We start from the raw sequence: 56,924 nt of genomic DNA, 5'->3' as shown, positions 1-56,924 counted from the left end.
AGATCGCAGCCTTCGGCAGCTCCTACACCGCCCCATGTAGGAGCTGCCGAAGGCTGCGATCTTTTGATCTTGCTTGCATAAAAAAAGGCCTCGCATCTGCGAGGCCTTTTATGTGGGCTTCAATCTGTTCAACTTTGTGGCCTCATCCCTTGAGAAAGTCCGAACATGAACAACAACAGATCATGATCAGGTTTGGTCGCCACGGAGGCTTTCGCCACCCGTGGGACTGCGCAGTGGGCGTCGTCTACGGACGCGCCCACCACCTGCATGCGGGGCTGCTCCCAGGCAGCCACCGCCAATGACGCAACTGCCAAGGCTCCAACCAAAAACAAACCTCGTGCAATTTCTAGTTTCATCGCTATAAACCTTTGATAGCGCTGCCAAACGCCGTCTCATAAAAGTAGACGAGTTTTTTCCAGTCCGCGTCGCGGAACGACGAGTGGCGGCGCAATTGCTTCATGTCGTGGGAAGCGGCGCGATAGGCGGTCAGACGCTGGCGGCATTTCTCCAGATCGATCAAGGCGACCTCGACCTTGGCCGACTCGCCTTCGCCCGTCACGCGCACAAACACGTGTTTGATGTAGATGCAGCTGTGCTGCCAACGGCCCTTGTGCATGCGCGCCAGGTTTTCGGCGAGGTCCTTGAGCACACGCTCATACACCACATCGCCGCACTGATCACGACCGCCGGCGGCCGCCAGCCAGTGTTCCAGTTCCTGGAAACCGTCCAGGGACTTGGTGACCAAAAGTGCACGCCACTTGTGTTGCGGATCAGGCTGAGCGCCGCAGAAAACGATCTCCGGCACGCGAACACCGAGCTTGCTCACGCCGGTCAGCGCGTCAAGCTCACGCAAAACGGTAGGACGGCCAAAAGGGTGCAACCAGCTGCGGTAGATATGACCGGTCTGGCGCTTGGCATACAGCAGTTGACCATCGCGCCCCACGACCCTTTGCACGCCACTTTCCCCGCCACGTCGAACATTGGGTTCTTCCACCCACTCGCCGCGCTGGTTCCAGTAAAAGTCAAAGCGATCTTGCGGAGCGACATCCGTTTCTGCTGCAAATTGCACTGCCATCCTGTTACCTCTTGCGTAATACGTAAACCCGCCACATGGCGTAGAGCGGAATAAAGTCCAGTTGTTCCTGAATCCGAAAACCTGCTTCCTCGAACTCCTTTTCCACCGTAGCGGCCGGTAACACAAAGCGATTCTGATACTCGCGTTTGTCACGGTTGCGCTCGGCTCGCTGGCGTTTCCAGGCTTTGAAATTGCCATCAACCCACAACGAAACGATCACACTGTCGCGGGTGACGCGCTCGAATTCGCGCAGAATCGCCCGGCGATGCTCGGCTTCACCGATGTGGTGGAGCAGACGCATGCAGAAAATGCTGTCGACGGCGTTGTCAGGCAAGGCAATGTCGAAGGCAGATGTGTGCAAGGGTTGTACCCGTTTCACCACATCGGCCGGTTGCGACTGCATGGCCGTCTTGATCATCGATTCGGAATTGTCCGCGCCGATAATCACCCGGTTGGCTTTTTCGCCCAACAGGGGCCAGAAGCGCCCGGCACCGCAAGGCAGATCCAGCACCAGCCCCGGATCGCCAACGGACGCCAGCGCCTTGCGGGCCATCTGTTCGTCACGCCAGTGGGAGAGCCGCCGTCCAAGGCTTTCTTTGTGCTTGCGCAGGTATTTTTGCGCGTGTTGATCGTCGTACTTCTCGGAAAAATCGAGTTTGATCGGACCGGCCATCACCTGAACTCCTGAATTGCTGATGTCACCACCTTAAGGAGCGGTGTGTCAGCGTCAGGTCATCCATTTGTGAAAAAAATGTCCGGTAAACAGACAAATTATTACAGCGTTATACAGGATTTAGACAGGAAGGAGGGAGTAGCATCGAGCCACTCCGTGCGTCAGATTTTGCCCAGATCCACCTCGAAGCGGCAGCCATTGGGTTCCATCGTGCTGAGACTGACGGTCCAGCCCTGGTTCTCGCAGATCCGCTGAACCAGCGACAATCCCAGGCCCAGCCCCTCGCCGCGCTTTTCGCTGCCACGCACGAAAGGCTCGAACATGGCTTCACGTTTTTCTTCCGGAATGCCGACACCGGAGTCTTCCACCACAAAGCCGTTGGCCGTGAGTGTCAGGCGAATAAAGCCCTTCTCGGTGTAGTGACAAGCGTTGCGCAACAGGTTGCCCATCACCGCGGTCAACAACGTTGCGTTGTAGCAGGTGTGTGGCGGATTGCCCGGTTCGAACTGCAAGGTCAGCCCTTTGCTTTCGATCGACTCTCGCCACACACACAACAGGCTGTCCGCGACTTGGGCGAGATTCTGTTGCGGTGCCGAACCGGCATCTTCGCGCTGGGAGCGGGCGAGCATAAGGAAGGTCTGCACCAGTTCGCGCATTTCTTCACTGGCCCGGGCAATGCGCTGGACCTGGTTGCGCCCACGCTGATCGATGGCCGGGTTTTCCATCAGCAATTCGCATGAGCTGGCCAAGACCATCAGCGGCGTGCGCAATTCGTGACTGACATCGCTGGTGAACAGTCTTTCACGCGTCAGCGCCTGACGCAGGCGCCCCAGCGTGGCATCGAACGCCACCGCCAGCTCGCCAACTTCGTCAGCCGCGTAATCCGGCGCCAACGGCGGCGCCAGGCCGAGCAACTGATCGCGATGGCGCACCTGCCGGGCCAGGCGCACCACCGGTGCCATCACCTTGCGTGCGAGCACCCACCCGAGGAATACCGCCAGGGCCAGACTGAGCACAAAGCCGACCAGCACCACGGCAAACAGTACGCGCTCGCGCTCTTCGAAATCACTTTGATCCTGCAGCAGCACATAACGTCGACCGTCAACGACCTCGACCATCGCGTGATACGACAGCTGCTCGCGGAACACTTCATGGAAACCGGAATCGAGGTGGCGCAGGTCCTTGGGCAGCTCGAAATCCCCCGGCCCGCCACTGAAATAGAACAACTGGTCGGGTTCCGGGCGATGGCTCCAGTCCGAGACGTTGTCCATCAGCAGAAGCCGTTGCAGATCGCCGCCCAGCCCCGCCGAAATCAACTTCTCTTCCACCAGGTGCACGGTCGCGACGATGCCCATCGCGAAGGCGCCGGCCACAAGTGCGCTCATCAAGGCAAAGGCAATGATGATCCGCTGGGAAAGACTTTGCCTGAACTCCATTACACGTCGGCCAGCCGGTAACCCACCCCGTGCACGGTGTGCAGCAGTGGTTTGGCGAAAGGTTTATCAATGACTTGTCGCAGTTGGTGAACGTGGCTGCGCAGGCTGTCGCTGTCGGGACAATCATCGCCCCACAGCGCTTCTTCGAGAATTTCCCGGCGCAGCACGTGCGGGCTCTTCTGCATCAAAACGGCCAGCAGCTTCAGGCCGACCGGGTTGAGCTTAAGCAATTTGCCCTCACGGGTGACCTCCAGCGTATCGAGGTCGTAGCTCAGATCACCGACCTGCAACGCCCGACGACCGCCACCCTGGGTGCGGCGCATCACCGCTTCGACGCGCGCGGCCAGTTCGGACAAGGCAAAAGGTTTGACCAGGTAATCGTCCGCCCCGGACTTGAAACCCTGCAAACGATCGTCCAGTTGATCGCGAGCGGTGAGCATGATCACCGGTGTGTCCCGACGGGCATCTTCACGCAGGCGTTTGCACAGGGTGTAGCCATCGATGCCCGGCAGCATGATGTCGAGCACGATCAGGTCGTAATGCTCGGTGGCCGCCAGATGCAGGCCCGACAGGCCGTCCTGGGCGCAATCGACGGTATAGCCCTTGAGGCCCAGATAATCGGCCAGATTGGCCAGGATGTCGCGGTTGTCTTCGACCAATAGAATTCGCATGGGCACCTCCTCCGTACGGGGTAACGGCCGTCTTGGCCCGCGCAGCTTACGGCCAAGTGTGGCTCAGGGCTAGGCGTGCGTCGGGTTGTCTGGCAAGAAAAACGCTCATTGCGCCTGCCAACGTTTTTTTCACCTTCGGTTAACAAATCGGCGACGCCAGCGCGCGCAGACTCCGCGCGGTTGCGCTCTTCAGACTCCACTTACGACCAAGGAATTGCCCATGGTGTCGACTTCTGCCCGCCCTGCTTCCAGACCGCTGAACCTGTGGCTGTGCCTGGGAATACCCACCATTGCGGCGATCGTTCTGGTGCTGCTTGAACTGACCGACCTGGATATGGATCTGGCCCGGCTGTTCTATGACCCGGTGGCTGGCGACTTTATTGGCCGCCACAGTTTTTTCCTGGAAGACATCCTGCACGATCGCGCCAAACAAGTGGTGATCGCGTTTTCGGTGTTTGCGGTGCTGGGTTTTCTCGGCTCGTTTTTCATCGCCAGACTGAAGCCCTTCAAACGTGAGCTGGGCTGTCTGGTGCTGTCGCTGGGCCTGGCAACCTCATTCGTCACCCCTGTCAAAGCCGTGACGGCAGTGCAGTGCCCATGGAGCCTGGAGCAATTCGGCGGCCATGAAACCTACAGCAAACTGATGGAACATCGTCCTCAGACCGACAAACCCGGCCGTTGCTGGCCTGGTGGGCATGCGGCGACGGGGTTCACCTTGTTTGCGCTGTTCTTTGTCCTGCGTGATCGCCGTCCGCGTCTGGCCCGTCAGGCGTTTATCTTTGCCTTTGCGCTGGGTTCGGTATTTTCGATCAGCCGGATGATGCAGGGTGCGCACTTCTTCTCGCACAACGTGTGGACAGCGATTTTCTGCTGGCTGATTTGCCTGGGGTCGTATTACTGGGTGCTGTATCGCCCGGCGGTGAAAACCGAGGGTGTCGTCCAGGCACAACCGGTCAGCGTCTGATCTGACGCGATCGCTGGCAAGCCAGCTCCCACAGGATTGGTGTCGAGCACACATTTTGTGAACGCCTGAATCACTGTGGGAGCTGGCTTGCCAGCGATGAACGATTACTCGGTCTTGCGCCAACACTGAATCAAAGGCAATAAAAAACCCCGCTGGCTTGCGCCAGCGGGGTTTTGCGTTACAGGGACAAGGCTGGCTTACATCATGCCGCCCATCCCACCCATGCCGCCCATGTCTGGCATACCGCCGCCAGCAGCGTTGTCTTTCTTCGGCGCGTCAGCAACAGCGGCTTCGGTGGTCAGGATCAGACCGCCGATCGACGATGCCGCTTGCAGAGCGGAACGAGTCACCTTGGTTGGGTCCAGGATGCCCATTTCAATCATGTCGCCGTATTCGCCAGTCGCAGCGTTGTAACCGAAGTTACCCTTGCCGTTCTTGACTTCGTTGACCACAACGCTTGGCTCGTCGCCGCTGTTTGCAGCGATCTGACGCAGCGGAGCTTCAACAGCGCGGCGCAGAACAGCGATACCGACGTCCTGATCAGCGTTGTCGCCTTTCAGGTCAACCAGGGTTTGCAGAGCGCGGATCAGCGCAACGCCACCGCCAGGTACCACGCCTTCTTCAACGGCTGCACGGGTTGCGTGCAGGGCGTCTTCAACGCGGGCTTTCTTCTCTTTCATTTCAACTTCGGAACCAGCGCCAACCTTGATCACTGCAACGCCGCCGGACAGCTTGGCCAGACGCTCTTGCAGTTTTTCACGGTCGTAGTCGGACGAAGTTTCGGCAACCTGAGCACGGATCTGAGTGATGCGCGCCTGGATGTCGGAATCTGCACCGGCACCGTCAACAATGATGGTGTTTTCCTTGGAAATGGTCACACGCTTGGCGCTGCCCAGGTTTTCCAGGGTAGCGGCTTCCAGGCTCAGGCCGATCTCTTCGGAGATAACGGTACCGCCGGTCAGAACAGCGATGTCCTGCAGCATGGCCTTGCGACGGTCGCCGAAGCCTGGCGCCTTGACGGCTGCGACTTTGACGATGCCACGCATGTTGTTCACAACCAGCGTCGCCAGGGCTTCGCCTTCAACGTCTTCGGAAACGATCAGCAGTGGACGGCCGGCTTTGGCAACGGCTTCCAGCACTGGCAGCATTTCACGGATGTTCGAGATCTTTTTGTCGACCAGCAGGATCAGCGGGCTGTCCAACTCGGCAACCATGGTCTCTGGCTTGTTGACGAAGTACGGGGACAGGTAGCCACGGTCGAACTGCATGCCTTCAACAACCGACAGTTCGTTTTCCAGGCCAGTGCCTTCTTCAACGGTGATCACGCCTTCTTTACCGACTTTTTCCATGGCTTCGGCAATGATGTCGCCGATGGAGTTGTCGGAGTTGGCGGAGATGGTGCCTACCTGAGCGATTGCCTTGGTGTCAGCGCATGGCTTGGACAGGTTCTTCAGCTCTTTGACGATAGCGATGGTCGCTTTGTCGATACCGCGCTTCAGGTCCATCGGGTTCATGCCGGCAGCGACGGCTTTCAGGCCTTCGTTGACGATCGACTGAGCCAGAACGGTAGCGGTGGTAGTACCGTCACCCGCGTCATCGTTGGCACGGGAGGCAACGTCTTTGACCAGCTGCGCGCCCATGTTTTCGAAGCGATCTTCGAGTTCGATTTCTTTGGCGACGGAAACGCCGTCCTTGGTGATGGTCGGAGCGCCGAAGCTCTTCTCGATGATCACGTTACGGCCTTTCGGGCCCAGGGTCGCTTTTACTGCGTCAGCCAGGACGTTGACGCCCTTGAGCATTTTTTTACGGGCGGAATCGCCAAACAGAACTTCTTTAGCAGCCATGATCGATATTCCTTAAATACTTTGTAGTAGCGGGAAAATGAACGGGGTTATCAGCCTTCGATAACAGCGAGGATTTCGTTCTCGCTCATTACCAGCAGGTCTTCGCCGTCGACTTTCACTGTGTTGCTGCCGGAGTAAGGACCGAACACAACCTTGTCGCCTTCCTTGACGGACAGTGCGCGCACTTCACCGTTTTCCAGAGCTTTGCCCGGGCCTACAGCGAGAATCACACCGTGGTTGGCTTTTTCAGCAGCCGAACCTGGCAGGACGATACCGCCAGCGGTTTTCTTTTCTTCTTCGCTGCGACGGATAACGACGCGGTCATGCAGAGGACGAAGCTTCATTGTCGATCTCTCCTAATTGTGGTTTTCATCGGCCGGTGTAGTCCCGGCGGGTTTAACAAATCCGGCCTGCGCCGGTTGCGATTCGTCGAGCGAACCGCGGAAGTCTGTCCGGTTCAATACCGGAAACCTTTCGGTGACCGATACATAAGGGCGCATAAGCTTATTACAAGGGCGGGGCGAAAAATTTTTCACTGATGTTCTGCACAAAAGCAGTCCATAAACGAACACGGCACCCGAAGGTGCCGTGTAGAGAGAGGCGTTACTTGCTGTCGCGATGTTCGAACTCGCCTTCGATCACATCACCCTCGCGGCCCAGAGGCTGACGCGGTGCGGGACCGCCACGGGGTTGCAGGTCGTCGGCGAACGCACGCTGGCGCATGGCCTGTTCTTCGGCGCGCTGGCGCATCTTGTTTGCCAGCAACCGGCGGCTGATGGGCAGCAGCATGACCAGACCGACCACATCGCTGATGAAGCCCGGCAGGATCAACAGGCCACCGGCCAATGCCAGCATCAGCCCTTCGAGCATGGTTTGCGCGGGCAATTCGCCGCGGTTCAGGCTTTCACGGGCACGCAGGGCCGTGGCCAGACCGGCGACGCGCAGCACGAACACGCCGAACATCGAGCCGAGAATGATCAGCAGCAGGGCCGGGAAAAACCCGATAGAGCCTGCCACTTTGACGAATACGAACAGCTCCAGCACTGGAAACAGCAGAAAGAGCAACAGAAAAGGGCGCATCAAAGTTTCCTCAACGCAAGAAATGCCTTGCAGTAAGCCTTAGATGACGTCGCCCTTTCGTGAATTCAAGCGTCGGCCACTTCATTTTTTGGCCAGACCTCGGCGTGAGCCAATGAAACCAAGGCTTCACGCACTTGTATCGGCGTATGACAAGGCGCCGGAAACGGCAACCAGTACAGCGCCTGACCGATGCGCAGGTGCATGCCTTCGGTGTCGATCCCGGCCAGTTGCGCCGGCACGCTTTTCGGCAGACCGGCGAGGTCGACGTAGTGCGCGATGGCTTTGGCGTGGTCACTGTTCATGTGCTCGACCATGCTGATTTCAGCCTTGCCGGCGAACGGGTTGGCCAAGGTCAGTTGATCGACCCAGTGAATCGCGCCGAAACCGCCGATGTAGCGGTGACGCACCGGGTTCAGCACCCAGAAGTCGAAATCGTGGGCCTTGTGGTAATTCTGCGAATCCGGGAAATAACGGTAGTAACGCTCGGCGGCGGCTTCGATGGCAGCCGCGTCTTCAAGCTTTTGCGCTTCGGCCAGATAAGTGAGGCGCCCCACCGCTTGTACGTCGTCAGCCTCGCGCTCGCCGACGAGCATCGAGCACTTCGGGTCTTTTTGCAGGTTGTGGGTGTGCTGTGCAATGCGGCTGATCAGGATCAGCGGCCGGCCCTGCTCGTCCAGGCAGTAAGGCACCACGGAGCCAAAGGGAAAACCGGGCATCGATTTCGAGTGCGTCGACAGCACTCCACGGTATTCCTTGAGAAGCAATTCTCGGGCATTCTTGGCCACTTCAACGCTCAATTTATGACTCCTTAAATAGAATCCGTCGAAAAAACGGACAGGCGCCCGGGATCAAGTCCCCGTCACGCCGGCGGGCAATTCTCATGTGCACTCCAGCCACGGCCGGTGCAGATCGGGCGTTGCTGAAAACAAAAACGACTCAGACCAGCTATCGGGGCATGCAAATGCAACTCAACGACAAAGTAATCATTATCACTGGCGGTTGCCAGGGTTTGGGCCGTTCCATGGCCGAGTATTTCGCCGGCAAACGCGCCAGACTCGCGCTGGTCGACCTCAATCAGGAAAAGCTCGACGACGCGGTCGCGGCCTGCAAGGCCAAAGGTATCGAGGCGCGCAGTTACCTGTGCAACGTGGCCAATGAAGAGCAGGTCGAGCACATGGTCGCTCAGGTCGCCGCCGACTTTGGCGCGATCCACGGCCTGATCAACAACGCCGGAATCCTCCGTGATGGCCTGCTGCTCAAGGTCAAGGACGGCGAAATGACCAAGATGAGCCTGGCACAGTGGCAGGCGGTGATCGACGTCAACCTGACCGGCGTGTTCCTCTGCACCCGTGAAGTGGCGGCGAAAATGGTCGAGCTGAAGAATAGCGGCGCGATCATCAATATCTCGTCGATCTCGCGTGCGGGCAACGTTGGCCAGACCAATTACTCGGCGGCCAAGTCTGGTGTGGCAGCAGCCACGGTGACCTGGGCCAAAGAGCTGGCGCGCTATGGCATTCGTGTGGCGGGCATTGCACCGGGCTTCATCGAAACCGAGATGACCCTGGGCATGAAGCCGGAAGCGCTGGAGAAAATGACATCGGGAATCCCGCTCAAGCGCATGGGCAAGCCGGAAGAGATCGCCCATTCGGCGGCGTACATCTTCGAGAACGACTACTACACCGGGCGGATTCTGGAGATGGATGGCGGCTTGCGCATCTAACCCCCCCCCACTACAAAACCAAATGTGGGAGCGAGCCTGCTCGCGAATGCGGTGTGTCATTCAACCCATTGGTTGTCTGACACACCGCATTCGCGAGCAGGCTCGCTCCCACAGTTTTTTTCAGTGTTGCTGAGTCATCAATCGTCGCTGATGGTGATATTCGGCATCGCCGGCGTCGCCGCTTCCTGCAACACGATCCGCGCGCCAACGTGGCGGGCCAGCTCCTGATAGACCATGGCAATCTGGCTGTCCGGCTCGGCGATCACCGTCGGCTTGCCGCCATCGGCCTGCTCGCGGATCAGCATCGACAGCGGCAGCGAGGCCAGCAGCTCAACGCCGTATTGGGTCGCCAGCTTCTCGCCCCCGCCTTCACCGAACAGATGCTCGGCATGCCCGCAATTCGAGCAGATGTGCACGGCCATGTTTTCCACCACGCCCAGCACCGGAATGTTGACCTTGCGGAACATTTCTACGCCTTTGCGCGCGTCGAGCAAAGCCAGATCCTGGGGTGTGGTGACGATCACCGCGCCGGCCACCGGGACTTTCTGCGCGAGCGTCAGCTGGATGTCGCCGGTGCCTGGCGGCATGTCGATGACCAGATAATCCAGATCGCCCCACGCGGTTTGCGTGACCAATTGCAGCAGCGCCCCGGAGACCATCGGCCCGCGCCAGAGCATCGGCGTGTTGTCGTCGGTGAGGAACGCCATCGACATGACCTCCACGCCGTGAGCCTTGAGCGGCACGAACCACTTCTGGTCCTTGACCTCCGGGCGGGTGCGCTCGGGAATGCCGAACATGATGCCCTGGCTCGGGCCGTAGATATCGGCGTCGAGAATACCGACCTTGGCGCCTTCACGGGCCAGAGCCAGGGCGAGGTTGGCGGCGGTGGTCGATTTGCCCACACCGCCCTTGCCGGACGCCACGGCGACCACGTTCTTGACGTTGGCCAGCCCGGGAATCTGCGCCTGGGCCTTGTGCGCGGCGATCACGCTGGTCACTTCGACCTTGGCGATAACCACGCCGTCGAGGTTTTCGATGGCCAGTTGCAGCAGTTGCGCCCAGCCGCTCTTGAACAGACCGGCGGCGTAACCGATTTCCAGCTGCACGTTGACGCGGTCACCGACGATCTCGATGTGCTTCACGCAACCGGCGCTGACCGGGTCCTGGTTCAGGTAAGGGTCGGTGTATTGGCTGAGGACGGCTTCCACCGCTGCGCGAGTGACGGCGCTCATGGGCAACTCCGATAACAAGACTGGGAATAGATGGCGGGTATCGTACCTGAAAAAGATCGCCGTCTTCGGCAGCGCCTACAGGGGATCATGTGCAGGAGCTGCCGAAGGCGGCGATCTTTTGATCTTTGCTGTTGCTCATCCAATGAAACAGGCGCACAGGGTGAAAATTATGCGCCAGCGCTTTATAGTGGCCGACCTCCGTTTCATCAAGTAGCGAAGCCCCACATGTCCGAACCACGCAAGATCCTCGTCACCAGCGCCCTGCCCTACGCCAACGGTTCGATTCACCTTGGCCATATGCTGGAATATATCCAGACCGATATGTGGGTGCGCTTCCAGAAGCATCGCGGCAACCAGTGCATTTATGTCTGCGCCGACGACGCCCACGGTTCGGCGATCATGCTGCGCGCGGAAAAAGAAGGCATCACCCCGGAACAGTTGATCGCCAATGTGCAGGCTGAACACAGCGCCGACTTTGCCGAGTTTCTGGTCGACTTCGACAACTTCCACTCCACTCACGCTGAAGAAAACCGTGAGCTGTCGAGCCAGATCTACCTCAAGCTGCGTGACGCCGGGCACATCGCACAGCGCTCGATCACCCAGTATTTCGACCCGGAAAAGAAAATGTTCCTGGCCGACCGCTTCATCAAGGGCACCTGCCCGAAATGCGGCACTGAAGACCAGTACGGCGACAACTGCGAAAAATGCGGTGCGACCTACGCCCCGACTGACCTGAAGGATCCGAAGTCGGCGATCTCCGGCGCCACCCCGGTGCTCAAGGATTCCCAGCACTTCTTCTTCAAGCTGCCAGACTTCCAGCAAATGCTGCAGACCTGGACCCGCAGCGGCACTCTGCAAGACGCCGTGGCCAACAAGATCGCCGAATGGCTGGACGCCGGCCTGCAGCAGTGGGATATCTCCCGCGATGCGCCGTACTTCGGTTTCGAGATCCCGGGCGAGCCGGGCAAATATTTCTACGTGTGGCTGGATGCGCCGATCGGCTACATGGCCAGCTTCAAGAACCTCTGCGACCGCACGCCGGAGCTGGACTTCGACGCGTTCTGGGGCAAGGACTCCACCGCCGAGCTGTACCACTTCATCGGCAAGGACATCGTTAACTTCCACGCGCTGTTCTGGCCAGCCATGCTCGAAGGCGCGGGCTACCGCAAGCCCACCGGCATCAACGTGCACGGCTACCTGACCGTCAACGGTCAGAAGATGTCCAAGTCGCGCGGCACCTTCATCAAGGCCCGCACGTATCTGGATCACCTGTCGCCGGAATACCTGCGCTACTACTACGCGGCCAAGCTGGGCCGTGGCGTTGATGACCTCGACCTGAATCTCGAAGACTTCGTGCAGAAGGTCAACTCCGACCTGGTCGGCAAAGTGGTCAACATCGCCAGCCGCTGCGCCGGTTTCATTCACAAGGGTAACGCCGGCCTGCTGGTCGACAACAATGCCGCGCCGGAACTGACCGAGGCCTTCCTCGCTGCTGCGCCAGGCATTGCCGATGCCTATGAAGCCCGTGACTTCGCCCGCGCCATGCGTGAAACCATGGCCCTGGCCGACCGCGCCAACGCCTGGATCGCCGACAAGGCGCCATGGTCGTTGAACAAGCAGGAAGGCAAGCAGGATGAAGTCCAGGCGATCTGCGCCACCGGCATCAACCTGTTCCGCCAACTGGTGATTTTCCTCAAACCGGTACTGCCGTTGCTGGCCGCCGATGCCGAGGCGTTCCTCAACGTCGCGCCGCTGACCTGGAACGACCACACCACGCTGCTGGCCAACCACCAGTTGAACGAATTCAAACCGTTGATGACCCGCATCGACCCGGTAAAAGTGCAAGCCATGACCGATGCCTCGAAAGAAGACCTGACCGCCAGCCAGACCGACACCGGTGCAGCCGCCCCGGCGGGCAATGGCGAACTGGCCAAGGATCCGCTGTCGCCGGAAATCGACTTCGACGCCTTTGCGGCGATCGACCTGCGCGTCGCCCTGATCGTCAAGGCTGAACACGTCGAAGGTGCGGACAAGCTGCTGCGCCTGACACTGGACATCGGTGACGAGCAACGCAACGTGTTCTCCGGGATCAAGAGCGCTTACCCGGATCCGTCGAAACTCGACGGGCGCCTGACCATGATGATCGCCAACCTCAAGCCACGGAAAATGAAGTTCGGTATCTCCGAAGGCATGGTGATGGCGGCCGGCCCTGGCGGTGAAGAAATCTACCTGCTGAGCCCGGACAGCGGCGCCAAGCCGGGTCAACGCATCAAGTAAGGCCCTGCAACAAATCGATCCCACCGGCGTGTCCCGCATGCCGGTGGGATTTTTCATATCTGGCCCACCCTTCGCGGGTGCCGGATAATGCCTAACCTTATGACACAGCCGCCCGTTTCCCTGGCAGAACCATGACCGAACTCGTGCTTACGCTGATCAGTACTGCGCTGCTCAACAACTTCGTGTTGCACTGGCCGCTGGGCGTCGATCCGCTGCTGGCGGGCAGTCGTCGTCAGGTGCATGCGTTGGGGTTGGCGACGTTGTGTGTGATGCTGGTCGTCGGTGTAGGCGGTTACGTGATCTGGCATTGGTTGCTGGTGCCGTTTCACCTTGAAGCCCTGCGATTGTTCGTATTTCTGCCGTTGAGCGTTTTGCTGATCGCACCACTGCTGAAACTGTTGGCGCGCGGCTTGCCTAATCTGCCCTTCGAAGGTTTGTGGCCGTTATTGCTCGGTAACGCCGGTGTCCTCGGGCTGACGCTGATCAACGCGCAAAACGACCGAGGTCTGCTGCAGGCGACAGCGCTGAGTCTCGGTGCCGGGCTGGGTTTCTGGCTGGTGCTGAGCCTGTTCAGCGATTTGCGCGAGCGCACCGCCGACAACGATATACCCCTGCCCTTTCGTGGCCTGCCGATTGATCTGATCGGCGCTGGACTGATCGCAGTGATTTTTCTCGGATTCAGTGGATTGATCAAAACATGAGTCTGATTCAACGCATCGATGCCCTCCTGCCGCAGACCCAATGCGGCAAGTGCGGCCATCCCGGATGCAAACCGTACGCGCAAGGCATCGCCGAGGGCGAGCCAATCAACAAGTGCCCGCCGGGTGGTGACGAAACCATCGCCGCGCTGGCCGAGCTGCTGAAAGTGCCGGTGCTGGAGCTGGACATCAGTCGCGGCTCGGCACCGCCGCAAGTGGCATTCATTCGTGAAGCCGAATGCATTGGCTGCACCAAGTGCATTCAGGCCTGCCCGATCGACGCGATTGTCGGCGCGGCGAAACTGATGCACACGGTCATCATCGACGAATGCACCGGATGCGATCTGTGTGTCGCACCGTGTCCGGTGGATTGCATCGAAATGCATCCATTGACGCCGAGTACATTGCCGGTCGTCGGCGGCCTCGCCTTCAGTCTCGACGAACAAAGTGCTCGCGCAGCCAAACGCGATCACGCGCGTCAACGCTTCGAGCGCCGCAACGAGCGCTTGCACCGCGAAGAACAACAGAAACAGGCGGAACGTGAAGCGCGGGCGAAACGGGCAGCGCAGCCTGAAGTGACCGCGACGGATCCAGTGCAGGCAGCATTGGAACGAGTGCGGGCGCAGAAAGCGGCCACCGTCGACGCGGCGCTGAAGAAAGCCAAGATCGATGTAGCGATGAGCCGTGCGCAATTGCACAAATCGTTGAAAGCTTTCGGCCATCCGCCGACCTTCGAGCAGCAGACACAGTTGATGGTGTTGCAGCAGCAGTTCGAAGCGGCCGAGCAGGCCTTGGCGAAACTTGAAAGCAGCGCAGCGCCTGCCCCTGCAGTCACGGCCCCGGCGAAAGACGCCGACTTGAAGCGGGCTAAAATCCAGTTGGCCATGCGCCGCGCTGAACTGAAAAAAGCCCAAACCGCCGAAGCAGCCCCCGAGCAGATCGCCGCGCTGGAACAAGCACTGCACGATGCCGAGCAGACTCTGCACGCCGCCGAAACCACAAGTGATCAGCCATTGCCTGACCTGGTGCGCGTCGAAAAACGCCCGATCGACAGCCAGCTTCGCCAGTTGAAAACCGAATTGGCCTACGCCCGCGCGGACCTCAACAAACTCGAACGGCGTGCCGACACCCCCAACGAAATCCTCGACAAGGCCCGCGCCCGCCTGCAAGACGCCGAGCGCCAGGTGCAAGATCATGTTGCCCCTTGAGGCACCGGACAATCGCCTGCAACAGGCAATGAAGCTGGTGCTGCTGGCCGCTTTGCCGGGGCTGCTCGCACTGTTCTGGCTATACGGTTGGGGCGTGTTGATCAATCTGCTGCTGGCTATCGTTACCGCGCTGATGGTCGAGGCAGCCGTCCTGCGTCTGCGTCGACAGCCCCCGCAGCCAGCGCTGAGCGACGGCAGTGCGCTGGTCAGCGCGACATTGCTGGCTGCCGCCCTGCCACCTTATTGCCCCTGGTGGCTGACGGTAACGGCCATTGCTTCGGGTCTGCTGTTCGGCAAGCACGTGTACGGCGGCGTCGGCAAAAACCCGTTCAATCCGGCCATGCTCGGGTTTGCCTTGGCCATGGTGATGTTCCCGCAACCGATGACTCAATGGCCGGCCCACGGCCTGGATCTGTCAGCAGCGTTTCAACAGGTATTCGGCGCAGGTCAGGCACCGGATGCCTGGGCGCAGGCGACGGTGCTGGATAGCCTGCGCATCAACAAAAGCCTGACCATGGACGAATTGTTCGCGAGCAATCCGGCCTTCGGTCGCTTTGGCGGACACGGTGTGGAATGGGTGAATCTGGCATTCCTCGCCGGCGGAGTGTTTTTGCTGCAGCGCCGGGTCTTCAGCTGGCATGCGCCAGTGGGCATGCTCGCCAGCCTGTTTGTCATCAGCCTGCTGTGCTGGAACGGCTCAGGGTCGGACTCGCATGGGTCACCGCTGTTCCAACTGCTCAGTGGCGCGACGATGCTGGGGGCGTTCTTTATCATCACTGAACCGGTCTCTGGCGCTAAAAGCGCGCTTGCCCGTCTGCTGTTCGGAGTCGGCGTCGGGCTACTGACTTACGTGATTCGAACCTGGGGCGGATACCCGGATGGCGTGGCGTTCGCGGTGCTGCTGACGAATCTTTGCGTGCCGGCGCTGGAGCGATTTGCCGCGGCCCGTCAGTCAGAGGTGAGCGCATGAATCGCACGGCCAGCGCGTTTATTGTGCTGCTGTTGGCGATCATCGGTGTTGCTGCGACCTATGCTGTATACCGCAGTACTGCCGCGCAAATTGCCAACGAGCAGCGCATTATCGAAAGCCGCAAGCTGCTCGACCTGCTCCCGCTCGATGCTTACGACAATCAACCGCTCGAGCAGCCCCTGGCCCTTGCAGAGATGACCTTAGCCCATAGCACCTTGACGAGCGGCTATCGCGCGACCAACCGCGGCCAGACCGTAGCGATCCTGCTGCGCAGTCAGACCCAGGGTTATGCGGGCGCCATCGAACTGTTGATCGCTATTGATGCCAACGGCAAATTGTTGGGGGTCAAAACCCTCAAACAAAGCGAAACACCAGCACTCGGCGGGCATCTGGGGGACTGGCCGAATGCCTGGCTGCAATCGTTTATCGGCACATCGAGCAATGAGCCGACAGATGCCGGTTGGGCGTTGAAAAAGGATCAGGGACAATTCGATCAGATAGCCGGTGCGACCATCACCTCGCGCGCAGCCATCAGCGCGATCCATGATGCCCTGCGCTACTTTGATGAACATCGCGCGGCACTGCTGGGGAGCGGGTCATGAACCGAACGGCAGCCCTCTCGAACACGTTGATGCTGACCCTGCTGCTTGGCACCACTGACTCATTGGCAGGTGCACTGGGGACACTATTGATGTTCGCCACTGTCGTCGGTGTTTATGGTTTGTGCATGTCTGTTTTGCGGCCACGACTCACAGAAAACAGCGTATTGCTCGCCAGCGTGTTGCTCGCTGCGACCTTCAGCGGTTGTGCAGACCTTTTCACGCAACGCTGGTTTCTGTCCTGGCAGCAGACCTTCGGCCTCTATACCACCCTGATCGCCTTGCAATGCGTGATGCTGGAGCACAATGGTTTCTGGCGCCAGTCGCGGGCCGAGCGCTTCAAACGCTGCGGCATGCTCGGCGGACTCATGCTGGGGCTCGCCGGGCTGCGCGAACTCATCGGCCACGGGACTCTCGGCCGGGGACTGTTCGAACACTGGTCAGGTTTTGTTGTATTTAGCGAAGGGCTGCACCTGATCACGTTGATCCCCGGTGCTTTTATTTTGTTGGCGCTGCTGTTGGCGGCGCGTCAGGCGATGATTCGCCCGAACTCGATATCCAAGGAAACGCATCGCCCATGAATGCTGCAAAACGTCTGGAGATTTTCCGCCGCCTGCACGAAGACAACCCGGAGCCGAAGACCGAACTGGCCTACTCCTCGCCGTTTGAATTGTTGATCGCGGTGATTCTTTCGGCGCAGTCGACGGACGTTGGCGTGAACAAGGCCACGGCCAAGCTGTTCCCGGTTGCCAACACGCCAGCGGCGATCCATGCACTGGGTGTCGAAGGTCTATCCGAATACATCAAGACGATCGGCCTCTATAACAGCAAGGCCAAGAACGTCATCGAGACCTGCCGCTTGCTGGTCGAACGCCATGGCAGCGAAGTCCCGCAAACCCGCGAGGAGCTCGAAGCCTTGCCGGGAGTCGGGCGCAAGACCGCCAACGTCGTGCTCAACACGGCTTTTCGCCAACTGACCATGGCCGTCGACACTCATATCTTTCGGGTCAGCAACCGCACCGGCATTGCACCGGGCAAAAATGTGGTCGAAGTGGAAAAGAAGCTGATGAAGTTTGTACCCAAAGAATTCCTGCTCGACTCTCATCACTGGCTGATTCTTCACGGCCGCTACGTGTGTCTGGCCCGCAAGCCACGCTGCGGCAGCTGCCGGATCGAAGACTTGTGCGAGTACAAAGACAAAACATCGGACGATTGACCCGCTATTGGAATAATTGATACGTCGATTGAAAAAATCTTTTTTACCCGCCGCAGGAATGTCGATATAAGGGGCGCCAAAGGCATTCTTAGCCGGGAGTTAGCTGATGAGTAGCGACAAAGAGCCACTGGATGTAGATGACGATATCGCTGCGGAAACTGATGACGCCGAACCTGTGATCGAAGTCGCCAAGACCAATCTCAGCAAGCGCCGTACCATCGATAACCTGCTTGAGGAGCGCCGACTGCAAAAGCAATTGGCCGATTACGATTTTGATGACTGATATCTGAAAGCCTCCCGAAATGGAGGCTTTTCACTTTCTGCGGCTAGCTGAGTTCGACCGGCCCATGACGCTGTCAGCTATCAATATATTCAAACCAGACCATTACGCTGCGCCAACTCGATCAGATCAACCAGAGAGCGTGCATTGAGTTTCAACAAAAGGCGTGTCTTGTAGGTGCTGACGGTTTTGTTGCTCAGAAACATGCCATCGGCGATTTCCTTGTTGGTCTTGCCCCGCGCCAACTGCTGCAACACCATCATTTCCCGACCGGACAGACGATCGACCATGTCGGCTTCACTGGCATTACCCAAACTGGTGCGCACGGTGTGCAACGCCTGATTGGGAAAATAACTGTAGCCGGACAATACCGCTTTGATTGCACTGAGCAGTTCGGTCAGGTCCTGTTGTTTACAGACATAACCCGCCGCCCCCGACTGCATGCAGCGCATTGAAAAATGTCCAGGCGCTTGAGAGGTCAACACCAGCACTTTAATAGGCATGGCCGTTGAAGTCAGGCGCGCAATAACTTCCAACCCATCGAGTTTCGGTATTCCAATATCCAGAATGACAATATCCGGCATTTGTTCGCGCGCAAGTTGTAACGCATCCACACCATTATCAGTTTCTGCGATGACTTCGTAGCCATGACGTTCCATCAGCATACGTACCGCAAGACGAATGACAGGGTGATCATCCACGATCAGCACTTTATTCATGGGCAAGTCCAGTTTCGCTGTTCGAATTTTTAGAACACGCACAATAGCCCAGTCACTTGCTCTATGGCATATCAGGGTTTACACGCACTTGCATCGAGAGACATACCCTACAGTCATTGCGGATTAATCCTACAAAAAGCCTCTACCCGCACTAAACATCCGACGTTACTCCTTCCTCATCTCGCAAAAATATTTCACTTTTAACTTGTTACAGACTACGACTGACGACGCATGAATCGTGACTCGCCCATCAGACGATCCACGCAGAGCGCACCTGACACCTTTGAATCTGCGCCCCGCAGAAGACATTGATTATCGAAATGGAAATACACGGCAACAGCTCACGCACACATCCTATGACACCGAGCAAAATATAAACACTTGAAACAAGATATTTATACCCGACCTAATACTTTTGCTATAAACATAAACAGGCACAACCCAACTACCAAACAACTTAAATCAACATAAACTTATCAACCATGAGAAAGATCAGAAAAAAGAGCACAAACATGCTGAAAATAAAAAACAAAATCACTAACCCGATGACAGTCATTGCCATATTCGCAGCCATCTCGGAAACATCAGCCGCCATTTCCCTGCCTTTCCTCGACAACAAAGACAGAGAGATCTACGTATGGTTTCTAATCAGCTTTCCATTTTACTTGCTGTTTCTCTTCTTTATAACTTTAAACTTTAACTATCGCTCCCTCTACTCACCCTCGGATTTCGGCAAGGACAAAAACTTTCTTAAAGTAATCGACAACAACGATCGCGAAAACAAACGAAATACCCCGTCCCCAGAGCCAGCGACGCAGGGCACATTTGGACTATCAAGTTGTATCGTGCCCAGCGAATCAGGTACTGCCGAATGCAAAGACGCGTGCAAAGTCCACAACGCGCCTGACCCGCCCTCGGCTATCAACTCAAAATCGAACCTGATTATTCAGCACAACATTCAGTTGCCCGCGTGGGTAAGTGACCTGCACCTCATCGACGTTCGGGATGTCGATGCATCGAGAGAGTTAGCCACGATTCTGGAAAACATCCGGAACCTGGATCGGAAAACTCCCCGGGTGGTGGTGTTTCTTTCCAATCATGTATCGGACGTTTTACTGACGCAGCATTCATTGCTGAAGATCAGACACGTCAGGAAAGGCTCAGGCAAAACGCTTTGTATTGTTTATAACCTTTGCGCACAGGCGGTAACGCTGCTGGGACGGGCATGAAAGATGAGTCGTAGCCACAGGTGCCAGGACCAGGCTTCAATCAGACGCAGACAAAGAATCATGCAAAAAGGGCGACCTTGTCTCGATAGACAAGGCCGCCCTTTTCATTACGCGTCAGACAGGGACGCTTAGAACAACTTGCGGCCCTTGTTGGCAGCAATACGCATGCGCAGCGCGTTGAGCTTGATGAAGCCCGCCGCGTCAGCCTGGTTGTAAGCACCGCCGTCTTCTTCGAAGGTCGCGATGTTGGCGTCGAACAGCGAATCGTCGGACTTGCGGCCGGTGACGATCACGTTGCCCTTGTACAGTTTCAGGCGCACAACGCCGTTCACGTTGACCTGCGAAGCGTCGATCATCTGTTGCAGCATCAGACGCTCAGGGCTCCACCAGTAACCGGTGTAGATCAGGCTGGCGTATTTCGGCATCAGCTCGTCTTTGAGGTGAGCGACTTCGCGGTCCAGAGTGATCGATTCGATGGCGCGGTGAGCGCGCAGCATGATGGTGCCGCCCGGGGTTTCGTAGCAGCCACGGGACTTCATGCCGACGTAACGGTTTTCGACGATGTCGAGACGTCCGATACCGTGAGCACCACCGATCTTGTTCAGCGTCGCCAATACGGTGGCCGGGGTCATCTCGACGCCGTCCAGCGCAACGATATCGCCGTTACGGTAGGTCAGTTCCAGGTACTGCGGGGTGTCGGGAGCCTTCTCCGGGGAGACGGTCCAGCGCCACATGTCTTCTTCGTGCTCGGTCCAGGTGTCTTCCAGCACGCCGCCTTCATAGGAGATGTGCAGCAGGTTGGCGTCCATCGAGTACGGGGACTTCTTTTTACCGTGACGCTCGATCGGGATCGCATGCTTCTCGGCGTAGTCCATCAGTTTCTCGCGGGACAGCAGATCCCACTCACGCCAAGGAGCAATCACTTTCACGCCTGGCTTGAGCGCGTAGGCACCCAGTTCGAAACGCACCTGGTCGTTACCCTTACCGGTGGCGCCATGGGAAATGGCGTCAGCGCCGGTTTCGTTGGCGATTTCGATCAGACGTTTGGCGATCAGCGGGCGCGCGATGGAAGTACCCAGCAGGTACTCGCCTTCGTAAACGGTGTTGGCGCGGAACATCGGGAACACGAAATCACGCACGAATTCTTCGCGCAGGTCGTCGATGTAGATTTCTTTGACGCCCATGGCCTGAGCCTTGGCGCGGGCCGGCTCGACCTCTTCGCCTTGACCGAGATCAGCGGTGAAGGTCACCACTTCACAGTTATAAGTATCCTGCAGCCACTTGAGGATCACCGAAGTGTCCAGGCCGCCGGAATACGCCAGAACGACCTTGTTTACGTCCGCCATGCCATCACTCCACGGGGTTCTACGGAAAGCCGAGGAGTCTACCGCTCAAACGCGATAATTTACAGAGGCGCGACAGCTTAAGACGACAAAGCGACAGAATCTGTCGAGAGCGCGACGATGACCCGCGGGTCAGGAAGTCGCCGCGGTGCTGGCTGGCGTGCTCGCTTGTGGTGCCGGAGCCGTGGCTGGCGCCACGCGCGCCAGTTTGACATTGACCCGACGGTTCTTCGCCCGATTGGCCGCATTGGTGTTCGGCACGATCGGATATTGCTCGCCATGGAAACGCACGGTGATCTGCGATTCCTGAATACCGTTGGCCTTGAAGAAATCGACCACCGCCAGCGCCCTGCGGCGCGACAGTTCACGGTTGGTCAGGCGATTGCCGCTGTTGTCGGAATGGCCGTCGAGTTCGATGTGATTGACCGTCGGATCGGCCTTCATGTATTCGAGCATCACTTGCAGCTTGGCCTTGGCAGCGGCGTCCAGGTCAACGCCCTCGCCGGGAAAGCCGATCTGCGACTGCTTGATCTGATCGAAATTCTGCGGCAGCAGTTTCGCCACACACGTCTGGTAATCGTTGAACGCTTTGCTGAACTTGACCGGCAACAGGCGCACTTCCGAGACACGGCCATCGCCAGACGCGCGGCGCACCACCGGGCTGCGACCGTCCAGCAGACCACTGATCAGACCACCGGCCTGAGACTGCGAACTGTTGAACAAGACGTTACCGCTGCCGAGTCTTACAGACCCCAGGTTGATATCACCACGGCCCGGCTGCCAAGGCGCAGCCGCCGCCAGCAACGTCGCTGAACCGCCGCCGAGCATGGCGTTGTAGGCGTTCAGACGGAATATCGCCTGCTCGCCCGCCTTGCGCACGAACTCGCCCGAGCCGAAATCAGTGATCGGCTGGGTCAGACGACATTCGAACTTGTCGCCGGCGACCGTCCACTCAATGTTCTCCAGACGGGTCTGGTACGTGAGCGCCATCGCCGGAAGGCTGGCAAACACACTGAGCAAGGCTAAATAACGCTGGCGCACGGGAGGCTCCATTGGCTTCTGAAACACAAAGACCGATTCACACTATGTTTACGGCATACCTACGGGATATCGGAAGGTTCCCGTAAAACTTGATAGCGAGTGCCTGCAAGAGTCTTTTCCGGTAGCATTCGCCTCAGTTTGACCCGCCTGGAATCCCCTCATGTCCGACCGCCTGACCCTGCTGCGTCCCGACGACTGGCACATTCATCTTCGCGATGGTGCCGTGTTGACCAATACCGTTGCCGATGTAGCGCGCACTTTTGGCCGCGCCATCATCATGCCCAACCTGGTACCGCCGGTGCGCAACGCCGCTGAAGCCGACGGCTATCGCCAGCGGATTCTCGCTGCCCGCCCGGCCGGCAGTCGCTTCGAGCCGCTGATGGTGCTGTACCTCACCGACCGCACCCAGCCCGAAGAAATTCGTGAAGCCAAGGCCAGCGGTTTCGTGCACGCAGCCAAGCTGTACCCGGCCGGCGCGACCACCAACTCCGATTCCGGTGTGACCAGCATCGACAAGATCTTCCCGGCGCTGGAAGCCATGGCCGAAGTCGGCATGCCGCTGCTGATCCACGGTGAAGTCACCCGTGGCGACGTCGATGTGTTCGATCGCGAAAAGATCTTCATCGATGAGCACATGCGCCGTGTGGTCGAGCGTTTCCCGACGCTGAAAGTGGTGTTCGAACACATCACCACCGGCGACGCCGTGCAGTTCGTCAACGAGGCTTCGGCCAACGTTGGTGCAACGATCACCGCGCATCACCTGCTCTACAACCGCAACCACATGCTGGTGGGCGGGATTCGGCCGCACTTCTATTGCCTGCCGATCCTCAAACGCAATACGCACCAGGAAGCCCTGCTCGACGCGGCCACCAGTGGCAGCGCGAAGTTCTTCCTCGGCACCGACTCGGCGCCGCATGCCCAGCACGCCAAGGAAGCCGCTTGCGGCTGTGCCGGCTGCTACACCGCATACGCCGCCATCGAGTTGTATGCCGAAGCCTTCGAACAGCGTAACGCGCTGGACAAACTCGAAGCCTTCGCCAGCCTAAATGGCCCGCGCTTCTACGGCCTGCCGGCGAACACCGATCGCATCACCCTGGTTCGTGAAGAATGGACTGCCCCGACCAGCCTGCCGTTTGGCGAGCTGACCGTTATCCCGCTGCGCGCCGGTGAAAAACTGCGCTGGCGCCTGCTGGAGGAACACGCGTGAGTGAAGACCATTTCGACGACGAACTGGACGGTCAAAGTGGTGGTGGCGGTTCCCGTCACCCGATGGCAGCACGCTTTCGCGGCTACTTGCCGGTTGTCGTTGACGTAGAAACCGGTGGCTTCAACTCGGCCACCGACGCTCTGCTGGAGATTGCCGCGACCACCATCGCCATGGATGAAAAGGGTTTTGTTTACCCGGATCACACCTACTTCTTCCGTGTTGAGCCGTTCGAAGGCGCCAACATCGAGGCGGCGGCGCTGGAGTTCACCGGGATCAAGCTGGACCATCCACTGCGCATGGCCGTCAGCGAAGAAACCGCACTGACCGATATCTTCCGTGGCATACGCAAGGCGCTGAAAGCCAACGGCTGCAAACGCGCGATTCTGGTCGGCCACAACAGCAGCTTCGACCTCGGCTTCCTGAATGCTGCGGTTGCGCGCCTGGACATGAAACGCAACCCGTTCCACCCGTTCTCCAGTTTCGATACCGCGACGCTGGCCGGTTTGGCATACGGTCAAACCGTACTGGCGAAAGCCTGCCAGGCCGCCGACATCGATTTCGACGGCCGTGAGGCGCACTCGGCGCGTTACGACACCGAGAAAACCGCTGAGCTGTTCTGCGGCATCGTCAATCGCTGGAAGCAGATGGGCGGCTGGGAAGACTTCGACGACTGATGGATGGTCGTCGGGTAACTCCCGCGCATGAAAAAACCGGCCACGTGGGCCGGTTTTTTTGTACCTCGACGTTGCGCCTTACAGGGCAGCAGCGTTCTCGGTCAGGTAAGCCGCAACGCCTTCTGGCGAAGCGTTCATGCCTTTGTCGCCTTTTTTCCAGTTGGCAGGGCAGACTTCGCCGTGCTCTTCGTGGAATTGCAGAGCGTCGACCAGACGGATCAGCTCTTCCATGTTACGGCCCAGCGGCAGGTCGTTGATGATCTGCGAACGGACAACGCCTTTGTCGTCGATCAGGAACGCGCCACGGAAAGCCACGCCGCCTTCGGACTCAACGTCGTAAGCCTTGGCGATGTCGTGCTTCATGTCGGCAGCCATGGTGTATTTCACCTGGCCGATGCCGCCATTGTTCACTGGAGTGTTGCGCCAGGCGTTGTGAGTGAAGTGCGAGTCGATCGACACAGCGATCACTTCAACGTTGCGTGCCTTGAAGTCAGCCATACGGTTGTCCAGAGCGATCAGCTCGGACGGGCAGACGAAGGTGAAGTCCAGTGGGTAGAAGAACACCAGGCCGTATTTGCCTTTGATGGCCGAGGACAGGGTGAAGCTGTCAACGATCTCGCCATTGCCGAGTACGGCCGGGACGGTGAAGTCAGGGGCTTGTTTGCCTACGAGTACGCTCATTGATATCTCCTGGTGTAAAAACTTGAAGTTCAGGGTCCGCGCCAGCCTGCCACCCTCAGGCGACAGCCCTGTGACACGAACCCCCTTCGCAAGGGCCGACCATCATACACTGCGAATTTCGCCTGTCCTTAACGGTTTTTCAAAGCAGGCGAAGAACGGCGCTGCATTTACGGGGCCAGGCAAATCGCCAGCAAATACCGTTCGTCAGTCACGGCTGAGAATCAGCAGAAGCCTTCCGAAAGCACTTTGACAATCATTCTCGTTAACATTAAGATCCATCGCAATTGAGTCACAACCAGCGACGGTTCTCACTTATGTATGTTTGTCTCTGCACTGGCGTCACCGACGGACAGATCCGCGATGCGATCTATGAAGGTTGCTGCAGCTATAAAGAAGTCCGCCAGGCCACCGGCGTCGCCAGCCAATGCGGCAAATGTGCGTGCCTTGCCAAGGAAGTCGTTCGCGAAACCCTGACCAAGCTGCAAACCGCTCAGGCTGCGATCCCTTACCCTGTAGAATTTACCGCTGCTTGATTGCCCCCATTTCAAAGAACCGGACTTATGTCCGGTTTTTTTATGCCTTTAAATCAACTGCTTAGCGCTCAGACGCGGAACACAAACATTCTTATTCCGATTAATTTTCATATATTATTCAATAACTTAGGTTTGACACTTATAAGTACGAAGCTCAAACTCCGCCGTATATACAGTTAATACAGGGCAGGACTCCGATCATGAAAGGCGACATTACAGTCATCCAGCATCTCAACAAGATCCTTGCCAATGAGCTGGTCGCGATCAATCAGTACTTCCTGCATGCGCGCATGTACGAAGATTGGGGTCTGAACAAGCTCGGCAAGCACGAGTACAAAGAATCCATCGACGAGATGAAACACGCGGACAAGTTGATCAAGCGCATCCTGTTCCTCGAAGGTCTGCCGAACGTGCAGGACCTGGGCAAGCTGCACATCGGCGAGCACACCAAGGAAATGCTGGAGTGCGACCTGCGTATCGAGAAGACCGGCCACGCTGACCTGAAGACCGCCATCGCCCATTGCGAATCCGTTGGCGACTTTGGCAGCCGTGAATTGCTCGAAGACATCCTTGAGTCCGAAGAAGAACATATCGACTGGCTGGAGACCCAACTGGGCCTGATCGACAAAGTCGGCCTTGAGAACTATCTGCAATCGCAGATGGGCGAAGAGTGATCTGACACTCGCAAGACACTAAAAAGCCCCGCCCTCTTTCGAGGTGCGGGGCTTTTTTACAAAAGCGAATCAGGCTTCGGACTTGTTCGCAGCGGCCGCTTCAACAGCAGCCTTGATGGTGCTTTGCAGCGAACCGTCTGCAGCCATCTCAGTCATGATGTCGCTACCGCCGACCAGTTCACCGCCGACCCACAGTTGCGGGAAAGTCGGCCAGTTGGCGTACTTCGGCAGGTTGGCGCGGATTTCCGGGTTCTGCAGGATGTCCACGTACGCAAACTTTTCGCCACAAGCCATCACAGCCTGCGCAGCTTTCGCAGAGAAGCCACACTGTGGGGCATTCGGCGAGCCTTTCATGTAAAGCAGAATGGTGTTGTTGGCAATCTGCTCTTTAATCGTTTCGATGATATCCATGGAGCACCTCGGCTGAACTTTCCGACTCATGGGTCGGCACGGTGACGCATTGTAACGGAATCCCGAGCGCCATGCTCGGTCTCCCCGACGGTCACGTTCAGGCCGCCGCCACCGTCACCGGCACACCATTAAGAGCGGCGTTACCCGACAGTTCATCAAGCTGACATTCATCGGTCAGATCGTTTGCGCTCGACCCAGGCTGACTACTGGCTATCGCCATTTGCACGCCCGGACGCGCATGCCCCCAACCGTGCGGCAGGCTGACCACACCTTTCATCATGTCCAGACTGCCGATCACCTCGACCTCGATCTGCCCCACCCGCGAACTGACGCGCACCAACTGCCCATCGTTGAGGCCACGACTGGCGAGGTCATCCGGGTGCATCAATAGCTGATGGCGCGGCTTGCCCTTCACCAGACGGTGATAGTTGTGCATCCACGAGTTATTGCTGCGCACATGACGGCGGCCAATCATCAACAGCTCATCGGCGGCCGGCGCCTGCAATGCGGCAAAGCGTGCCAGGTCAGCAAGGATCTCTGGCGGAGCAGCCTGCAGGCGCTGATTCGGCGTTTTCAGGCGCGCAGCCAGGTTCGGCTTCAACGCGCCCAGGTCAATCCCGTGGGGATGATCGAACAACGTCGCCAACGAAAGCTTTTGCTCGGACGCGTCACCGTAGAGGCCCATGCGCAGGCCCATGTCGATCATCTTCGCTGGTGGCATGGTCGGTTTCAGTTCCTTGCCGGTCTTCTCGGCAAAGGCCTTGGCCAGGCCCACGAAGATCTCCCAGTCATGCAAAGCGCCCTCGGGTTTGGCGAGAATCGCGCGGTTGAAGCGGGTGACGTTGCGCACCGCGAACAGGTTGAACGTGGTGTCGTAGTGATCATTTTCCAGCGCCGAGGTCGACGGCAGGATCAGGTCGGCATAGCGTGTGGTTTCGTTGATGTACAGGTCGATGCTGACCATGAACTCCAGGCCATCCAGCGCCTGCTCCAGTTGCCGCCCGTTCGGCGTCGACAACACCGGGTTGCCAGCGACAGTGATCAACGCGCGAATCTGACCCTCGCCTTCGGTAAGCATCTCTTCGGCCAGCGCCGAGACCGGTAGCTCGCCGCCGTACTCGGGACGCCCGGAAACACGACTCTGCCACTTGTTGAAATGCCCGCCCGAGGTCGACGCCACCAGATCCACAGCGGGTTCAGTGCACAGTGCACCGCCGACGCGATCAAGATTACCGGTGACCAGATTGATCAATTGCACCAGCCAGTGGCACAAGGTGCCGAAGGCCTGCGTCGAAACACCCATGCGCCCGTAGCACACGGCACTCGGCGCGGCGGCGAAATCCCGGGCCAGTTGGCGGATCAGCTCGGCAGGAATCGCACACAACGGGCCCATGGCTTCAGCCGTGAAACCAGCGACGGCGGCGCGCACGTCGTCCAGCCCATCAACCGGCAAATGACTTTCGCGGGTCAGGCCTTCGCTAAACAGGGTGTTGAGTACGCCGAACAACAATGCCGCATCGCCACCGGGACGCACGAACAAATGCTGATCAGCCATGGCCGCTGTCTCGCTGCGCCGTGGATCAACCACCACCACTTTGCCGCCGCGCGCCTGAATCGCTTTCAAACGCTTCTCGACATCCGGCACGGTCATGATGCTGCCGTTGGACGCCAGCGGATTACCACCGAGAATCAGCATGAAGTCGGTGTGATCGATATCCGGAATCGGCAACAGCAGGCCATGGCCGTACATCAGGTAACTGCTCAGGTGATGCGGCAACTGATCGACCGAGGTTGCCGAGTAGCGATTGCGCGTCTTGAGCAAACCCAGGAAATAATTGCTATGGGTCATCAGCCCGTAGTTATGCACACTCGGGTTGCCTTGATAAACCGCAACGGCGTTCTGGCCATGACGCTCCTGAATCGCCGCCAGCTTCTCGGCCACCAGCGTAAAGGCCTCGTCCCACTCGATCGGCAGCCATTCACTGCCCACACGGCGCATCGGCTGGCGCAGGCGATCCGGATCGTTCTGGATGTCTTGCAGAGCCACAGCCTTGGGACAGATGTGTCCGCGACTAAACGTGTCGAGCGCATCACCCTTGATTGAAGTGATCGCAACGTTGCCATCGGTTTCGGTGGTTTCGATGGTCAGCCCGCAAATGGCTTCACACAGGTGGCAGGCACGGTGATGGAGAGTCTTGGTCATGGCCAGTCTCTGTCTTGTTCTGGGCAGGCAATCAGGCCCGCGGGAACAAAACTATGGCCCCGGCGTCGATCCTGCGCCAGCGACGTTTGTCTTGTGAATCGACGGTTATCAGGCGAGCCGATAAACCGCCATGATCAGCTCGACGGCAGCTGCGGCGGCGCGGCCAACTGAATTTCCTGGATGGTTTCGATCTGCTCGTGGGCGACATGTACGCCGGTGAGTTCGCCGATCAATCGCCAGTGCTCGTCGAGCCCGGCACTGATCGTCGCCATGCGATCGATCATGTGACGCCCGGCGCTCTTCACCACTTCGTCTTCGCTGCGCAGCAGTTCGAATGACATTGAAGTGACTGAGGCGGTGAGATGGGTCAGTGAGCGAGCCGTGTGGCCCAGCAGTTCCATTAACAGTTTTTCTTTCGATTCCATGCGGAGGCTTCCTGCGTCGCTCGAAACTTATTTATAACCCAGCACTTTGCTTTAGCAAATGTTTCAGCGTGAGCATCCGACCAAGTGATGGCATGGCGCCACGGTCGTAAACCGACCCAAGCGACGCGATCCCCGCCACGTCGCATTGCCAAGCCAGGCGAGGCCAGTGTACAAAGGGGCTCGCTGCTGTCCTGAACCCGGCTTCAAATGCGCAACTGCAACATCCAGTGCGCCCTCCGAAACCCGCAAAAACCGTAGCCTATTGGAAAAACGCGACATTTAGTGTCAATATCGCGCCTTCCCCTATTTCGTCGCCCCGTGCGGCTTACGCCGCAGGTCTCGCCCGTTGTTCCGTTAAACAAGGCTTTGAGCATCTGCGGTCTGTAGCAAAAAGGTAGTCAATGATGAGCGCAAGGCACTTTCTCTCCCTGATGGATTGCACGCCCGAAGAGCTGGTCAGCGTGATCCGTCGAGGCGTTGAGCTCAAGGACCTGCGTAACCGCGGCGTACTGTTCGAGCCTCTGAAAAACCGTGTATTGGGGATGATCTTCGAGAAATCCTCGACCCGCACCCGCATCTCGTTCGAGGCCGGCATGATCCAGCTCGGCGGCCAGGCGATCTTCCTGTCCCCGCGTGACACTCAACTGGGTCGTGGCGAGCCGATCGGCGACTGCGCCATCGTCATGTCGAGCATGCTCGATGCGGTGATGATCCGTACCTTTGCCCACAGCACCCTGACCGAATTCGCCGCCAACTCACGCGTACCGGTGATCAACGGCCTGTCTGATGACCTGCACCCGTGCCAGTTGCTGGCCGACATGCAGACCTTCCTTGAACACCGTGGCTCGATCCAGGGCAAAACCGTGGCCTGGATCGGCGACGGCAACAACATGTGCAACAGCTATATAGAAGCGGCGATCCAGTTCGACTTCAAGTTGCGCATTGCCTGCCCGGAAGGCTACGAGCCGAACCCTGAATTCGTGGCCCGGGCCGGCGATCGCGTGACCATCGTCCGCGACCCGCAAGACGCCGTGCGCGGCGCGCATCTGGTAAGCACCGACGTCTGGACTTCGATGGGTCAGGAAGAGGAAACTGCCAAACGCCTCAAGCTGTTCGCGCCGTTCCAGGTCAATCGCGCCCTGCTCGACCTCGCTGCCGAGGACGTGCTGTTCATGCACTGCCTGCCGGCGCACCGTGGCGAAGAAATCAGCCTCGACCTGCTTGATGACCCGCGCTCCGTCGCCTGGGATCAGGCAGAAAACCGTCTCCACGCACAGAAGGCCCTGCTCGAGTTCCTTGTTGAACCGGCATATCACCACGCATGAGCCATGAATTACTGCTGAACCTGCGCAACCTCGCTTGCGGCTATCAAGATCAACGTGTGGTGCAGAACCTCAATCTGCACCTTAACGCCGGTGACATCGGCTGCCTGCTCGGCTCGTCAGGCTGCGGCAAGACGACTACCCTGCGCGCCATTGCCGGATTTGAGCCGGTGCACGAAGGTGAAATCACTCTCGGTGGCGAAACCATTTCCAGCGCCGGTTTCACCCTCGCCCCGGAAAAACGCCGGATCGGCATGGTGTTTCAGGACTACGCACTGTTCCCGCACTTGAGCGTCGCCGACAACATCGCCTTCGGCATCCGCAAGCATCCGCAGAAGGATCGCGTGACCGAAGAGTTGCTCGAACTGGTCAACCTGAAGAACCTCGGCAAGCGCTTCCCGCACGAGCTGTCCGGCGGCCAGCAACAGCGCGTCGCCCTCGCCCGCGCCTTGGCGCCGGAGCCGCAGTTGCTGCTGCTTGATGAGCCGTTCTCCAACCTCGATGGCGAACTGCGCCGCAAGCTCAGCCATGAAGTGCGCGACATCCTCAAATTCCGTGGCACCAGCGCGATTCTGGTGACCCACGATCAGGAAGAGGCTTTTGCTGTCAGCGATCACGTTGGCGTGTTCAAGGAAGGCCGACTGGAACAATGGGACACGCCGTACAACCTGTATCACGAACCGGCAACGCCGTACGTGGCCAGCTTCATCGGTCAGGGTTACTTCATTCGTGGTCAGCTCGGCAGCCCGGAATCGGTGCAGACCGAACTGGGTGAACTGCGTGGCAATCGAGCCTATACGTGGCCGATTGGCGGCGCGGTGGATGTGTTGCTGCGCCCGGACGACATTGTTTATGCGCCGGACAGTGCGTTGAAAGCACAGATTGTCGGCAAGACGTTCCTTGGCGCTTCGACGCTGTATCGCCTGCAACTGCCGACGGGTGCGCAGCTGGAATCGATTTTCCCGAGCCATGCTGATCACCAAGTGGGGGCGGAGGTGGGGATTCGTGTTGCCGCTGAGCATCTGGTCTTGTTCCAGGCTTCCGGCAGCACCGCCGCACAAATCCCGGCGTTGGAAAACGGTGTTCGCCGCTACAGCGCCGCGCTTTAAAGATCAAAAGATCGCAGCCTTCGGCAGCTCCTACAGGGATCAATGCAGGAGCTGCCGAAGGCTGCGATCTTTTAGCTTTTAACCGAGGATAAGGGTACCGCTGGCAACCAGCGTCGCATTGCCGCCGATCTTCACCCGCTCCCCCTCCAGACGACAGAACAACTCCCCACCTCGCGCCGAACGCTGGCACGCCGTCAGGCTCGACTTGCCCAGACGTTTGGACCAATAGGGAATCAGGCTGCAATGCGTCGAGCCGGTCACCGGATCTTCATTGATGCCGATCGCCGGCGCGAAATACCGCGAGACAAAATCGTGCTGATTGCCGGGCGCGGTGACGATCGCACCCAGCCACGGCAATTTGGCCAGCGCGACCATATCCGGCTTGCAATCGAGTACCGCCTGCTCCGACTCCAATACCACAAACAGTTCTTTGGAGCCGAGCACATCGACCGCTTCAACCCCCAGCGCTCGCTCGACATCCAGTGTCACGCCAATTTCCGAGGGCACGATCGACGGGAAGTCCAGCCACAAACGGCCCTCTTCACGGCTGACACTCAAAGGCCCGGACTGGCTGGTGAAGTCGATACGCTCGGCGCTTTCCTTGTAGATTTCGAACAGCACATAAGCACTGGCCAACGTGGCGTGCCCGCACAACGGCACTTCAGTGGTCGGGGTAAACCAGCGGATATGCCAAGCCTGACCTTCGCGCACCAGAAACGCGGTTTCCGCCAGATTGTGCTCAGCGGCGATCTTCTGCATCAGCTCATCCGCGAGCCATGCCTCCAGCCGATAAACCATCGCCGGATTACCACTGAACGGCCGATCACTGAACGCGTCGACCTGATGAAATTCGAGCTGCATAACTTTCTCCCTGAGTCAGTCGGCAGAGCATGCAGCCACGATATGACCAACGCCAGTGACAGAACCGGTCAATTTTTTACATACAGCAATAACAACTAAGGACGGCCGATGTCGGCAAATTTCGCCTGGGTATGTTCGGCGAGCACCGCGGGCGCCAATTCGACCTCCAGCCCACGCCGACCGGCGCTGACATAAATAGTCGCAAAACCCTGAGCGGAGTTGTCGATGAACGTGCGCAGGCGCTTCTTCTGCCCCAACGGGCTGATGCCGCCCAACAGATAACCGGTGGCGCGCTGGGCGGCTGCCGGGTCAGCCATCTCGGCTTTTTTCACGCCCGCGGCATGGGCCAGACCTTTGAGGTCGAGGCTTCCGACGACCGGCACCACCGCCACCAGCAACTCACCTTTTTCGCTGGCTGCCAGCAGGGTTTTAAACACCTGCGCCGGCTCGAGCGCCAGTTTCTCTGCAGCCTCCAGGCCATAGGACGCGGCCTTCGGGTCATGTTCGTAACTGTGCACGCGATGTTCGGCACGAACTTTTTTCAACAAGTCCAACGCAGGGGTCATGGCAGCTCCAGGCTCGGCAATGGCGAAAATATCCTCCGCCGGATTCTAGGTGATCAGCTCCCAAAAGGCTCTATCCCAAGCCGCGATTCCCGTGGCTTGCAGTCATTCCGCAGACGTCGGCGCGCCTCGACCTCAAAGGATCATTCACCCAGCGAATAGTTTTATTGTGACCGACGGTTCACTTTCGACCTTTGACAGGTTTGTTTCTTGTCTATATTTTTTCGAATCTGAATAATGTAAGAATTGTCGTCACAGCGGCACCGAGCAGTAAACCGGGAACGGAATGGGGATTCCTACTCGGGGAAAATCGCGCCTTGCCCTGTCGGCAAAGCGCCAGACAACAACAAAAAACGAGGTTTTCAATGACAACTGCTTTACAGCAACCAACGCTCTCGAGCCAATGCATGGCCGAGTTTCTGGGTACTGCACTACTGATCTTTTTCGGCACTGGCTGTGTCGCCGCGCTCAAAGTCGCGGGCGCCAGCTTCGGCCTGTGGGAAATCAGCATCATCTGGGGCGTCGGCGTGAGCATGGCGATCTACCTCACGGCCGGGGTTTCCGGCGCGCACCTGAACCCGGCCGTGAGCATCGCGCTGGCGATCTTCGCCGACTTCGAAAAGCGCAAACTGCCGTTCTATATCCTTGCCCAGATCGCCGGCGCGTTCTGCGGCGCGCTGTTGGTTTACACGCTGTACAGCAATCTTTTCTTCGATTACGAACAAACTCACCAAATGGTTCGTGGCTCTACTGCCAGCCTTGAGTTGGCCTCGGTGTTCTCGACCTTCCCGAATCCGGTGCTGTCCACCGCTCAGGCATTCCTGGTCGAGATGATCATCACCGCAATCCTGATGGGCGTGATCATGTCACTGACGGACGACAACAACGGCCTGCCGAAAGGCCCGTTGGCGCCGCTGCTAATCGGTTTGCTGATCGCAGTGATCGGCAGCTCGATGGGGCCGTTGACCGGTTTCGCGATGAACCCGGCGCGTGACTTCGGTCCGAAACTGATGACTTTCTTCGCCGGCTGGGGTGAAATTTCCTTCACTGGCGGCCGCGATATTCCGTATTTCCTGATTCCGATTTTTGCACCGATTGTCGGTGCCTGCCTCGGCGCTGCCGGGTATCGCGGGCTCATCGCCCGTCACCTGACCGGCGCCACACCTGCTACAAAGGATGCAGAACCGGCCATTGACGGCAAACCAAGAACTTCTTGAAACAGTCGGCGCAAGCTCCTGCCCAATAGAGCCTGCGCCCCGGCCCACTCTCCCTTATTTAGTCCAAGGCAATCGACATGACCGACATTCAGAATAAGAACTACATCATTGCCCTCGATCAGGGTACGACCAGCTCCCGCGCGATCATTTTCGACCGTGATGCGAACGTGGTCTGCACCGCGCAGCGCGAATTCGCTCAGCACTACCCGCAAGCCGGCTGGGTCGAACACGACCCGATGGAAATCTTCGCCACCCAGAGCGCGGTGATGGTTGAAGCGCTGGCCCAGGCTGGCCTGCATCACGATCAGGTGGCTGCCATCGGCATCACCAACCAGCGTGAAACCACCGTGGTCTGGGACAAAACCACCGGCCGCCCGGTGTACAACGCCATCGTCTGGCAGTGCCGCCGCAGCACCGAGATCTGCCAGCAGCTCAAGCGCGATGGCCACGAAGACTACATCCGCGACAACACCGGTCTGGTCACCGACCCGTACTTCTCCGGCACGAAACTGAAGTGGATCCTCGACAACGTCGAAGGCAGCCGCGAACGTGCGCGCAACGGCGAACTGCTGTTCGGCACTGTCGATAGCTGGCTGATCTGGAAATTCACCGGCGGCAAGGTGCACGTCACCGACTACACCAACGCCTCGCGCACCATGCTCTTCAACATTCACTCGCTGGAGTGGGATTCGAAGATGCTGGAGATCCTCGACATCCCTCGCGAAATGCTGCCGGAAGTGAAGGCTTCTTCGGAAATCTACGGTCGCACCAAGAGCGGCATCGCCATCGGCGGTATCGCTGGCGACCAGCAAGCGGCGCTGTTCGGGCAGATGTGCGTCGAGCCAGGCCAGGCGAAAAACACCTATGGCACCGGCTGCTTCCTGCTGATGAACACTGGCGACAAAGCGGTGAAGTCTCAGCACGGCATGCTCACCACCATCGCTTGCGGCCCGCGTGGCGAAGTGGCTTACGCACTGGAAGGCGCGGTGTTCAACGGCGGTTCGACCGTACAGTGGCTGCGCGATGAACTGAAGATCATCAACGACGCCCACGACACCGAATACTTTGCCAATAAAGTCAAAGACAGCAACGGCGTGTACCTGGTACCGGCCTTTACCGGTCTGGGCGCTCCGTACTGGGACCCGTATGCCCGTGGCGCGCTGTTCGGCCTGACCCGCGGCGTACGTGTGGATCACATCATCCGCGCCGCGCTGGAATCGATCGCCTACCAGACCCGCGACGTCCTCGACGCCATGCAACAGGACTCCGGCGAACGCCTCAAGGCCCTGCGCGTGGACGGCGGTGCGGTAGCGAACAACTTCCTCATGCAGTTCCAGGCCGACATCCTCGGCACCCAGGTCGAGCGCCCGCAAATGCGCGAAACCACGGCACTCGGCGCGGCGTATCTGGCGGGCCTGGCGTGCGGTTTCTGGGGCAGCCTGGACGAACTGCGCGGCAAAGCGGTGATCGAGCGCGAGTTCGAACCAAGCCTGGACGAAGTCGAGAAAGAGAAGCTGTACAAAGGCTGGAAAAAAGCCGTCAGCCGCACCCGTGACTGGGCGCGTGAAGACGCTGAATAAGCCAACCTTCAGATCCAGATAGGCATCTAACTGGTCGGGAGCGGATTCCTGCGGCATCATGGGCAAATTTTGCACGGCAGCCCAAAGGAAGCCCCATGAATCTGCCTCCCCGTCAGCAGCAAATCCTCGAGCTGGTCCGCGAACGCGGCTATGTGAGCATCGAGGAAATGGCCACGCTGTTCGTTGTTACCCCGCAAACCATCCGCCGCGACATCAATCAGCTCGCGGAAGCCAATCTGTTGCGTCGCTACCATGGCGGCGCTGCCTATGATTCCAGCGTTGAAAACACTGCCTATGCGATGCGCGCCGACCAGATGCGCGATGAAAAACAACGCATCGGTGAAGCCATCGCCGCACAGATTCCCGATCACGCCTCGCTGTTCATCAATATCGGCACCACCACCGAATCGATTGCCCGTGCCCTGCTCAATCACAATCATCTGAAGATCATCACCAACAACCTGCATGTGGCGTCGATGCTCAGTGCCAAGGATGATTTCGATGTGCTGCTGACCGGCGGCAATGTGCGCCGTGACGGCGGCGTAGTCGGTCAGGCGAGCGTCGATTTCATCAATCAGTTCAAGGTCGATTTCGCGCTGGTCGGGATCAGCGGTATTGATGAAGACGGCAGTTTGCTGGATTTTGATTATCAGGAAGTGCGGGTCTCGCAGGCGATCATTGCCAATGCGCGGCAGGTGATTCTGGCGGCGGACTCGAGCAAGTTCGGACGCAATGCAATGATTCGCCTCGGCCCGATCAGCCTGATCGATTGCTTGGTCACCGATCAGCAGCCGGTGCCGGCGCTCGCGCAATTGTTGAGTCAGCACAAGATTCGCCTCGAAGTCGTCTAACTCCCGCAAGATCAAAAGATCGCAGCCTACGGCAGCTCCTACATGAGTTCACTTGACCTGTAGGTGCTGCCGCAGGCTGCGATCTTTTGCTTTTAATGTTCGAAAATTTTCTTTTAATCGCCCTTCGATGAGTTTTTTCAATCGAACGCGACTGGCTGCGCGCGTGTTTATGGGCTACCATTTTCGCAAATGAACATTCATGTTCGATTTCCAATATAGAAAATCAAAAGAACCCGAGGCCAGCCGATGTCCACCTCTACCTTGCGTACGCCCCCTCTCTCCGAGATCTACGACATCGCCGTTATTGGCGGCGGGATCAATGGCGTGGGGATCGCAGCGGATGCCGCCGGTCGCGGGCTTTCGGTGTTCCTTTGCGAAAAAGACGACCTGGCCAGCCACACCTCGTCGGCCAGCAGCAAACTGATCCACGGCGGCCTGCGCTACCTCGAACATTACGAATTCCGTCTGGTACGGGAAGCGCTGGCCGAGCGCGAAGTGCTGCTGGCCAAGGCCCCGCACATCGTCAAACCGATGCGCTTCGTGCTGCCGCACCGTCCGCACCTGCGCCCGGCGTGGATGATCCGTGCCGGCCTGTTCCTTTATGACAACCTCGGCAAGCGGGAAAAACTGCCGGGTTCGAAAAGCCTGAAGTTCGGCGCCGACAGCGCATTGAAGAGCGAAATCAAGAAAGGCTTCGAATACTCCGACTGCTGGGTGGACGACGCCCGCCTGGTTGTACTCAATGCCATGGCCGCCCGCGAAAAAGGCGCCCACGTGCACACCCAGACCCGTTGCGTCAGCGCCCGTCGCACCAAAGGCCTGTGGCACCTGCATCTGGAACGTGCCGACGGCAGCCTGTTTTCGATCACTGCCAAAGCGCTGGTGAACGCCGCCGGCCCATGGGTCGCCAAGTTCATCCGTGACGACCTGAAAATGGAATCGCCGTACGGCATCCGTCTGATTCAGGGCAGCCACATCATCGTGCCGAAGCTGTACGAAGGCGATCACGCGCACATTCTGCAAAACGAAGATCAGCGTATCGTGTTCACCATTCCGTACCTGAACCATTTCACCCTGATCGGCACCACCGACCGTGAGTACACCGGTGATCCGGCGAAAGTGGCAATCACCGACGCCGAAACCGACTACCTGTTGAACGTGGTCAACGCTCACTTCAAGAAGCAGCTCAGCCGTGACGACATCCAGCACAGCTATTCGGGCGTACGCCCACTGTGCAACGATGAGTCCGACAACCCGTCAGCCGTCACCCGCGACTACACCCTGGCGCTGTCCGGCAGTGCAGAAGAAGCACCGTTGCTGTCGGTGTTCGGCGGCAAGCTGACCACCTACCGCAAACTCGCCGAGTCGGCGATGGCCCAGTTGATGCCGTTCTTCACCCAGATGCGCCCGAGCTGGACCGCCACCGCCACGCTGCCCGGCGGTGAAGACATGACCACGCCACAGGCCTTGAGCGCGCTGATTCGCGACAAGTTCGACTTCGTGCCGACCGAGATCGCCCGTCGCTGGTCCACCACTTACGGCAGCCGCACCTGGCGCATGCTCGAAGGCGTGGAAACCCTGGCCGACATGGGCGAACACCTCGGCGGCGGGCTCTACACCCGTGAAGTCGATTACCTGTGCAGCGAAGAGTGGGCGACCACTGCCCACGATATCCTCTGGCGCCGTAGCAAACTCGGTTTGTTCACCACGCCGGCAGAGCAGGAAAAACTCGCTGCTTATTTGGGCAAGGTTGAGCAGAACCGCAAGATCGAAGCGGCCTGATCTGCGGAACGTCGCTTAAACGAAAGCCCCTGAATTGAGAGATTCAGGGGCTTTTTGTTGTGCCAATGAAATCCAGCCCCCTCACCCCAGCCCTCTCCCCCCAAGGGGCGAGGGGGAAAGGGAGCAGATCGGCGGAGATTTCCAATCCTGAGTTCGACTCGATATTTCAGGCCGGCATCACTCGCAAGGACCACGCGATCAGTCCCCTCTTCCTCCGGGCGAGGGGAAAGGGAGCCGATCGGGAGGCTTTTCCAATCCTGAGGTCGACTCGATATTTCAGTTCGGCGTAACTCGCAGGGACAACACGATCAATCCCCTCTCCCTCTGGGAGAGGGCTAGGGTGAGGGGCTTTTGGGCCGGTATCACTGCGCCAGATGCAACAACAGAAAATCAATAAACGCCCGCGACTTGTGCGGCAAGTGAGGGGTGTTGGGAAATACCACATTGATCGACTGCGAAGGCAGCGAATACTCCGGCAGCAAGCGCACCAGACGCCCGGCGGCAATGTCATCTGCCACCACCCAGGCAGGCAGAACCGACACGCCCAGTGAAGACAACGTCATCGAGCGAATCGCCGTCGACGAGTTCGATTCGAAGTGACTGGTGCCGCCGACTTCGACGCCCTGCCCTGGCCCATGGCGCAATGTCCACTGGGTCGGCGCCTGCAAATTGCTGTTGGCGATCCACGGCACGCTGTTCAGGTCCTGCGGTTCCCGCACCGGATGCCGGGCGAGAAATGCCTCGGTGGCCACCAGCACGATTTCATAATCGGCCAACTTGCGACTCTTGAATGCCGAGTCCGCCAAGTTGCCCAGACGGATCACCAGATCAAGCTTTTCCGCAACCAGATCATTCAACGAAGAATTGAAGTTGTAGCACAGGCGAATTTCCGGATAACGCTCGGAAAACAGTGGAATCAACGGCAGGATATACTTTTCACCGTATTCACTGGTTGAACTAATTCGCAACTTTCCAGACACCCGATTATTACCCTTCAGGACATTATCAAACGCATTATCGATGTCAGCGACAATACCTTTGAATTCCTCATAAAACTCCTGACCTATTTCGGTCAGCGATATATTCCGGGTATTGCGGATCAACAGCGTCGCCGACAAAACTTCTTCCAGCGCCTTGACATGCAGGCTGGCCATGGCTTTGCTGATACTCAGATAATTAGCGGCCTTGGTGTAAGAACCAAAATCCACCACCGCAAGAAACGTCTGAACCCGATTAAGATGAGAGTGCATGGCGCTATGGCTCACTGTTAAATCCTGTCAAACATTGTTTTAAGCATAGTCGTATCGACACTTCAAGTCCATCGCCCCTATGCTGCACGGCAAAGGGGATACAACATGAACTATCGCTATAAGATCGCGCTGATCTTTCTGATCGGCTTCTTTATTGACTGTATAAATATATTTATGTCGGCTGTGGCATTGCCCAGTATATCGGCAACTTTACAGGTCAGTACTTCATCCGTGGCGTGGGTCGCCAATGCTTATATTCTTGGCCTGACCCTGATTATTCCGGTCAGCACCTGGCTGGCAGGGCGTTTCGGCAGCCGCGAGATTCTGACCGCTTCGATGCTGGTCTTCACCGGCTCTGTGTGGATGTGCGGCATGGCTGACAGTTTCCACGAACTGGTGATCTGGCGGTTCGTTCAGGGCATCGGTGGTGGCTTGCTGATCCCGGTCGGTCAGGCGCTGACCTTCAACCTGTTTCAGGGCGAGCAGCGGGCGAAAATATCCACACTGGTGATGGCTGTCGCGCTGATTGCCCCGGCCATTTCGCCGACGGTCGGCGGCATCATCGTCGACAGCAGCTCCTGGCGGTGGGTGTTCTACAGCAACATCCCGTTCTCGTTGATCGCCGCCGGGCTGTCGTGGTTCTGGATCAAGGAAAGCAAACCGACCGACCTGCCACGCCCGGACATCAAAGGCCTGCTGCTGGTCAGCGCTGCACTCGCCAGCCTGCTGATGGGCATGTCGCTGTACGGTGGTGACTATCCGGCACTGGCCGCGTTGATCTGCGTCGCGGCAGGCCTGCTGTTCATCGCGCTGTACCTGCGGCACTACCGCCGCTGCAGCAACGCGATCATCGAACTGAGCCTGCTCAAAAGTAAAAAACTCAGCACCTCGATCTTCATCTATTACGCGATTCCCGGCGTGTTCACCGGGGTCAACCTGATGAGCATTTTTTTCCTGCAGAACACCCTGCACTTCAGTGCCCGACTGACCGGGATGTTCATGATCCTCTACGCCATCGGCGCTTTCATTGCGATGACGATTTGTGGCCGGGTCTACAACCGCGTCGGCGCGAAACGCCTGTTCACCCTCGGCATGCTGCTGCACAGCGCCGGCATCGCGACGCTGATGCTGGTCAATGACCCGGCGGACCTGTGGGTGATCGTCATCGCCTACAGCCTGATGGGTATCGGTGGCGGCATCGGCGCCAACACCGCGCAAACCACTTCACTGATGGATTTTGCCGGCGGCGATACACACAAAGCGAGCGTGATCTGGAACATCAATCGGCAGATGTCGTTCAGCCTCGGTGCGGCGTTGTTCCTGATGATCTTCAATGTGCTGCTCAAGCAGTTCGACACCACACAGGCCTACCACGCGACGTTCGCGATTGCCGCGCTGGTCGGGCTGTTCCCGCTGTTTCAGATGAGTCAATTGAACCCTCCAAAGGAATGCCATGAACAACAACCTGGTTGAACGAGCGCAACACAGTATTCACCACGTGCACGAGCTGATTCACCGCGTCTTTACCGACGCCGACGGGGCCGGCGCAGACGCCATCGCGCCGCTGATGGAGGTGTTTGCCGAGCACTTCAGCATGGTCACCACCTCGGCCGCCGTGGTCGGTCGGGCGCAAGTCGAGCAACTGTTCAGCGGCGCCGTCGGTGCCCGCAAAGGTCTGGAGATTCTGATCAGCGACCCGCACACGGTCTGGCACGAAGGTTCGACCGTGGCCCTGCGTTACAAGGAAACCCATCGCCTGAATCAGAGCGAAACCTCGCGTATTTCGCTGGCGATCCTTCGCGTGCAGCACCACGACGTCCAGTGGCTGTACCTGCATGAAACACCGATGAGCCAGGAAAAACCTGCATGAAATACACCGTCACCCACTGCCGAATGCTCTCGGCGTCGATCAAGGAAGTCACCGTCAGCGGTCCGGCCTCCCTGTCGGATATGACCCATGCCGGTGCGCATTTCAAATGGCTGATCCCGGGTCTGGATGACTGTCGTCATTACTCGACGGTGCATGTGAACGCGGTTGAGGATGGACAGTTCACCTTCGCCATCCGCCTCTCGCCGGACTCCGCCAGCAGTCAGTACATCCGTGGGTTGGCTGTAAATGACAGCGTGGAACTGGAAGGCCCGTTGAACACCTTCAACTACCCGCTCAGTGCTGACAGCGGACGTGATATCGCAATTGCCGGCGGCATCGGCATCACGCCGCTGACCGGTATTCTGCGCCACCTGGACGCGTTGAACCGCCCTGCGCACTTGCATTACTTCGCCAGAAGCGCCGACGACGCGGTCTACACACGGCACCTGCAAGAACAACTGCAAGAACGCCTGCAACTGCACCTCTCCGGCAGTTGCCCGGCGATCAGCGAAGTGCTCGCCGATCTGCGCGCCGATGACCGCCTGTATGTCTGCGGCCCGGCAGCGCTGCTCAGTGCAGTGCTCAACCACGCCGAAGTTGTCGGCCTCGCTCGTGAGCAGATCCATCTGGAGGTGTTCAATGTTGCCCGCGATGACGCCGCGCAAGGCTTCGTCATCGAGGCGGTCGACTCCGGCGTCAGCGTCAATGTCGGCCCGCAACAATCGTTGCTCGAAGCGTTGGAAGCAGCCGGACTCGATCCGCTTTACGACTGCCGTCGTGGCGAGTGCGGGGTCTGCGCGCTGGACGTACTGGAAGGCGATGTCGATCACCGCGACTTCATCATGAGCGAACAGGAAGCGGCGTGCAGCGCGCGGATTTATCCCTGCGTCTCCCGCGCCAAAAGCCCGCGCCTGAAACTGGCGATCTGAAAGAGGACACCCCGTTGGACAACTATTTCAATGGCAGGGAAGTGCATAAATCTCTGTTCCTTGATCAGGCGCTTTTCGACCAGGAGCAGCAGCGCGTGTTCGCCGCGAGCTGGTGTTACCTGGGTCACGACAGCCTGATTCCGGAGACCGGCGACTACTTCACCACCACCCTCGCGCAACAGCCGCTGGCGATGGTTCGCCAGAAGAACGGCGCCATCGTCGTGCTGCACAACCGCTGCCCGCACAAAGGCGTGAAAGTGCTGGCCGAAGCACGCGGCAATGTCGGCCGCTTCATGCGTTGCCCGTACCACGCCTGGACATTCAAGACTGACGGCGAACTGCTGAGCATTCCGGTGAAAAAGGAATACGACGACTGCGACCTCAGCAGCTGTTCCGCACATAAAGGCATGCGCCCGGTGAACGCGGTGCACAACTATCGCGGCTTCGTCTTTGTCCGCCTGACGGAAGAAGGCATCGGCTTCGAGGAGTTCTTTGGCGAGTCGCTGTCGACACTCGACAACATGGTCATGCGCTCGCCGCAGGGCCAGTTGAAAGTAATCGGCCAGCCATTGCTGCACCGCCATCGCTGCAACTGGAAAATGGTCGTCGACAACCAGACCGACACCTGTCACCCGATGATCGCCCACGAATCTTCCGCCGGCGAAGCCATACGCCTGTGGCAGGAAACCGGCGATCAGGGCAAGCCACCGATGGCCGTCGAACTGTTCTCGCCGTTCATGGCCTCTTACGACTTTTTCGCCGGCATGGGCATTCGGGTCTGGCCCAACGGCCACGGGCACACCGGGGTCAGCAATTCGATCCACAAGGCCTACACCGACATTCCCGGTTACTGGGACTTGATGGTCGAAAGCTACGGTGAAAAGCAGGCCCGGGCGATCCTCGACGACACGCGTCACAACACCGTGTATTTCCCCAACCTGATGGTCAAGGGCCCGATCCAGACCTTGCGCGTGATCAAACCGGTCAGCGCCCGCGAAACCATCGTCGAATCGTGGATCTTCGAACTGCAGGGCGCTCCCGTGCAGTTGCTGGAAAGAACCGTGCAGTACAACAACCTGATCAACTCGCCGTGCTCGATGGTCGCCCATGACGACGTGGAAATGTACGAACGGGCCATGGAAGGCCTGGGCAGCGACGCCAACGAATGGGTCAACGTCGCCCGCCTGTTCAGCCCGAACGAATCCTATGCGCAGACTCAAGTGGTGTCCGGCACCAGCGAAATGGCCATGCGTAATTTCTATAACAGTTGGCAGCAATTGATGCGGGACGACCATGCAACACGATCAATCTAATCACCACGCCATCGAGCAACTGATCGAGACCGAACTGCACCTGCTCGACCAGCAGGATTTCGACGCCTGGCAACAACTGCTCAGCGATGACTACCACTACTGGATTCCAATGACCCGCGAGCAACGCAGCCCGTTGCACGAATCGTCGCTGGTATATGAAGACCGCTTTCTGACCACGCTGCGGATCAACCGGCTGGCCAACGCGCGCAACTTTTCCCAGCAGCCGAAGAGTCGCAGCCTGCACATCGCCCAGCGCCCGCGCATCACGCTCGACGCAGCCTCGTTCAGCGCCTTCGCCAGTTCCAACATGCTCTATTGCGAAGCCCGCGGCGACAACGAATGGCACTACCCGGTGACCGTCGAACATCAACTGATCAACATCGATGGCACGTGGAAGATTCACGGCAAGAAGATCCTGTTGCTCAACCCCGCACGCGCCCTTGAAAGCCTGCAACTCATTATCTGATCGATCGAGAAGTCTCCCTGTGAACGCTATTCCCCATGATTCCAGCCAGGCGTCCGCGTGCCTGTCATTTCCCTACGTCGATCTGTTGTATGACTACGGCCAGTTCCTGCGCAATGCCGAAGAGGCCATTGGATATCTGCCGGCGGAAACCGCCGAGAAACACATCGGCATCGTCGGCGCCGGCCTCAGCGGGTTAGTGGCCGCCTACGAATTGCTACGCGCCGGTGCACGTCGCGTCACGTTGTTTGAAGCCGAACCTGAGCATGTCGGCGGGCGTCTGCTGACCCAGTGCTTTGACGAAGACCAACCGCAATTCATCGCCGAAATGGGCGCCATGCGCTTTCCGCCGAGTGAGGTCGGGCTGTTTCACTACCTCAATCGCTTCGGCATCCAGACCACCGAAGCGTTTCCCGACCCCGGCATCGTCGACACCGAAATCCACTACCGTGGCGAAGCCCATCACTGGGCAGCCATGCAACCACCGCCGGCGCTGTTCAGCACCGTGCACCAGGGCTGGATCGCGTTTCTCAGCGAAGGCGTGACCCTCGATGACGGCACGTGCCTGGCGCCACCGCTGCTGATCACCGAATTGCTCAAGCAGCACAATTACTGCGAGGTGCAGCCCGAGTGGCAACGCTACCTCGACTGCTTCGGCGATAGCTCGTTCTACTCGGCGATGGTGCGCATCTTCACCGGCAAAAACCCGCCGGGCGGCAAGCCGTGGCGCAAACCCGAAGACTTCCATCTGTTCGGCTCGCTGGGCATTGGTTCCGGCGGTTTCCAATCGGTGTACCGCGCCTCGTTCACCGAAATCCTGCGGCTGGTGGTCAATGCACTGGAGGTCAATCAGCGCCTGGTGCCCAACGGTATTTCCTCGCTGGCCGAACGGATTGCCGACACCTCGTTCAACGGCATTCAACTGCGCGACATGATCTGCCGCACACGCATCGAATCAATCAACAAAGGCGCACACGGCGAGATTCTGCTGGCCGGCAGCAATGGCGAAACCTACGCCTGCGACCGGGTGATCACCACCACCACGACCCGCGCCCTGCAAGTGAACCTCAAGCTCACGCAGAACCAGGCGTTCGTCAATCGCGACGTCGCGCGGGCGATCAATGAAACGCACATGGTCGGCTCATCCAAGCTGTTCATCCTGACCAAAGACAAGTTCTGGCTCAAACATGGCCTGGCGCAAAACATCCAGACCGACACCCTGGTCAAAGGCGTGTATTGCCTGGACTACGCGCCGCAAGATCCGGATTCCTGGGGTGTGGTGCTGATCAGTTACACCTGGGAAGACGACTCGCACAAAATGGTCTCGATGACCGACAAGGTGCAACGCTGCCTGCGACTGGTCGATGAACTGGCAATGAGCGCGCCGGAATTTGCCAGCCATTTGATCCCGCTGGACGGTGACTACCAGCGCTACGTTCTGGAATACGACTGGCTGACCGACAAACACGCGCTCGGCGCTTTCAAGCTGAACTTCCCCGGCGACGATATTTACTCAGAGCGCCTGTTCTATCAGTTCCGCACGGCTCTCGACCCGCAACAGGACACCGGTTTGTACCTGGCCGGTTGCGGCGCCTCGTTCACCGGAGGCTGGGCCGAAGGCGCGATTCAAACCGCGCTGAATGGCGCGTGCGCGGTGATCAGCAGCCTGGGCGGCGACCTGATTGCCGGTAACCCGCTCGATGACCTGCACTCGCAGTACCGCTACTGCTGAGCCAGTCCCTTTTAATGCCGAGAATCATCCATGTACAACCAGCTTTCCATTGAACAGCTCGTCAACGGATTTCGCAGTGGCCAACACTGCCCTGACACCTGGCAGCAAGCCTTGCGCGAGCGTCATGTGCAGATGCAACACCTGAACAGTTTCATCACCTTTGACCCGTCGGGGTTCAAGGCAAATGCCTTCGGGCGCGACAACGCACTGTATGGCCTGCCCGTGTCGTTCAAGGACAACATCAACGTCAGCGGCCTGCCGACCACCGCCGGTACGCCCGGGCTGGCCGACTACGTGCCGCAGACCGATGCCGGCATCGTCGAGCGCTTTCGGCAATTGGGCGCGCAGATTGTGGGCAAGAACAACATGCACGAATTGTCGTTCGGCGTGACCTCGGCCAACCATTCCCATGGCGCGGTGATCAACCCTGTCAACGAACGCCACAGTGCCGGTGGCAGCAGCGGCGGCTGTGCTGCCGCCGTCGCTGCCGGACTGGTGGCGTGCGCGGTCGGCACCGATACCGGGGGGTCGGTACGGATACCGGCGGCGTTCTGCGGGATTGTCGGATTTCGCCCCACCATCGGCGTTTATCCGGTCGACGGCATCGTCCCGGTGTCGCAAACCAAAGACACTCCGGGCTTGTTGACCCGCACCGTGGAGGATTGTCAGTTCGTTCACACGCAACTGACCGGCTGCCTGCATCAGCCAGAAACCCGGTCGCTGCGCATTGGCATTCCCGAGCGTTTTCTCTGGACCGACCTCGCTGACAACGTGCAACGCGCTTGCCGCACGGCCATCGATACCTTGGCCGATCGCGGTGTGATCATCGTGCCGGTCGACGATGCCGTGATTGGCGAGATCAACGAGAGCATTCAGTTTCCGTTGCCGATCTATGAATTTTTCATCGATTTTCCGCGGTTCCTGATGAAGGCAGGACGCGGCGCGCAGTTCCTCGACATCCTCGCGCAGATCCGTGATCCGGCGATCAAGAAAATCCTCACCGCCCAACTGGAAAGCCCGGCAATTTCCTACACCGATTACGTGCAGGCATTGATGAGCAAACTGCGTCTGGAGCAGGAATACCACGCTCTCTTCAGTCGCCATCAACTGGATCTGCTGGCTTACCCGACCGTCACTTGCAGCGCGCCGCTGCTCAGCGATTGCTCGGATGAAAGCAACTTTGAAACGTTCGTGCGCAATACCGACCCGGCGAGCAATCTGGCGGCGCCGAGCATCAGCGTTCCGGTGGCGGCGGCGGGTGCGTTGCCGGTGGGCTTGTCGTTCGATGCGCTACCGGGGCAGGACGACTTTTTGCTGGCGAACGTACGGCATCTGACGCACCTGCTCAACATCGGTTAAACCACCATCCCTGTGGGAGCGAGCCTGCTCGCGAAGGCGTCGTGTCGGTCGACATCAGCTTCGTCTGCCACACCGCTATCGCGAGCAGGCTCACCCTCTACAGGGGCTCTGCATCAATGCACCTGTAACAATTCAAATTGCGGGCCTTGCCATGCGTGTCACCTCAATATCCTCCGCTCCCGCCGTCGAACGCTCGCCGTCGATTCTCGGCGGCGCCATGATCATCGGCGGCACCATCGTCGGTGCCGGCATGTTCTCACTGCCGGTAATCATGTCCGGGCTGTGGTTCTACGGCTCGGTCGCCGTGCTGCTGTTTGCCTGGTTCTGCACGTTGCACTCGGGCCTGATGATTCTTGAAGCCAATCTCAACTACCGTGAAGGCGCGAGTTTTTCCACCATTACCCGGGATCTGCTAGGGCGTGGCTGGAGCCGCTTGAATGGTTTGAGCATTGTGTTTGTCCTGTACACCCTGACGTACGCCTACATTTCCGCCAGCGGTTCGGTGATTCATCACACTGCGCAATCACTCGGGCTTGCGCTGTCGTCGCGAACCGGTGGTTTGTGTTTCACCCTGGTGGTGGCATTTATCGTCTGGCTCAGCACCACGGCGGTCAGTCGCATGACCACGCTGGTGTTCGGGGCAAAAATTCTGGCGTTCTTTCTGACCTTCGGCGGTTTGCTGGGCCATGTGCAAAGCACCACGCTGCTCAATCTGAATAGCGGCGACAGCCATTACTGGCCTTATCTGCTGGTGACCCTGCCCTTCTGCCTGACTTCGTTCGGTTTTCACGGCAACGTGCCGAGCCTGATGAAGCATTACGGCAAGGACCCGCAGCGGATTCGCGCTTGTCTGGTCGGCGGCACCTTGATCGCACTGGTGCTGTATCTGGTGTGGATGCTGTGCAGCATGGGCAACATTCCCCGCGACACGTTCAAGGGTATCGCCCAGCGCGGCGGCAACATCGATGTGCTGATCAGCGCCCTGGGGGCAAGACTCAACAGCGCCAATGTCGATCTGCTGCTGACGTTTTTCTCCAATTTCGCCGTGGCCTGTTCGTTTCTCGGGGTGACCCTGGGTTTGTTTGATTACCTGGCCGATGTGCTGAAGTTCGACGACAGCCCCGTCGGTCGTCTGCAGACGGCAGCCGTGACGTTCGGGCCGCCGATGCTCGGTGGTTTTCTGTGGCCGGAAGGTTTTCTGCATGCCATCGGTTTCGCCGGGTTGGCGGCGACATTGTGGGCGGTGATCACCCCGGCGCTGCTGGCACGCGCTTCGCGCAAGCGCTTTGGCAGTCCGCGCTATCGCGTGTGGGGCGGCACGCCAATGATCGTCCTGGTGCTGTTTTTCGGAGTGATCTGCGCGGTGTCGCATTTGCTGTTCGTATTTGATTGCCTGCCGGTGTGGCGCTGAAGCGATGCGTTCGGTTTTCCGAACGCGACTTCACGGTCGATTCGGTTAACCGGATCAGTTGCGCTGAAAAGCACCGCCACAAAAGTTTAATAAGCTTACAAAACAACGAGTTAACTATCTGCGGCGGGTCTGGCACGACTCATGCTCTACACTCTCTCGACGAATGCCTGCTGTGCCAACACTTCAGGAGCCGTCAGGCATTCGAAGCACAAAAGGGCCGACGAACTGGCTCCATAAAAAAAACAATTCGAGGAAAATTTGATGCGCATCGTTCCCCATATCCTGGGCGCAGCCATTGCGGCCGCTCTGATCAGCACGCCAGTTTTCGCCGCCGAACTCACCGGCACCCTGAAGAAAATCAACGATTCGGGCACCATCACGCTCGCTCACCGTGACAGCTCCATTCCGTTTTCCTACATCGCGGATGCCACCGGCAAGCCAGTGGGCTACTCCCACGACATTCAAGTGGCTATCGTTGAAGCCCTGAAAAAAGACCTGAACAAGCCAGACCTGCAGGTCAAGTACAACCTGGTGACTTCGCAAACCCGTATCCCGCTGATCCAGAACGGCACCGCGGATATCGAGTGCGGCTCCACCACCAACAACGCCGAACGCGCCCAGCAAGTCGACTTCACCGTCAACATCTTCGAAATCGGCACCCGTCTGCTGGTCAAGAAAGACAAGGATGGCAAGCCGTCCTACGCTGACTTTGCCGACCTCAAAGGCAAAAACGTCGTGACCACCGCCGGCACCACGTCCGAGCGCATCATCAAAGCGATGAACGCCGACAAGCAGATGGACATGAACATCATCTCCGCCAAAGACCACGGCGAATCCTTCAACATGCTGGAAAGCGGCCGCGCCGTAGCCTTCATGATGGACGACGCTCTGCTGGCTGGTGAAGAAGCCAAGGCCAAGAAGCCGGCCGACTGGATCATCACCGGTACTCCGCAGTCCTTCGAAGCCTACGCGTGCATGGTTCGCAAAGGCGACCCGGCCTTCAAGAAGGCGGTCGATGCCGCCATCGTTGGCCTGTACAAGTCGGGCGAGATCAACAAGATCTACAGCAAATGGTTCGAGAGCCCGATTCCACCAAAAGGTCTGAACCTGAACTTCCCGATGAGCGACAAGGTAAAAGATCTGATCGCCAACCCGAGCGACAAGCCGGCGCCTGACGTAAAAATCTGATTCCTGACTAACCTTGTCTCCTGAGGGAGTAACCCTCCCTCAGGCGTCTGTTACTACCTGCTGGCTGTACTGTGGAACACTCGACCTGGCGGTTTCCGAGCCGATCGCGTGTGCCCGGCGTTCAACGTCGGACGGGAAAGGATTTTCCCCAAGCGGGTGCTTGTACATCGATCGATCTCGAGGGGAGACCCTAATGAATTACAACTGGGACTGGGGCGTGTTCTTCAAGTCCACCGGCGTCGGCAGCGAGACCTATCTCGACTGGTACGTCTCCGGTTTGGGCTGGACCATCGCCATTGCCATCGTGGCGTGGATCATCGCCTTGCTGCTGGGCTCCATTCTGGGGGTCATGCGCACGGTGCCAAACCGCATCGTATCGGGCATCGCCACCTGCTACGTCGAGCTGTTCCGTAACGTACCACTGCTGGTGCAGCTGTTCATCTGGTACTTCCTGGTACCCGACCTGCTGCCGCAAAACCTGCAGGACTGGTACAAACAGGACCTCAACCCGACCACCTCGGCTTACTTGAGCGTTGTCGTGTGCCTGGGCCTGTTCACCGCCGCCCGTGTCTGCGAGCAAGTGCGTACCGGCATCCAGGCGCTGCCACGCGGCCAGGAATCCGCCGCCCGCGCCATGGGTTTCAAGCTGCCGCAAATCTACTGGAACGTGCTGCTGCCCCAGGCCTACCGGATCATCATTCCGCCGCTCACCTCGGAATTCCTCAACGTCTTCAAGAACTCCTCCGTGGCGTCCCTGATCGGCCTGATGGAACTGCTGGCGCAAACCAAACAGACCGCCGAGTTCTCGGCCAACCTGTTTGAAGCCTTCACCCTGGCCACGCTGATCTACTTCACCCTGAACATGAGCCTGATGTTGCTGATGCGCATGGTCGAGAAGAAAGTCGCAGTGCCCGGCCTGATCTCCGTGGGGGGTAAATAATGGACTTCGATTTCAGTGGCATCATCCCCGCCATTCCGGGCCTGTGGAACGGCATGGTCATGACCTTGCAGTTGATGGTCATGGGTGTGGTCGGCGGCATCGTGCTGGGAACCATCCTCGCACTGATGCGCCTGTCGTCGAGCAAACTGCTGTCGCGGGTGGCCGGCGCTTATGTGAACTACTTCCGTTCGATCCCGCTGCTGTTGGTGATCACCTGGTTCTACCTGGCGGTGCCGTTCGTGCTGCGCTGGATTACCGGCGAAGACACGCCGATCGGTGCGTTCACCTCCTGCGTCGTGGCCTTCATGATGTTCGAAGCCGCGTACTTCTGCGAAATCGTCCGGGCCGGTGTGCAGTCGATCCCCAAAGGCCAGATGGCCGCCGCGCAAGCGATGGGCATGACCTATGGCCAGACCATGCGTCTGATCATCCTGCCCCAGGCGTTCCGCAAGATGACCCCGTTGCTGCTGCAACAGTCGATCATCCTGTTCCAGGACACCTCGCTGGTCTACACCGTGGGCCTGGTGGACTTCCTCAACTCCGCCCGTTCCAGCGGCGACATCATCGGTCGATCCAACGAGTTCCTGATCTTCGCCGGTGTCGTCTACTTCATCATCAGCTTTTCCGCCTCGCTGCTGGTCAAGCGTCTGCAAAAAAGGTTCGCCGTATGATCTCTATCAAGAACATCAACAAGTGGTATGGGGACTTCCAGGTGCTGACTGATTGCAGCACCGAGGTCAAAAAAGGCGAAGTGATCGTGGTCTGTGGCCCGTCGGGTTCCGGCAAATCGACCCTGATCAAATGCGTCAACGCGCTCGAGCCGTTCCAGAAAGGCGACATCGTCGTTGACGGCACCTCGATTGCGGACCCGAAGACCAACCTGCCGAAACTGCGCTCGCGCGTGGGCATGGTGTTCCAGCACTTCGAACTGTTCCCGCACCTGACCATCACCGAAAACCTGACCATCGCGCAGATCAAGGTGTTGGGCCGCAGCAAGGAAGAGGCGACCAAGAAAGGTCTGCAACTGCTTGAGCGCGTCGGTCTGTCGGCGCACGCCCACAAGCACCCGGGGCAACTGTCCGGTGGTCAGCAACAGCGTGTGGCAATTGCCCGTGCGCTGGCGATGGACCCGATCGTCATGCTGTTCGACGAACCGACCTCGGCGCTCGACCCGGAAATGGTCAACGAAGTACTCGACGTGATGGTGCAACTGGCCCACGAAGGCATGACCATGATGTGCGTGACCCACGAAATGGGCTTCGCGCGCAAAGTGGCCGACCGCGTGATCTTCATGGACGCCGGCAAGATCATCGAGGACTGCCCGAAAGAGGAGTTTTTCGGCGACATCAGCGCCCGCTCCGAACGCGCGCAGCACTTCCTCGAGAAAATCCTGCAGCACTAAAACCAACACACCTGCCGGGGCATTACTCCATCCCTGTGGGAGCGAGCCTGCTCGCGAAGAGGCCATTACATTCAGCCTGGAGGTTGAATGTCAGTCCGCTTTCGCGAGCAGGGTCGCTCCCACAAGGGCCGGCGGTGCCCTCGCGACAAGTGTTGTGGTTGACCCAAGGCAACTGTGATGAAATGCGACCCCACTCTCTATCGCGCCGCGCCGCCATCACTTGCCGTGAAGCCTCGTCTGATTCGTCATCTGTTCCTGCCGCCGCTGGTCATCATCCTGATGATCGGGTTGGGTTATGCCGGCTTCTGGACCAGCGAGCATTTCGGCATTCGCAGCCTCAGCGAAAGCGGCCAGCGTCAGCTCGAACTGAACGCCCGCGCCGTCGAAAGCGAAATCAGCAAGTACACCTATCTGCCCAGCCTGCTGGAACTCGAAACCAGTGTGTCGCAGCTGCTGGCCGACCCGACCCCGGAACACCGGCAAACGGTCAACGATTACCTTGAAGGCCTGAACCGGCGCAGCCGCAGTCGGGCCATCTACGTCATGGACACCACCGGTCGCGTCATGGCCACCAGCAACTGGCGCGATGTCGACAGTTACCTCGGTGAAGACCTGTCCTTCCGCGCCTACTTCCAGAAAGCCATCCGCGGCGAGCCGGGCCGTTTCTACGGCATCGGCAGCACCAACGGCGAACCCGGTTATTACCTCGCCCACGGCCTCGAAGAGCACGGCAAGATCATTGGCGTCGCCGTGGTCAAAGTGCGCCTCGAAGCCATGGAAGAACGCTGGCAACGCGCGCGTCTGGAAGCCTTTGTCAGCGATGAGAACGGCATCATCATTCTCTCCAGCGATCCGGCTCGTCGCCTCAAATCGGTAATTGCACTGAGTGACGAAATCAAGGAGAAACTCGCGCGCAGCCTGCAGTACTACTGGTTCCCGCTCAACGAACTGCAACCGCTGGCACGGGAAACCCTGTCCGAAGGCGTAGAGAAACTCACCTTCCCCGCCAACAGCGAAGTACGCTCCGACGATGACGACATCAGTTATCTCGCGCAGACCCGGCCGCTGAGCGACACACCGTGGAATTTCACCCTGCTCACGCCGTTGCAGGACCTGCGCCGCGAAGCCATCAACCAAGGGATTCTGGTGGCGGTCGCGTTTGCGCTGGTGGCGTTCCTGTTGATCGCCTGGAACGAGCGGCGCAAGGTCATCGCCACCCGCCTCGCCGCCCGCGAAGCCTTGCAGGAAGCCAACAATCAACTGGAGCGTCGGATTACCGAACGCACCACCGACCTGCGCGCCAGCAACGAGCGCCTGAAGAGCCAGATCCGCGAACGCCGTCAGGCCGAAGAGACATTGCGCCGTGCACAGGATGAGCTGGTTCAGGCCGGTAAACTCGCCGCCATCGGCCAGATGTCGACCAGCATCGCCCACGAATTGAACCAGCCGCTGGCGGCGATGCGCACGCTGTCGGGCAACACCGTGCGCTTCCTCGAGCGCGGTCAGCTCGATGTCGCCAGCACCAACCTCAAGACCATCAACGAGCTGATCGACCGCATGGGCCGGATCACCGCCAGCCTGCGTTCGTTTGCCCGGCGCGGTGACAATCAGGGCCAGGCCAGCCTCGGCAAAGCCGTGGAGGCGGCGCTGCAACTGCTCGGGGCACGCCTGGAGAGTTCGGCGATCAACATCCACCGCCAGTTCATTGATGTCCAGGTGCAGATCGACCAGACCCGCCTCGAACAGATTCTGGTCAACCTGATCGGCAACGCCCTTGACGCCATGCAGGCGCAACCGCTGCCCGAGCTGTGGCTGGAAGGCGAAGAATTCAACGGCAAATATCGCCTGCGCGTGCGAGACAACGGCCACGGCATCGACGCCGAAGCGCGCAAGCATCTGTTCGAACCGTTCTTCACCACCAAACCCGGCGAACAAGGCCTGGGTCTTGGCCTGACCCTTTCCGCCAGCCTCGCGGCCGCCACCGGCGGGCATCTGGGTGTTGAACACCCGGCCAGCGGTGGCACCACCTTCGTCCTCAGTTTACCGTTGGTAAGCCCTACTCCTGCCGAGCCAATATGAACCACGACCTTAGTGTGCTGATCGTCGAAGACGACCCCCATGTGCTGCTCGGCTGCCAACAGGCGCTGACCCTCGAAGACATTCCCTGCGTCGGCGTCGGCAGTGCCGAAGAAGCGCTGGAGCGGGTCGGCGACAACTTTGCCGGCATCGTCATCAGCGACATTCGCCTGCCGGGCATCGATGGCCTGGAACTGTTGACCCGCCTCAAGCAACGCGATCGCAGCCTGCCGGTGGTGTTGATCACCGGCCACGGCGACATTTCCATGGCCGTCGGCGCGATGCAGAAAGGCGCCTATGACTTCATGGAAAAACCGTTCTCGCCGGAGCGTCTGGTCGACGTCGCGCGGCGTGCGCTGGAGCAACGCAGCCTCGCCCGTGAAGTCTCTTCGCTGCGCCGGCAACTGGCCGAACGCGATTCCCTGGAGGGGCGGATCATCGGCCGCTCGCCGGCGATGCAGAACCTGCGCGAACTGATTGCCAACGTCGCCGACACCTCAGCCAACGTGCTGATCGAAGGCGAGACCGGCACCGGCAAGGAACTGGTTGCCCGCTGTCTGCACGATTTCAGCCGTCGCCACAGCAAGCAATTCGTCGCGCTGAACTGCGGCGGCCTGCCGGAAAACCTTTTCGAAAGCGAGATATTCGGCCACGAAGCCAACGCCTTCACCGGTGCCGGCAAACGCCGTATCGGCAAGATCGAACACGCCGACGGTGGCACGCTGTTCCTCGACGAAGTGGAAAGCATGCCACTGCCGCTGCAGATCAAACTGCTGCGCGTGTTGCAGGAACGCACCCTCGAACGCCTCGGCTCGAACCAGAGCGTGGCCGTGGATTGCCGGGTGATCGCAGCGACCAAATCCGACCTCGACGAAGCGAGCAAGGCCGGTGAGTTCCGCAGCGACTTGTACTACCGCCTCAACGTCGTGACCCTGGAACTGCCGCCACTGCGCGAGCGCCGCGAAGACATCCTGCAACTGTTCGAACACTTCACCCAGCAGTCAGCCCTGCGTTTCGACCGCGCACTGCCGGAACTGGACAACCAGACCCTGTCGAACCTGATGAGCCACGACTGGCCGGGCAACGTACGCGAACTGCGCAACGTCGCCGAACGGTTTGCCCTCGGCCTGCCAGCGTTCAAAAAGTCCGGCGCCAGCAGTGGCGGACAAGGACTGGCGTTTGCCGAAGCGGTGGAAGCGTTCGAACGCAACCTGCTCAGCGACGCCCTGCAACGCAGCGGCGGCAACCTGACTCAGGCCAGTCTTGAGCTGGGCATGGCCAAGACCACGCTGTTCGATAAAGTTAAAAAGTACGGGTTGAGCCACTGATGGATCTGATTCTGAAGGCCGCTATCGGCGCCGCGGTGGTGCTGATCCTCGCGGCGCTGTCGAAAACCAGAAACTACTACATCGCCGGATTGGTGCCGCTGTTTCCGACGTTTGCACTGATTGCGCATTACATCGTCGGCAAGGGGCGTTCGGTTGATGATCTGAAGACCACAATCGTGTTCGGCATGTGGTCGATCATTCCGTACTTCATCTATCTGGCGACTTTATATGTGATGGTTGACCGGTTGCGGCTGGAGGCGTCGCTGGCGGTGGCGGCGGTGGCATGGTTGATGGCGGCCACCGTGTTGGTGACCGTTTGGGTTCGCCTGCACAGCTAAGGTCAAAAACCACCCTCATCGGAACGCCGCCCGCCCAGCCCTCTCCCTCCGGGAGAGGGCGCCGACCGAGGTGTCTTGCGTCTGACATTGACCTGAAAGATCCAGTCGATTATGGATTCGCTACAACACGCTCAGGTCGGCGTATCACTCCAGCATCCCCCAATCAGTCCCCTCTCCCTCCGGGAGAGGGCCAGGGTGAGGGGCTTTTAGCTTTTCAGTTGACAGTGCCGCCCTTGGACTCAGCCATGATCTGCCGGATCGCCCCGACAAACGTCTCCACCGGTTGCCCGCCGGTCACCGCGTACTGACCGTTGAACACCACGGTCGGCACCGAACTCACCCCGCGTTGCAGCCACTCCTGTTCTTCTTCACGCACCTCATCGGCAAACTCGTCCGACGCCAGAATCGCCTCGGCTCGCTGGCGATCCAGCCCGACGCTTTCAGCAATCTGCACCAGTTGTCGATGATCCGACGGATTGCCGCCATCGCTGAAATAGGCCTTGAACAGCGCCTCTTTCAGCGGCAACTGCAGACCTTCAAGTCCGGCCCAATGAAGCAAGCGGTGCGCATCGAAAGTGTTGTAGATACGGCTGTTGCCGTCAGTGCGAAAGGCAAACCCGAGTTCAGCGCCACGGGCACGAATGGCTTCGCGATTCTTCTGCGATTGCTCAGGCGTCGAGCCGTATTTCTCTTGAATGTGCTCGGCAATGTTCTGTCCATCGGCGCCCATTTTCGGATTCAGTTCGAACGGCTGAAACCGGATCTCGGCCTGCACTTCGTTGCGCAGGATCTCCAGCGCCTGTAACAGGCCACGCAAACCGACGACACACCAGGGGCAGGAGACGTCGCTGACAAAGTCGATGTTCAAGGCAAAACTCATCACACACCTCGCGGGGGGAAATCGTGCGGGAAAGTTTGCACGATACACCTGCTTCAGATTTTTGGTGACCATAGCGG

General features: G+C 58.9%; 57 protein-coding genes. 36 read left to right on the top strand and 21 right to left on the bottom strand.

From position 1 onward, the window contains the following. Positions 1-128 precede the first annotated feature (128 nt). The 5 genes from M9827_RS17555 to colR form a co-directional block, all read right to left on the bottom strand. Complete coding sequence (locus M9827_RS17555) at positions 129-356, bottom strand: hypothetical protein (RefSeq protein ID WP_034153490.1); 228 nt, start codon at positions 354-356, stop codon at positions 129-131. 2 nt (positions 357-358) lie between these two features. Further along, on the bottom strand, positions 359-1,075 hold the full coding sequence (locus M9827_RS17550) for a lipopolysaccharide kinase InaA family protein (protein ID WP_007916599.1): 717 nt from the start codon (positions 1,073-1,075) through the stop codon (positions 359-361). A 4-nt stretch (positions 1,076-1,079) separates the two neighbouring features. Next, positions 1,080-1,748: a class I SAM-dependent methyltransferase gene (locus M9827_RS17545; protein ID WP_250606366.1), complete on the bottom strand. Its 669-nt coding sequence runs from the start codon at positions 1,746-1,748 to the stop codon at positions 1,080-1,082. Between the two features lie 161 nt (positions 1,749-1,909). Beyond that, on the bottom strand, positions 1,910-3,184 hold the full coding sequence (locus M9827_RS17540; RefSeq protein ID WP_250606365.1) for a sensor histidine kinase: 1,275 nt from the start codon (positions 3,182-3,184) through the stop codon (positions 1,910-1,912). After that, the gene (colR, locus tag M9827_RS17535) at positions 3,184-3,855 is read right to left on the bottom strand and encodes a two-component system response regulator ColR (protein WP_250606364.1); all 672 of its coding nucleotides are present in this window, start codon (positions 3,853-3,855) and stop codon (positions 3,184-3,186) included. The genes M9827_RS17540 and colR overlap by 1 nt, the downstream gene beginning before the upstream one ends. Positions 3,856-4,075: 220 nt before the next feature. Here colR and M9827_RS17530 point away from each other — a divergent pair, with 220 nt between their 5' ends. Next, positions 4,076-4,819, top strand: a complete 744-nt coding sequence (locus M9827_RS17530; protein WP_250606363.1) for a phosphatase PAP2 family protein — start codon at positions 4,076-4,078, stop codon at positions 4,817-4,819. A gap of 197 nt (positions 4,820-5,016) precedes the next feature. On the opposite strand, the gene groL is transcribed toward M9827_RS17530, so the two are convergent. The 4 genes from groL to M9827_RS17510 all read right to left on the bottom strand — a co-directional run bounded on the left by groL (position 5,017) and on the right by M9827_RS17510 (position 8,540). Further along, positions 5,017-6,663, bottom strand: coding sequence for a chaperonin GroEL (gene groL, locus M9827_RS17525; protein WP_250606362.1), 1,647 nt, complete (start codon positions 6,661-6,663; stop codon positions 5,017-5,019). Positions 6,664-6,713: 50 nt separating this feature from the next. Then, positions 6,714-7,007, bottom strand: coding sequence for a co-chaperone GroES (locus M9827_RS17520; RefSeq protein WP_007916610.1), 294 nt, complete (start codon positions 7,005-7,007; stop codon positions 6,714-6,716). Positions 7,008-7,266: 259 nt separating this feature from the next. After that, positions 7,267-7,743 carry an FxsA family protein gene (locus tag M9827_RS17515; RefSeq protein ID WP_123453763.1) on the bottom strand — a complete coding sequence of 159 codons (477 nt, stop codon included), beginning with the start codon at positions 7,741-7,743 and terminating at the stop codon, positions 7,267-7,269. 65 nt (positions 7,744-7,808) lie between these two features. After that, positions 7,809-8,540 carry a HugZ family pyridoxamine 5'-phosphate oxidase gene (locus tag M9827_RS17510; RefSeq protein WP_250606361.1) on the bottom strand — a complete coding sequence of 244 codons (732 nt, stop codon included), beginning with the start codon at positions 8,538-8,540 and terminating at the stop codon, positions 7,809-7,811. Between the two features lie 164 nt (positions 8,541-8,704). Here M9827_RS17510 and M9827_RS17505 point away from each other — a divergent pair, with 164 nt between their 5' ends. Next, positions 8,705-9,463 (top strand): SDR family oxidoreductase, encoded by a 759-nt coding sequence (locus M9827_RS17505; protein ID WP_250606360.1) that lies wholly within the window; start codon positions 8,705-8,707, stop codon positions 9,461-9,463. A 137-nt stretch (positions 9,464-9,600) separates the two neighbouring features. Here the strand turns inward: M9827_RS17505 and apbC are convergent, their stop codons facing one another. After that, on the bottom strand, positions 9,601-10,695 hold the full coding sequence (gene apbC / locus M9827_RS17500; RefSeq protein ID WP_250606359.1) for an iron-sulfur cluster carrier protein ApbC: 1,095 nt from the start codon (positions 10,693-10,695) through the stop codon (positions 9,601-9,603). Positions 10,696-10,920: 225 nt separating this feature from the next. Here apbC and metG point away from each other — a divergent pair, with 225 nt between their 5' ends. From metG to M9827_RS17460, 8 genes are all read left to right on the top strand, one after another. After that, complete coding sequence (gene metG, locus M9827_RS17495; RefSeq protein ID WP_250606358.1) at positions 10,921-12,972, top strand: methionine--tRNA ligase; 2,052 nt, start codon at positions 10,921-10,923, stop codon at positions 12,970-12,972. Between the two features lie 131 nt (positions 12,973-13,103). After that, positions 13,104-13,673 (top strand): electron transport complex protein RnfA, encoded by a 570-nt coding sequence (locus M9827_RS17490; RefSeq protein WP_250606357.1) that lies wholly within the window; start codon positions 13,104-13,106, stop codon positions 13,671-13,673. After that, entirely contained in the window at positions 13,670-14,878 is a 1,209-nt protein-coding gene (gene rsxB / locus M9827_RS17485; protein WP_250606355.1) for an electron transport complex subunit RsxB, read from the top strand. The genes M9827_RS17490 and rsxB overlap by 4 nt, the downstream gene beginning before the upstream one ends. Further along, complete coding sequence (locus M9827_RS17480) at positions 14,865-15,848, top strand: RnfABCDGE type electron transport complex subunit D (protein ID WP_250606354.1); 984 nt, start codon at positions 14,865-14,867, stop codon at positions 15,846-15,848. The genes rsxB and M9827_RS17480 overlap by 14 nt, the downstream gene beginning before the upstream one ends. After that, positions 15,845-16,450 (top strand): RnfABCDGE type electron transport complex subunit G, encoded by a 606-nt coding sequence (locus M9827_RS17475; RefSeq protein WP_250606353.1) that lies wholly within the window; start codon positions 15,845-15,847, stop codon positions 16,448-16,450. Before M9827_RS17480 ends, M9827_RS17475 begins: the two co-directional genes overlap by 4 nt. Beyond that, the gene (locus M9827_RS17470; protein ID WP_250606352.1) at positions 16,447-17,028 is read left to right on the top strand and encodes an Rnf-Nqr domain containing protein; all 582 of its coding nucleotides are present in this window, start codon (positions 16,447-16,449) and stop codon (positions 17,026-17,028) included. The genes M9827_RS17475 and M9827_RS17470 overlap by 4 nt, the downstream gene beginning before the upstream one ends. Further along, positions 17,025-17,663: an endonuclease III gene (nth, locus tag M9827_RS17465; RefSeq protein WP_008079405.1), complete on the top strand. Its 639-nt coding sequence runs from the start codon at positions 17,025-17,027 to the stop codon at positions 17,661-17,663. Before M9827_RS17470 ends, nth begins: the two co-directional genes overlap by 4 nt. Before the next feature lie 106 nt (positions 17,664-17,769). Next, on the top strand, positions 17,770-17,946 hold the full coding sequence (locus tag M9827_RS17460; RefSeq protein WP_250606351.1) for a PA3496 family putative envelope integrity protein: 177 nt from the start codon (positions 17,770-17,772) through the stop codon (positions 17,944-17,946). A gap of 89 nt (positions 17,947-18,035) precedes the next feature. Here M9827_RS17460 and M9827_RS17455 read toward each other — a convergent pair whose 3' ends face one another. Then, positions 18,036-18,662 (bottom strand): response regulator transcription factor, encoded by a 627-nt coding sequence (locus tag M9827_RS17455; protein ID WP_007916656.1) that lies wholly within the window; start codon positions 18,660-18,662, stop codon positions 18,036-18,038. Between the two features lie 512 nt (positions 18,663-19,174). Here M9827_RS17455 and M9827_RS17450 point away from each other — a divergent pair. Then, positions 19,175-19,891, top strand: coding sequence for a hypothetical protein (locus M9827_RS17450; RefSeq protein WP_250606350.1), 717 nt, complete (start codon positions 19,175-19,177; stop codon positions 19,889-19,891). 128 nt (positions 19,892-20,019) lie between these two features. Here the strand turns inward: M9827_RS17450 and M9827_RS17445 are convergent, their stop codons facing one another. Both M9827_RS17445 and M9827_RS17440 read right to left on the bottom strand, forming a co-directional pair. Next, positions 20,020-21,237 carry an argininosuccinate synthase gene (locus tag M9827_RS17445; protein ID WP_027612065.1) on the bottom strand — a complete coding sequence of 406 codons (1,218 nt, stop codon included), beginning with the start codon at positions 21,235-21,237 and terminating at the stop codon, positions 20,020-20,022. A gap of 129 nt (positions 21,238-21,366) precedes the next feature. Beyond that, positions 21,367-22,275 (bottom strand): flagellar protein MotY, encoded by a 909-nt coding sequence (locus M9827_RS17440; protein ID WP_250606349.1) that lies wholly within the window; start codon positions 22,273-22,275, stop codon positions 21,367-21,369. A 160-nt stretch (positions 22,276-22,435) separates the two neighbouring features. Between M9827_RS17440 and pyrC the strand changes: the two genes are divergently transcribed. After that, positions 22,436-23,482 (top strand): dihydroorotase, encoded by a 1,047-nt coding sequence (pyrC, locus tag M9827_RS17435; protein ID WP_095190451.1) that lies wholly within the window; start codon positions 22,436-22,438, stop codon positions 23,480-23,482. Continuing rightward, positions 23,479-24,156, top strand: a complete 678-nt coding sequence (gene rnt / locus M9827_RS17430; RefSeq protein ID WP_007916667.1) for a ribonuclease T — start codon at positions 23,479-23,481, stop codon at positions 24,154-24,156. The genes pyrC and rnt overlap by 4 nt, the downstream gene beginning before the upstream one ends. A 78-nt stretch (positions 24,157-24,234) precedes the next feature. On the opposite strand, the gene M9827_RS17425 is transcribed toward rnt, so the two are convergent. After that, positions 24,235-24,837 (bottom strand): peroxiredoxin, encoded by a 603-nt coding sequence (locus M9827_RS17425; RefSeq protein ID WP_003227723.1) that lies wholly within the window; start codon positions 24,835-24,837, stop codon positions 24,235-24,237. A 314-nt stretch (positions 24,838-25,151) separates the two neighbouring features. On the opposite strand from M9827_RS17425, the gene M9827_RS17420 reads away from it, so the two are divergent. Both M9827_RS17420 and bfr read left to right on the top strand, forming a co-directional pair. After that, entirely contained in the window at positions 25,152-25,370 is a 219-nt protein-coding gene (locus tag M9827_RS17420) for a bacterioferritin-associated ferredoxin (protein ID WP_093430580.1), read from the top strand. A 200-nt stretch (positions 25,371-25,570) separates the two neighbouring features. Further along, positions 25,571-26,044: a bacterioferritin gene (bfr, locus tag M9827_RS17415; protein ID WP_250606347.1), complete on the top strand. Its 474-nt coding sequence runs from the start codon at positions 25,571-25,573 to the stop codon at positions 26,042-26,044. 69 nt (positions 26,045-26,113) lie between these two features. Here the strand turns inward: bfr and grxD are convergent, their stop codons facing one another. From grxD to plzR, 3 genes are all read right to left on the bottom strand, one after another. Then, positions 26,114-26,455, bottom strand: a complete 342-nt coding sequence (gene grxD / locus M9827_RS17410; RefSeq protein ID WP_016773402.1) for a Grx4 family monothiol glutaredoxin — start codon at positions 26,453-26,455, stop codon at positions 26,114-26,116. 97 nt (positions 26,456-26,552) lie between these two features. Further along, on the bottom strand, positions 26,553-28,658 hold the full coding sequence (locus M9827_RS17405; RefSeq protein WP_250606346.1) for a molybdopterin oxidoreductase family protein: 2,106 nt from the start codon (positions 28,656-28,658) through the stop codon (positions 26,553-26,555). A gap of 134 nt (positions 28,659-28,792) precedes the next feature. Beyond that, positions 28,793-29,083, bottom strand: a complete 291-nt coding sequence (plzR, locus tag M9827_RS17400) for a PlzR type 4 pili assembly inhibitor (protein ID WP_007916677.1) — start codon at positions 29,081-29,083, stop codon at positions 28,793-28,795. A 404-nt stretch (positions 29,084-29,487) separates the two neighbouring features. On the opposite strand from plzR, the gene argF reads away from it, so the two are divergent. Further along, positions 29,488-30,408, top strand: a complete 921-nt coding sequence (gene argF / locus M9827_RS17395; protein ID WP_250606345.1) for an ornithine carbamoyltransferase — start codon at positions 29,488-29,490, stop codon at positions 30,406-30,408. Beyond that, positions 30,405-31,514, top strand: a complete 1,110-nt coding sequence (locus M9827_RS17390) for an ABC transporter ATP-binding protein (protein WP_250606344.1) — start codon at positions 30,405-30,407, stop codon at positions 31,512-31,514. Before argF ends, M9827_RS17390 begins: the two co-directional genes overlap by 4 nt. 78 nt (positions 31,515-31,592) lie before the next feature. Here the strand turns inward: M9827_RS17390 and M9827_RS17385 are convergent, their stop codons facing one another. Further along, positions 31,593-32,375, bottom strand: coding sequence for a PhzF family phenazine biosynthesis protein (locus M9827_RS17385; RefSeq protein WP_250606343.1), 783 nt, complete (start codon positions 32,373-32,375; stop codon positions 31,593-31,595). Between the two features lie 95 nt (positions 32,376-32,470). Then, positions 32,471-32,941, bottom strand: a complete 471-nt coding sequence (gene ybaK, locus M9827_RS17380; protein WP_250606342.1) for a Cys-tRNA(Pro) deacylase — start codon at positions 32,939-32,941, stop codon at positions 32,471-32,473. A gap of 362 nt (positions 32,942-33,303) precedes the next feature. Between ybaK and M9827_RS17375 the strand changes: the two genes are divergently transcribed. The 4 genes from M9827_RS17375 (at position 33,304) to glpD (ending at position 38,368) form a co-directional block, all read left to right on the top strand. Continuing rightward, positions 33,304-34,155, top strand: coding sequence for an MIP/aquaporin family protein (locus M9827_RS17375; RefSeq protein WP_250606341.1), 852 nt, complete (start codon positions 33,304-33,306; stop codon positions 34,153-34,155). A gap of 77 nt (positions 34,156-34,232) precedes the next feature. Continuing rightward, the gene (gene glpK, locus M9827_RS17370) at positions 34,233-35,735 is read left to right on the top strand and encodes a glycerol kinase GlpK (protein WP_016986644.1); all 1,503 of its coding nucleotides are present in this window, start codon (positions 34,233-34,235) and stop codon (positions 35,733-35,735) included. A gap of 95 nt (positions 35,736-35,830) precedes the next feature. Next, positions 35,831-36,586: a DeoR/GlpR family transcriptional regulator gene (locus M9827_RS17365; protein WP_007916700.1), complete on the top strand. Its 756-nt coding sequence runs from the start codon at positions 35,831-35,833 to the stop codon at positions 36,584-36,586. Positions 36,587-36,832: 246 nt separating this feature from the next. Then, entirely contained in the window at positions 36,833-38,368 is a 1,536-nt protein-coding gene (glpD, locus tag M9827_RS17360) for a glycerol-3-phosphate dehydrogenase (RefSeq protein ID WP_250606340.1), read from the top strand. A gap of 362 nt (positions 38,369-38,730) precedes the next feature. Here the strand turns inward: glpD and M9827_RS17355 are convergent, their stop codons facing one another. Continuing rightward, a complete protein-coding gene (locus M9827_RS17355) occupies positions 38,731-39,618 on the bottom strand; it encodes a LysR family transcriptional regulator (protein ID WP_250606339.1) in 888 nt (295 codons plus the stop codon). Positions 39,619-39,723: 105 nt separating this feature from the next. Between M9827_RS17355 and M9827_RS17350 the strand changes: the two genes are divergently transcribed. From M9827_RS17350 to M9827_RS17280, 15 genes are all read left to right on the top strand, one after another. After that, on the top strand, positions 39,724-41,091 hold the full coding sequence (locus M9827_RS17350; protein ID WP_250606338.1) for an MFS transporter: 1,368 nt from the start codon (positions 39,724-39,726) through the stop codon (positions 41,089-41,091). Continuing rightward, positions 41,072-41,488, top strand: coding sequence for a DUF4440 domain-containing protein (locus tag M9827_RS17345; RefSeq protein ID WP_250606337.1), 417 nt, complete (start codon positions 41,072-41,074; stop codon positions 41,486-41,488). Before M9827_RS17350 ends, M9827_RS17345 begins: the two co-directional genes overlap by 20 nt. Continuing rightward, entirely contained in the window at positions 41,485-42,417 is a 933-nt protein-coding gene (locus tag M9827_RS17340; RefSeq protein WP_250606336.1) for a flavin reductase family protein, read from the top strand. Before M9827_RS17345 ends, M9827_RS17340 begins: the two co-directional genes overlap by 4 nt. Positions 42,418-42,431: 14 nt before the next feature. Continuing rightward, positions 42,432-43,730: a Rieske 2Fe-2S domain-containing protein gene (locus tag M9827_RS17335; RefSeq protein ID WP_250606335.1), complete on the top strand. Its 1,299-nt coding sequence runs from the start codon at positions 42,432-42,434 to the stop codon at positions 43,728-43,730. Then, the gene (locus M9827_RS17330) at positions 43,711-44,196 is read left to right on the top strand and encodes an aromatic-ring-hydroxylating dioxygenase subunit beta (protein WP_250606334.1); all 486 of its coding nucleotides are present in this window, start codon (positions 43,711-43,713) and stop codon (positions 44,194-44,196) included. The genes M9827_RS17335 and M9827_RS17330 overlap by 20 nt, the downstream gene beginning before the upstream one ends. Before the next feature lie 19 nt (positions 44,197-44,215). Continuing rightward, positions 44,216-45,925 carry an NAD(P)/FAD-dependent oxidoreductase gene (locus tag M9827_RS17325; RefSeq protein WP_250606333.1) on the top strand — a complete coding sequence of 570 codons (1,710 nt, stop codon included), beginning with the start codon at positions 44,216-44,218 and terminating at the stop codon, positions 45,923-45,925. Positions 45,926-45,955: 30 nt separating this feature from the next. Next, on the top strand, positions 45,956-47,284 hold the full coding sequence (locus tag M9827_RS17320; RefSeq protein ID WP_250606332.1) for an amidase family protein: 1,329 nt from the start codon (positions 45,956-45,958) through the stop codon (positions 47,282-47,284). A 151-nt stretch (positions 47,285-47,435) separates the two neighbouring features. Beyond that, positions 47,436-48,695 carry a tryptophan permease gene (gene mtr, locus M9827_RS17315; protein ID WP_250606331.1) on the top strand — a complete coding sequence of 420 codons (1,260 nt, stop codon included), beginning with the start codon at positions 47,436-47,438 and terminating at the stop codon, positions 48,693-48,695. 261 nt (positions 48,696-48,956) lie between these two features. Next, the gene (locus M9827_RS17310) at positions 48,957-49,883 is read left to right on the top strand and encodes a glutamate/aspartate ABC transporter substrate-binding protein (protein ID WP_250606330.1); all 927 of its coding nucleotides are present in this window, start codon (positions 48,957-48,959) and stop codon (positions 49,881-49,883) included. A 193-nt stretch (positions 49,884-50,076) separates the two neighbouring features. Next, positions 50,077-50,823: an amino acid ABC transporter permease gene (locus tag M9827_RS17305; RefSeq protein ID WP_038369085.1), complete on the top strand. Its 747-nt coding sequence runs from the start codon at positions 50,077-50,079 to the stop codon at positions 50,821-50,823. Continuing rightward, complete coding sequence (locus M9827_RS17300; protein WP_003227756.1) at positions 50,823-51,494, top strand: amino acid ABC transporter permease; 672 nt, start codon at positions 50,823-50,825, stop codon at positions 51,492-51,494. Before M9827_RS17305 ends, M9827_RS17300 begins: the two co-directional genes overlap by 1 nt. Continuing rightward, a complete protein-coding gene (locus tag M9827_RS17295; protein WP_007916729.1) occupies positions 51,491-52,225 on the top strand; it encodes an amino acid ABC transporter ATP-binding protein in 735 nt (244 codons plus the stop codon). The genes M9827_RS17300 and M9827_RS17295 overlap by 4 nt, the downstream gene beginning before the upstream one ends. Before the next feature lie 177 nt (positions 52,226-52,402). Beyond that, positions 52,403-54,304, top strand: coding sequence for a two-component sensor histidine kinase AauS (gene aauS / locus M9827_RS17290; RefSeq protein WP_250606329.1), 1,902 nt, complete (start codon positions 52,403-52,405; stop codon positions 54,302-54,304). Continuing rightward, a complete protein-coding gene (aauR, locus tag M9827_RS17285) occupies positions 54,301-55,629 on the top strand; it encodes a two-component response regulator AauR (RefSeq protein WP_007949592.1) in 1,329 nt (442 codons plus the stop codon). The genes aauS and aauR overlap by 4 nt, the downstream gene beginning before the upstream one ends. 8 nt (positions 55,630-55,637) lie before the next feature. After that, positions 55,638-55,967, top strand: a complete 330-nt coding sequence (locus M9827_RS17280; RefSeq protein ID WP_250606394.1) for a GlpM family protein — start codon at positions 55,638-55,640, stop codon at positions 55,965-55,967. A 214-nt stretch (positions 55,968-56,181) separates the two neighbouring features. On the opposite strand, the gene M9827_RS17275 is transcribed toward M9827_RS17280, so the two are convergent. Further along, positions 56,182-56,847: a DsbA family oxidoreductase gene (locus M9827_RS17275; RefSeq protein WP_250606328.1), complete on the bottom strand. Its 666-nt coding sequence runs from the start codon at positions 56,845-56,847 to the stop codon at positions 56,182-56,184. Between the last annotated feature and the right edge of the window lie 77 nt (positions 56,848-56,924).

Origin of the sequence: Pseudomonas sp. AKS31 (assembly GCF_023634765.1) — a bacterium.
Taxonomy (GTDB): domain Bacteria; phylum Pseudomonadota; class Gammaproteobacteria; order Pseudomonadales; family Pseudomonadaceae; genus Aquipseudomonas.
Note: the sequence above shows the minus strand (reverse complement) of the source record. Positions and strands in the feature narration are given on the sequence as shown.

Bases quoted from the DNA above. Each gene is read 5' to 3' on its own strand.
- M9827_RS17555 (WP_034153490.1), bottom strand. From the start codon at position 356: ATGAAACTAGAAATTGCACGAGGTTTGTTTTTGGTTGGAGCCTTGGCA.
- M9827_RS17550 (WP_007916599.1), bottom strand. From the start codon at position 1,075: ATGGCAGTGCAATTTGCAGCAGAAACGGATGTCGCTCCGCAAGATCGC.
- M9827_RS17545 (WP_250606366.1), bottom strand. From the start codon at position 1,748: ATGGCCGGTCCGATCAAACTCGATTTTTCCGAGAAGTACGACGATCAA.
- M9827_RS17540 (WP_250606365.1), bottom strand. From the start codon at position 3,184: ATGGAGTTCAGGCAAAGTCTTTCCCAGCGGATCATCATTGCCTTTGCC.
- colR (WP_250606364.1), bottom strand. From the start codon at position 3,855: ATGCGAATTCTATTGGTCGAAGACAACCGCGACATCCTGGCCAATCTG.
- M9827_RS17530 (WP_250606363.1), top strand. From the start codon at position 4,076: ATGGTGTCGACTTCTGCCCGCCCTGCTTCCAGACCGCTGAACCTGTGG.
- groL (WP_250606362.1), bottom strand. From the start codon at position 6,663: ATGGCTGCTAAAGAAGTTCTGTTTGGCGATTCCGCCCGTAAAAAAATG.
- M9827_RS17520 (WP_007916610.1), bottom strand. From the start codon at position 7,007: ATGAAGCTTCGTCCTCTGCATGACCGCGTCGTTATCCGTCGCAGCGAA.
- M9827_RS17515 (WP_123453763.1), bottom strand. From the start codon at position 7,743: ATGCGCCCTTTTCTGTTGCTCTTTCTGCTGTTTCCAGTGCTGGAGCTG.
- M9827_RS17505 (WP_250606360.1), top strand. From the start codon at position 8,705: ATGCAACTCAACGACAAAGTAATCATTATCACTGGCGGTTGCCAGGGT.
- apbC (WP_250606359.1), bottom strand. From the start codon at position 10,695: ATGAGCGCCGTCACTCGCGCAGCGGTGGAAGCCGTCCTCAGCCAATAC.
- metG (WP_250606358.1), top strand. From the start codon at position 10,921: ATGTCCGAACCACGCAAGATCCTCGTCACCAGCGCCCTGCCCTACGCC.
- M9827_RS17490 (WP_250606357.1), top strand. From the start codon at position 13,104: ATGACCGAACTCGTGCTTACGCTGATCAGTACTGCGCTGCTCAACAAC.
- rsxB (WP_250606355.1), top strand. From the start codon at position 13,670: ATGAGTCTGATTCAACGCATCGATGCCCTCCTGCCGCAGACCCAATGC.
- M9827_RS17480 (WP_250606354.1), top strand. From the start codon at position 14,865: ATGTTGCCCCTTGAGGCACCGGACAATCGCCTGCAACAGGCAATGAAG.
- M9827_RS17475 (WP_250606353.1), top strand. From the start codon at position 15,845: ATGAATCGCACGGCCAGCGCGTTTATTGTGCTGCTGTTGGCGATCATC.
- M9827_RS17470 (WP_250606352.1), top strand. From the start codon at position 16,447: ATGAACCGAACGGCAGCCCTCTCGAACACGTTGATGCTGACCCTGCTG.
- nth (WP_008079405.1), top strand. From the start codon at position 17,025: ATGAATGCTGCAAAACGTCTGGAGATTTTCCGCCGCCTGCACGAAGAC.
- M9827_RS17460 (WP_250606351.1), top strand. From the start codon at position 17,770: ATGAGTAGCGACAAAGAGCCACTGGATGTAGATGACGATATCGCTGCG.
- M9827_RS17455 (WP_007916656.1), bottom strand. From the start codon at position 18,662: ATGAATAAAGTGCTGATCGTGGATGATCACCCTGTCATTCGTCTTGCG.
- M9827_RS17450 (WP_250606350.1), top strand. From the start codon at position 19,175: ATGCTGAAAATAAAAAACAAAATCACTAACCCGATGACAGTCATTGCC.
- M9827_RS17445 (WP_027612065.1), bottom strand. From the start codon at position 21,237: ATGGCGGACGTAAACAAGGTCGTTCTGGCGTATTCCGGCGGCCTGGAC.
- pyrC (WP_095190451.1), top strand. From the start codon at position 22,436: ATGTCCGACCGCCTGACCCTGCTGCGTCCCGACGACTGGCACATTCAT.
- M9827_RS17425 (WP_003227723.1), bottom strand. From the start codon at position 24,837: ATGAGCGTACTCGTAGGCAAACAAGCCCCTGACTTCACCGTCCCGGCC.
- M9827_RS17420 (WP_093430580.1), top strand. From the start codon at position 25,152: ATGTATGTTTGTCTCTGCACTGGCGTCACCGACGGACAGATCCGCGAT.
- bfr (WP_250606347.1), top strand. From the start codon at position 25,571: ATGAAAGGCGACATTACAGTCATCCAGCATCTCAACAAGATCCTTGCC.
- grxD (WP_016773402.1), bottom strand. From the start codon at position 26,455: ATGGATATCATCGAAACGATTAAAGAGCAGATTGCCAACAACACCATT.
- M9827_RS17405 (WP_250606346.1), bottom strand. From the start codon at position 28,658: ATGACCAAGACTCTCCATCACCGTGCCTGCCACCTGTGTGAAGCCATT.
- plzR (WP_007916677.1), bottom strand. From the start codon at position 29,083: ATGGAATCGAAAGAAAAACTGTTAATGGAACTGCTGGGCCACACGGCT.
- argF (WP_250606345.1), top strand. From the start codon at position 29,488: ATGAGCGCAAGGCACTTTCTCTCCCTGATGGATTGCACGCCCGAAGAG.
- M9827_RS17390 (WP_250606344.1), top strand. From the start codon at position 30,405: ATGAGCCATGAATTACTGCTGAACCTGCGCAACCTCGCTTGCGGCTAT.
- M9827_RS17385 (WP_250606343.1), bottom strand. From the start codon at position 32,375: ATGCAGCTCGAATTTCATCAGGTCGACGCGTTCAGTGATCGGCCGTTC.
- ybaK (WP_250606342.1), bottom strand. From the start codon at position 32,941: ATGACCCCTGCGTTGGACTTGTTGAAAAAAGTTCGTGCCGAACATCGC.
- M9827_RS17375 (WP_250606341.1), top strand. From the start codon at position 33,304: ATGACAACTGCTTTACAGCAACCAACGCTCTCGAGCCAATGCATGGCC.
- glpK (WP_016986644.1), top strand. From the start codon at position 34,233: ATGACCGACATTCAGAATAAGAACTACATCATTGCCCTCGATCAGGGT.
- M9827_RS17365 (WP_007916700.1), top strand. From the start codon at position 35,831: ATGAATCTGCCTCCCCGTCAGCAGCAAATCCTCGAGCTGGTCCGCGAA.
- glpD (WP_250606340.1), top strand. From the start codon at position 36,833: ATGTCCACCTCTACCTTGCGTACGCCCCCTCTCTCCGAGATCTACGAC.
- M9827_RS17355 (WP_250606339.1), bottom strand. From the start codon at position 39,618: ATGCACTCTCATCTTAATCGGGTTCAGACGTTTCTTGCGGTGGTGGAT.
- M9827_RS17350 (WP_250606338.1), top strand. From the start codon at position 39,724: ATGAACTATCGCTATAAGATCGCGCTGATCTTTCTGATCGGCTTCTTT.
- M9827_RS17345 (WP_250606337.1), top strand. From the start codon at position 41,072: ATGAACAACAACCTGGTTGAACGAGCGCAACACAGTATTCACCACGTG.
- M9827_RS17340 (WP_250606336.1), top strand. From the start codon at position 41,485: ATGAAATACACCGTCACCCACTGCCGAATGCTCTCGGCGTCGATCAAG.
- M9827_RS17330 (WP_250606334.1), top strand. From the start codon at position 43,711: ATGCAACACGATCAATCTAATCACCACGCCATCGAGCAACTGATCGAG.
- M9827_RS17320 (WP_250606332.1), top strand. From the start codon at position 45,956: ATGTACAACCAGCTTTCCATTGAACAGCTCGTCAACGGATTTCGCAGT.
- mtr (WP_250606331.1), top strand. From the start codon at position 47,436: ATGCGTGTCACCTCAATATCCTCCGCTCCCGCCGTCGAACGCTCGCCG.
- M9827_RS17310 (WP_250606330.1), top strand. From the start codon at position 48,957: ATGCGCATCGTTCCCCATATCCTGGGCGCAGCCATTGCGGCCGCTCTG.
- M9827_RS17305 (WP_038369085.1), top strand. From the start codon at position 50,077: ATGAATTACAACTGGGACTGGGGCGTGTTCTTCAAGTCCACCGGCGTC.
- M9827_RS17300 (WP_003227756.1), top strand. From the start codon at position 50,823: ATGGACTTCGATTTCAGTGGCATCATCCCCGCCATTCCGGGCCTGTGG.
- M9827_RS17295 (WP_007916729.1), top strand. From the start codon at position 51,491: ATGATCTCTATCAAGAACATCAACAAGTGGTATGGGGACTTCCAGGTG.
- aauS (WP_250606329.1), top strand. From the start codon at position 52,403: ATGAAATGCGACCCCACTCTCTATCGCGCCGCGCCGCCATCACTTGCC.
- aauR (WP_007949592.1), top strand. From the start codon at position 54,301: ATGAACCACGACCTTAGTGTGCTGATCGTCGAAGACGACCCCCATGTG.
- M9827_RS17275 (WP_250606328.1), bottom strand. From the start codon at position 56,847: ATGAGTTTTGCCTTGAACATCGACTTTGTCAGCGACGTCTCCTGCCCC.